Raw genomic sequence first — 57,671 nt, 5'->3', positions numbered from 1 at the left:
GTCTGGCGGTCTGTTGCTGATTGCCCTGCTCATTTTCCTGCTATTTCGCCTGGCACGCTGGCGGCGAAACCTGTGGCGGCGTGAAGCACTGGCGGCTTTGCAGCTGCCGCACAGTGTTGATAGCTGGCTTGAGCTAATAAAACGCATTCTTCTGATGCACCAGCCACGAACCCTCGTCAGCCACACGCTCTCCCCGGAACAGCTTTTACAGCAGGTGGAAATCGACCACGATTTACGCCAGCAACTTAGCGACAAATATTGCAGGCCCGATAACCAACTCGACGCAAGCCAGGCTGCACGCCTGCAAACTCAATTGAAAAACTGGCTGGAGAAACTGCCGTATGTCTGAGTTTCTAAGCCGCATCGATTTCGCCTGGCCGTGGGCCTGGTTATTGATTTTCGTGCCATTGATTGGCCGCTATTTTTTGCCTCAAGACCGCGCAGTAAAAGAGCATGTTCGTGTGCCGTTTCTGCCAGAACTAATTGATGAGCTAAAGCTTAACAGCCAGCCGGTGCGCAGCAGCAAACTCTCAAGCCTGCTTTTCTGGCTGGCCTGGATACTGTTAGTAGCCGCCCTATCACGTCCGGAATACCTGACGCCACCACAGCATATTCAAAAACCGATGCGTGATGTGGTGCTGATTCTTGATGTCTCGGGTTCGATGGCAAAAAACGACGTTCAGGGTGGTGTAACGCGATTGCAGGCGGTTCAGGATTCAGTACGCAAATTCGTCGCGGCCCGTAAGTCTGACCGTATTGGACTGGTTATTTTCGCAAGCTCCGCCTGGCCATTCGCACCTGTCAGTGAAGATAAACAGGCGCTACAAACCCGTATCAACCAATTGGCTCCCGGCATGATTGGCCAGCAAACCGCGATTGGTGACGCGTTAGGCGTGGGTGTGAAACTGCTCGACAGTACCGCCAATAAAGATGCCAGCAAGCTGGCAATTTTGCTCACCGATGGCAACGACACCGCTTCGCAATTAGCCCCACCGCTTGCCGCGCAACTGGCCGCAACACATCATGTTCAGGTGCATACCATTGCTTTTGGCGACCTCAACAGCACCGGTGATGACAAAGTCGACCTCCCGCTAATGCAGGATATTGCGCGCATTACCGGTGGCAAATCCTGGACTGCTGCCAGTTCGGGCGCGTCGCTCGATAGCGTCTGGAAGGAAATCGATGCCATCACGCCTGTTCAGGTCAAATCCATCGGTTGGTCGTGGCATATTCCGCTATTCCAGTGGCCGCTAATACTCGCGCTGGTATTGCTGATTTTGCTCGCCATCGGTCGTTTTGTTCGGGGGAAAACAGCATGAGTGATTTCCATTTTGTTTATCCCTGGCGGCTAGTCGGCTTGCTGATTTGCGCTTTGTTGTGGTTTATCAGTACCGGGCAGCGCAGCGCCTGGCACAAGATTATGGACAAGCCTTTCGCTAAGGCGCTTATTATCGGGCGGCAAAAACGAATCACTCAGGTTTTACCATGGCTGTGCGCATTAGGCGTTATCGGGCTGGCAGGCCCAACATGGCAACGCGAACTGCCTGCGGCATTAACGCAGCAAAGCAATATGATGGTGGTTCTGCAACAAGATCCGGCAATGTACGCGCAGGATCTCGCACCCAGCCGCCACCAGCGGATGCAAAGCAAAATCATGGATTTGATGTCGCGCTCAACCGGCACGCATTTTGGCCTGGTGGTCTACAACAGCCATGCATATTTAACGACCCCGCTCACTTCAGACCCCTCTTTTTACGCGCTGTTTTTGCATGCCCAAAGCCCAAATCTTTTGCCTGAGGGAGAGAGCTCAGGGCTAAAACAGGCCATCAGCCTTGCACTGAAAAACATGCCGGAAACATCGAATACTCCACGCAATATTTTGCTGGTCGCCGACACCGTTTCAGCGCAGGACGCGGCCTGGCTTGCACAACTTAAAGCGCCGATTCAAATCTGGGTTCCTGGCACCGCACGCGGTGGCGAACTGCCGGAAAGCTACGCCCAGAGCGGCATTGATACCCGACTTAACGTCGATCGCTTTAGCAAGATTCGCGACGGTGGTATTCCCGTAACGCTTGTGACCAGTGACGACAGCGATTTATCCGTCATCACCAGCCATATCCAGCAATCGGTCAGTGCGCAGAATAATGCACGCGGTGATTTGCACTGGAAAAATAGCGGCTATCTGCTGGTTATCCCGATGCTGATTTTGTTGTTGCTTGGGCGGCGACAGCTGATTTGCTGGCTCATTGTATTGGTACCGCTGCTCTATCTGCCACAAAGCCAGGCCGCATGGCAGGATGCGTGGGTTAGCCCGGATATGCAGGGGCAGATCGCTTTCAAAAATGGTGATTACAAAAAAGCGGCTGAACGTTTCCAGGACCCGCTCTGGCAAGGCATTGCTTACTACCGTGCGGAGGATTTTGTCGCTGCCACATCAGCATTTCGCCAGGCACCGCAAACCGCTGAAACCCTGTTATGGACGGGTAATAGCTATGCCCAGCAAAAGCAGTGGCAACAGGCAATCAACAGTTATGACCGCGCATTAAGCCTACGACCAGACTGGAAATCGGCGCAACAAAACCGAGCCGCAATCGCCAAAATCATTATGGAATTGCGGCAAAAAGAGCGCGATCGCCAGGCGGCACAAGGCAAAGAGCAAGACTACAAACCCGATGAGATAAAGCATGATTTGAAGAAAGATCAGGGCGTGAATCAAAAAGATATTCAACCGGTTGAAAGCAGCAGCCCGCAGGTTAACCAATGGTTTGAAAACCTCGAAGTTTCCCCATCCGGCCTGCTGGAAAATCTCTACCGCGCCAATACGGAGGAAACGCCATGAGAGCCATGTTTATTCTGCTTTTGCTGGCGGTACTTCCAGCCCGTGCCGCAATGGACATCACACGTGAACTCGAGGTGCCGGAACATGTGGTGCCGGGCCAGCCAGTACGCATCGCTATTACTTTCTGGACAGATAGCTGGTTTAACCCGCCGCCTGAGTGGCCTGACTTTAAAATTGAAAACGGCTCGTTAATGAGCACACCACTGCCAAACCAGCTGTTAAGCCGCCAGAAAAATGGCATTAGTTGGAGCGGAATTCGCCTGGAAAAACAGGTCACGGCATGGGATCAAGGCGTGCTGCTTCTGCCTGCAGTAGAAATTACGCTGACATCACCAAACCAGCCGCCGGTAACGGTGCAGTTGCCAGAGTTGAAAAAAGAGGTGGTCTGGCCGAAAGGCGTTGAGCAGCCAGACCGTTTCTTACCTGCCAACAACTTAACACTAAGCCAAAAAATCACCCAATATCACGCCAGTAAAGACACCACTCTGCATGCCGGAGATGTTGTGGAACGTATTGTCACAGTGAAAGCTAACGGGATTGTGGCGACACAAATCCCGCAATTGCTGTACGCCATTCCAGGCACAGAAACGCAGCGCCTGACGCCTGTAAACACGATGCTGAAATCTGGGCGCGGCGAAATCGAAGGCGCACAGCGTGAAGAGACATTGCGTTATCTACCCTCGCAGGCAGGAACCATCACGCTACCCCCTATTAAATTGCGTTGGTGGGATACCGCCAATCAGCAATGGCAAGTCGCGCAATTACCCGGTTCAACGATGCCAGTCGCACAAGCACCCGCTGCGGGTAGCGAGTCGGCACTACGCGGCACGACAGGCCAGGATAAATGGCAAACCGTGCTGGTTATCAGCGCCATTGCCATCCTGTTGCTACTCATCTGGTTTACGCGACGCCTGCTCAAGCGCTGCCTGAAATACCTGCACCATGCCTGGCGACGCTTCTGGAACCCGGTTCAACTACCCGAGCTGACTCCCACCAAAAGGGGTGAACGATGAAAAATAAATTATTACTCAGCGCTCTGATCTTTAGCGCTATTGGCACCGCACAGGCTGCCGACCCGCTCTCTGCCTGGAACGATACCGCCGCGAAACAAGCTATTGAGCAATGGGTGCAAAACGCAACCAACAAAGATCGCTCGACCTTTATTCCACCTGAGAAACGCTATGTTGTGTTTGATAACGACGGCACATTGTGGCCTGAAGCACCCCTGACCTTCCAGCTACAGTTTGCAATTGATGAAGTGAAACGCCTTGCTCCACAGCATCCTGAATGGAAGAGCGACCCGATTGTTAGTGCTGTGCTGAACAACGATTTGCAAAGCGTCGCCGCCGCAGGTGAAAAAGGGTTGATGCAACTGCTGGAGATAACGCACAGCAATATCACCACGGATGAATTCGACCAACGCGTCAGTAACTGGGTGGCCAGTCATCGTGATAACCGTTTTGGCTGCCATTACGACCAGATGGGCTACCAACCGATGCGTCAGCTGCTCGACTACCTGCGCGACAATGGTTTTAAAACGTGGATTATTTCCGGCGGCGGCATCGATTTTATGCGTGTCGTGGCGCAGAAGATGTACGGCATCCCGCCAGAACAAGTCGTGGGATCATTCTCACTGAGCGAATTTTCACTAACGGATGACGGCACGCAACTGCGTAAAACCATGAAAGGCGCGTTTAACGACGATGCTGCCGCCAAGCCGGTCGCCATCCATCTATTTATGGGCCAACGCCCGGTTGCAGCATTTGGTAACAGTGACGGCGATTTGGCGATGATGCAATACACCGCAGCAAACCCGGACTACAAAACTTTCGGCTTACTGGTTCACCATACGGATGCAAAACGTGAATATGCCTACGACAGTCATCCACCAGCCAGCGGAAAACTGGTTGAAGGGTTAACGGTGGCGAAGGAAAAAGGTTGGACGGTAGTGGATATGAAGCAGGACTGGAGAACTATCTTTGACCCGAAATTATGTATTCCAGAAACATCAAAACCATAAAACGAAAAAACCCGCCGAGGCGGGTTTTTAAATTCTTTAGAGCTTAGTTAACGCTAACCTTACAGGCTAGTTACGTTACCAGCTGCTGGGCCTTTAGCGCCGTTCTCGATGGTGAAGGAAACTTTCTGGCCTTCATCAAGAGATTTGTAACCGTCGTTCTGGATTGCAGAGAAGTGAACGAACAGGTCTTTAGAACCGTCGTCTGGAGTGATGAAGCCGAAACCTTTATCAGCGTTGAACCATTTTACCAGACCAGTCATTTTGTTAGACATGTGTATTACCTTTTGAATTGAGTGTGCCTTACGGCGATTTGGTATGCTTTACAGATTTTATGAAGCGGTAGAGGAGCACACGACAAAGGGTATCCAGGGATGACTCTTGAAGGACTGCTTTACTAGGTTGCTTTAAAGGTCTGTACGTCAAACCGATGGGGCGTATTAACTCATGCTTAGGCGATGAATGACAAGGATTATTTTAGCCGTCCACAGCTCTATAGCTAAATTACGTCTCATTTACCGTTTCGTTTAGGGGGTGCGAATGGCACCCTTTCGCACCCATCTACCACTACCTTAACCAGTTGTTAGTAATCAATTTTAGCTACGCGACGCAGTGCTTCTGGCGTCACTTCTGGCAGGCCAAAAAATTCCATATATGCAGGAATCATCTCAAACAACATATCTGTTCCAGGTTGTATCTGGCAGTCTCTTTTCATGGCTGCCTGCAAAAATGGCGTGATTTCGCTCTTCATTACCACCTCTCCCACGAAGGTTCCTGGCGTTATCGCGCTAACATCCACCGGTAATTCGTCACCAGCGTTCATACCCAGCGGCGTTGCGTTAACGACAATGGAAAACTCTTTCGGGTTGCGCAACCCGGTAAGCACCTTAAGAGACGGATAGTGGCTACGTAGCCGTTTTGCCAGCTCTTCGCAGCTTTCAGCCCGGCTATCAAACAGCGCCAGCGTATCAACGCCAGCAGCCGCCAAAGACGCCGCAATAGCGGAACCCACGCCACCGCTACCCACGACTAACGCACGAGCTCCACCCACCTGAATGCCTTTGCGCAACACACCACGAACAAAACCGTCGCCATCAAACATGTCGCCACGCAATGAGCCGTCTGGCTCAAGGCGAATGGCATTACACGCCCCGGCAATTTGCGCCGTTGGGCTAATAGTGTGAACTAACTCACAAGTCGAAACTTTATGCGGCATCGTCACCAACGCGCCAATAATATTGGTCATGCGAAATAGAGAAGGAATCAACTGCACATAATCTTCTGCTTTCACCCCCATCGGCACCACTTTGATATCGATGCCTTGCTCTTCAAACCAGGGGTTGTAAATCATCGGTGCTTTGAACGTGGTTGTCGGGTAGCCCAGGTGGGCGATTAAACGTGTATTGCCACTTATGTCCATAATTAGTCCGCCAGCTCAATACGTTTGATATCGCCAAGAATGAAGACATACGCGAACACACCCAACAGTGCAGCACCGCCGATATAGACCAGCGCGTAGAAGAAGTTGCCGGTCGCCGCAACAATAAAGCCGACAATCAGTGGCGTGATAATCGAGGCCAGGTTTGAGCAGAAGTTAAATAAACCGCCTGTCAGACCCGCTAAATTTTTCGGGGCCATATCAGATATCAGCGTCCAGCCGAGTCCCACCATGCCTTGCCCGAAGAACGCTACCGACATCACCGTAATCACCAGCGCATCGGTTGGCATCCAGTTAGCCGAAATGATAAGACTGGCCATCAACAGCCCAGAAATGATTGGCAATTTACGGGCGATATTCACCGAACCGGTGCGTTTGAGGATTTGGTCGGAGACCCAGCCACCAAACATCACGCCCACTGCGGCGGCGAGAAACGGCAGAATGGCGAAGAAGCCCACTTTCAGCCATGGCATATGGCGTTCGGTAGCAAGGTAGGTTGGGAACCAGGTCAGGAAGAACACCAGCGTGGTGTTCCCGGCAAACTGGCCAATGCCCGCACCGAGGATTTGGCGGCATTTAATAAGCCTTGCGACGTTCGCCCAGCTAAAGTTCATCTTCGGTTCAGGCTCGGCCTCTTTGAGGTCGTGACCGATGTACTCAAGCTCAAGACTGTTGGCAGTTTTGGACTCGTGCGGTTCGTGATAAAAACGCCACCACACCAGCACAAACAAAATGCCCACTACGCCGACTGTGATAAACAACGCACGCCAGCCGAAGGTTTCCATAATAAAGAACAGCAGCGGCGCAAACGCAGCAAGGCCAATGTATTCACCAACGGTGTAAACCGCCGTAGCGCGCGCACGTTCATGCTGCGGGAACCATTTCCCCACCACCCTACTGTTCACCGGGAAGCATGGCGCTTCACTAATCCCTAAGCCTAAGCGGCATAGCAGCAGCGTTTTAAGGCCAACGGTTAAACCGTGGAACAGGGTAAATGCCGACCAGAAAAACAGTGCCAGCGCATAGGTGACTTTATTACCGAAACGGTCAAGGAAGATGCCGCCTGGGATTTGCATTACCGCGTAAGTCCAGGCAAACGCCGAGAACACAATCCCCATCGTTGCCGCACCGATGCCAAGATCGGCACTCAGTTGCGGTGCAGCGATACCAAGCACAGTGCGGTCGAGATAGTTAATCATGGTTCCGATAGCCAGAAGGGTCAGGATAACCATTCGGGTACGGGTTCTTTTTACAACACCAGTTTTCTGGGCAGCGATGTCGCCCTGGCCATAACTCGCCATGGTTTATACCTCGGTTATTTGTAGGTTACAGGTGTCTTATTGAACCTTAAGGTTCATTTATTGTTGTAAATCGCATTAACGCATTTGCATTGCGGCCAACCGCACGGCGGCGTTTGTTGCACCGTATTGTTGATAATCCCCTCGCCGCTCAACTAATTCAAAGAAGAAACGGTCCGGGCGGAAAGGTGGCGTATAGGCATGCAAAAACTCATGCTGGCGCACATCACGTTCATAAAGAATATCCAGGCGCTCAAGCCCTTGTAGCAATGGGTTATTTGCCCCGTAACGCGCCAGCAAATCGTCATAATAGTTTGCCGGAATCGGCAACAATTTCAGCCCTTGTGATTGCAGGCCTTCTACCGTCGCGAGTAAATCATCACAAGCAAACGCCGCATGTTGCAGGCCCGTTCCCTGATAGCTGGCAACCGATCTGGCAATTTGCGTATCAAGGCTGTGCGACATATTCAGCGGCAAGCGTATCGAGTGACAAGGGCTGTGCATCACCTGGCTTCTGACCAGGCCATACGGGTCAGGCACGCTCAGTTCGTTATCCAGTTCAAAGCCGAACACCGCGCGGAAAAACATAATCCAATTATCACGGCTGCCTTCTACCAGCCCTAACGCCAGATGATCTATCCCAAGTAAGGTGCCCTGGTTGGCGGTTTCTGAAAGGTTAAAATCGGTTTGATAAATATCGTTTTCACCCAGCTCTGGTGCCTCTATCAGATAAATCAGGCTGCCGTCAGGCGCACACACGGCTGCCAGCGCACGCTCATCTGGCCCATGCTTTTCATGCCAGATTGGGTAACCGTAATCCTGCGCCCGTTGCAGCACGTTTGCCGCCCCTTTCACGCGCCACGCCATCGCGCACAGCGAAACACCGTGACGACGATGAAACTCATCGGCCCAGCTATGCGACTCATGGTTAATAATCACATTCACTCCACCGTTGCGCCACAGTGAAACATCCTTAGAACGGTGCTCACCGGCTTGTACAAAACCCAGTGGTTGCAGTGCTTCGCCCAATGCCTGTGCGTCTTTTGCATCGGTGGCAAATTCTAAGAACTCGATACCCTGATAACTGGCTTGCGGCGCACTATGGAACAGTTGCGCATCAATCTGCGGATTAGCTTTCCAGGTCTGCTCTTCCAGCCAAAGCAGCGAGCGATAACCGTCTTTTGCCGTTGGTGCATTTGGCGTGGCACGGAAACTGTCGTTGAAAATCTCCAGCGACCATGGGCCACGGTAGCCTTTTTCCGTCAGCAAGCGGGTAAACTCGACCACCGGCAATTCACCCTGCCCTGGGAAGCAACGGAAATGGCGACTCCACTCAAGCACATCCATTTTCATCAACGGTGCATCAGCCAGTTGCAGGAAGGTAATTTTATCGACCGGAATATCGTCGAGATTAATCAGTTGGTCACCCAACGAAAGCACATGGAAGCTGTCGAGAACCAACCCCAACGCCGGGCTGTTTACCTGTTTTACACGCTCCCATGCCTGGCGATAACGGTTCACATGGGTGCCCCACGCCAGCGCTTCATAGCCAACGGTTATTTCATTACGTTGTGCTAACTCAGCCAAATGCGCCAGGTCACTGACCTGCAAATCAAGATTCGACGAACAATCAGGTGCCACGTTGCTACACAGCAGCATGGTGTTGCACCCCAGCTCGTGCATCAAAGCAAACTTGCGCCGTGCGCGTTCCAGATTGCTGGCAAACTGCGGGCGCGACGCGCCTTCGAAATCGCGGAACGGCTGAAACAATGTAATAGTAAGCCCGAGATCGGCCGCCATTTTTCGCACATCGGCAGGCGTGCCTGGGTAATAAAGAAGATCATTTTCAAAGATTTCTACACCGTCAAAACCAGCAGCCGAAATTGCGGCCAGTTTTTCAGGCAACGTGCCAGAGATAGATACGGTTGCAATTGAACGCTGCATTATGGCTCCTGGTCTGTCGGGATAAGTCGGTTAATGTTGTATCATTTGGTTCATATTGCAAATTTATAGTTAATTTATTGTTACCCCAGATCACACCTCAGAAAGTTAAAAAAAATAGCGGGCGATTACCGAACAAAACAAAGTGGGGTTACACTTTTCAATCTCTCACTGGCAATTAAAAGGCAGACACAACATGTCAGATAATAACTATCAGCCGCCAAAAGTTTGGACTTGGCAAAAAGGCGAAGGCGGCACCTTTGCTAACATCAATCGTCCGATAGCGGGCCCAACTCACGAACGCACGCTGCCAATTGGCAGGCATCCCTTGCAGCTTTATTCACTTGGCACACCGAACGGGCAGAAGGTGACTATCCTGCTTGAGGAGTTGCTAGCTCTGGGTGTAAGCGAAGCTGAATACGATGCGCATCTGATTCGTATAGGTGAAGGAGATCAGTTCTCAAGCGGCTTTGTAGACGTGAACCCGAATTCAAAAATCCCGGCGCTCATGGACCATTCGGTAACACCACCGATTCGTGTGTTTGAATCCGGTGCAATCTTGCTGTATTTGGCGGAGAAATTCGGCCATTTCCTGCCTAAAGATCTTGCCGCACGCACTGAGACCTTGAACTGGCTGTTCTGGTTACAGGGCTCAGCGCCATATCTCGGTGGTGGCTTCGGTCATTTCTATAATTACGCACCAATGAAAATTGAGTACGCAATTAACCGCTTTGCCATGGAAACCAAGCGCCAGTTAGACGTGCTCGACAGGCAGCTGGCGACACATCGTTTTATTTCAGGTGATGAATATACGATTGCAGATATCGCTATTTGGCCGTGGTACGGCAGCCTGGCAAAAGGTGGGCTGTACAGCGCGGCTGAATTCCTCGACCTCGCTTCGTACAAAAACTTCATACGCTGGGCCGATGAAGTAGCAAGCCGCCCGGCGGTTAAACGTGGACGCATCGTAAACCGCACCTTCGGTGAGCCGTCTGAGCAGTTGCACGAACGCCACGATGCGTCGGACTTTGATTTACGTACCGAAGATAAGCTGGCGAAGTAAACACAGTTGTACTCAACTACGCCCCGCATACTGAAAGTTGCAGTACGCGGGGCGTAAAAATTTAAAATTAAACAAACTATGGGTGGTTTAAGCCTAACCGTTGCAGGTAACTTGCCGTCTGAATTATTCAGTGAGCAAACTGCAAGGAAATATCGTGTTAAAAAAATTCGTACTCGTATTCACTTTCGTTATTGCCGGGTGTGCCAATCCAGGTGATGAGGCGGTCGAAGCCCTAAATACCCTCGAATTCCATCCCGGCACGATGTCTCCAGCGATTAATAGCACCCCGGAAGAATTGCAAACATTGCATACTTCTAATAAGGAGGTGATTACCCGTCTCACTACAGAAATAAAAGCGGCACGGGTCGATAACCTCAGAAGTGTAGATGTTTTTGATAATCGCTATGGTATTGATAATGTTTTCCAGGCGCTGACTCGGCTAGAACAATTCGATGAGCTGAATAACACTTATTTAAAAGATCAAAACAAAGATGGATTAGTACAGATTGGCAAAGCCTTAAAGCCAATAAAAGAAAAAACATCCTGAGCCAACTAAAATTGGTGGATGTCGCTTACGCTAGTCCACCTACCAACGACTTACTGAAGCTCGGATAAGCGATGCTCCATCCGACTCTCGTTCACTCAATAATCAGTAAAGTTGCTTCTCAATCAGCATTTGCTGTAACTGCTTTTTTTGTTCCGTGGTTAACACCTGGCTGACATTAAACAGGTACTTTGCTCGCTGGTAGCGCACCTTACTCTGAATATCACCGATGGCATTAAGTTGTTTCTTCGCTGCGCTATCATCCCAGACGCCAGAATGGAACATATCAACAATCGCATCTTGTGTTAAAGCATCGGTATTAATTTTGGCAATCTCTTTTTGCGAATCTTCGCGCAGGGCTTTTACCTTCTGCGTTTGCTCTGGTGAGAAATTTAATTGCTTCGCCAATGAATCCTGCGGCAGCGTTTCTGTAGCAGAAGATGCAACAGCCATTCCTGAAAAAGCCAGTACCGTAATCAATGTGGCAATTTTAAATACTTTCTTCATTCTATACCCTTAAACATAGTGTGTATTAATAGCATCTGAACGCCCACATTATTAACGCAGTATCAACGTCATTAGAAATCATTAGTTATTTATTTTTAAACAAACCAATTAATTGTATTCGAAAGTTTATTATTATAATAAAGGTTATATGTCACATGGAGTATCTAATGCTTATCACACAGATTATAACTTTGTTCTTATTCATATTTTTGCAATGGATTATTGTCAAACGTACCGGACTGAAACCCTGGGTTTCAATTTTATTATTGCTTCCATTAGTCAATTTGTTCGTATACTTTTATATCGCAACTGCACGCTGGCCAAATGAAAAAAACCAAAAATGTCCAGATTGAATCAAGTGAAGAACCACATCGCAAAGATAAACAGAACCGTCAAGGTTGGCTGGCAGGGTTATTTTCATTGCTGTACACTATATTCACGGTGATATTTAATGAATACAGTAATTATTTTGAATTGAAATACCTACAAACTCCTGTTGAGTTTTTAGTTATTGCACTACTCACCTATCTTATCTTTATAAAAAGCAAAATTGGTGCAGTACTTATGGTTATTTACTTCGCCACACACAAGATAATATTATTAATTTCTGGAGTTTATTTCTCAGTAAGTAATATCATTATCGATGTTGTTTTGTTTTACTGCTATGTTACTGCGGCTCGCGAAATTAATTTTATATACAAAACATAGGATAAAGCCACACTATGTTGCCATAGTGTGGCTGCTGAGCACTAACTATTTGATTATTACTTACATAGCCTACATCCTTATTGGCTACAAACAGCATAGAACCATTTCCCTCAGTACTCAATTATCTTTTTATTTAAAAATAAATGCTGCATTATGGATAAAAAAATACCCGCCGGACAGGCGGGCACATTGTATTGTGCGCAATAAAGCGCACAAACAACATTAAAAAATATCTAATCACTCGGGATTGATAATATCAATGAGACTTGATGCATCAACAAAATAATTTTAATGTGCAATTTGTTATCGGGCAATTGTCTTCGCATATAAAAATAAATTGATCAGAAGTTGAAATTAACCGCAGCATAGCCCCCATCGGCTAAGATGTTATCGCTATGACCATCTTTTCCCTGCATACCCACATAGCGATATCCACCTTCAACTGACAGCGTTGGGTTAACTTTCCAGCGAATACCTGCGTTCGCTTCCCCATACTGCTCAACACCACTGGAGAGCGAATCAGGCGAATAATATGCGTCACCAAACAGACTAAAATGATCACCAAGTGGAAGTTGCGCGCCACCGCCAACGGCTACGGCATAACCTTCATCACCATCACTCCGATTGAGGTACAGTGTTTTCCCACCCAATGTCACCAAAACAGAGCCAAGCGGTATATTCCAGCCCATTCCCAGACTGGCAATATCACCATCATTATCGTTGTGCGCCCAGTTACCACTGAAGGTAAAACCCGGTTCGCTTGCACCAAAACTCATTCCAAGATTAGTCCAATCGGAACCAGCCTCACCGTGAAATGCCACCGCATTAGCATTCGTTACTGCAAAGGTGTTGAATACGATTAACGCAATAAGAGTCTTTTTCATCATAATCCTTGAAATCACTGCAGAGAGATAACTCTATGGTTTTGATATTTCAGGGATGGATGGTATTCAGACTCCCTGGGAGAGGGAATTTGATTTTTGTTTAATTTTAAATAAAATAAGATGGGGCGAAAATTATTTCGCCAGTGCTTTTAGTTATTAGCCAAAATGTAAACCTGCCTCAGAATTTTTCCGGCAAGTTGATCACTGCCAGTAAATATCCACCTCGTTTAATATCGATGTACCCACCATTTTTTAGTGCAAACATCACATTCAAAATACTGCTACGCGATAAAAGAGTTCTTTCCTGAATGTAATCAAGAATGGAAGTTCTCAACCGCGAATCTTCAGGCAGGCGGCTCATTTCAATAAGATGGCCTCGAATGATGGAATAGGTGCGTTGCTGCACCACCACAGAATCGCGATAGAAAAGATGAGTAGTATAATAAGCAAGTAACACCGCAATATCTTTCCACATTCCTTCCTGAGTAATGATTTCATGGGCAAGGCTGGCATCAAGACGCAGCATGCTGCATTCAGTTTCTACACGTAAAATATGGCTGCGTAACGGCTGGATGCTTTCTGCAATACCAAACAGATTCTGGCCAGAAACCGTGGCGATAACCAGGCCATCAGTGGCCCGCAAGACAGAGATCTCGCCTTGCTTGAAGATATAAAATTGCGGGATCTCTTTATATTCCCAGTTTATCCGTTTACGGGGAATCACCTCCATCGGTGTTCCGTGGGGTTCGAGGATGGCAATCAGACGCTGGATAGCTGATTCCGGGCGGGTTGGAGGAGAGATAGTCATTATTTTTCCTGAAATTACTCACGGTATGCACAGGTTCCTTGAAGTATATACCACGCCAAAGATCTCGCTGGGTGCGCTACAGTGCGATGTTTGGCTTATAGATACAACCGTGTTTATTAAAACTAAAACAATATTCAGCAACATTCTTACAACTATTTCCATGATGCAAAGAATTGTAATTTTCAAGCTTTCCTCTTGCACACTATTATGGCTTTGTGCAATTGAATATTTATCCTCCATTTATTTTTAAACAAAATAAAAGTGGAGCCATACACGCCTTATCTTTAGTGTCTCCAGACATTTTCTCACGGGGGCACCCATCTATGTTTCTCGATTACTTTGCCTTAGGCGCACTTATTTTCGTGGCACTGACGCTCTTTTATGGCGTTATTGTTGTCCACGACATCCCCTATGAAATAGCAGTGCATCGTAACCATCCGCATCAAGATGCTATTCATGCTGCAGGATGGGTAAGTCTATTTACTTTGCATGTTTTATGGCCGTTCCTGTGGATCTGGGCGATGTTATATCGTGAAGACAGAGGCTGGGGGTTTGCCGTCAAAAATAATGAAATGGAAATGCTACGTGAAAGGTTACTCCGGCTGGAATCCCAGCATGAGAAAAACCAAAGCAAGTCATCAGTAACCGACTAATTGAGCAGGATTCATTGTGGATTTATTACTTATTCTTACTTATACCGCCATTTGCTTCGGTATATTTAAATTCTTTAAAATTCCGTTAAATAAATGGAGTGTGCCTACTGCTGTATTGGGTGGCATTATTCTTATTGGCTCGTTGTTATTATTAATGAATTATAACCATCCATATACCGAACGAGCCCAGATGGTTACCGTTACGTTACCCATCATCCCAGAAGTGCAAGGCGTCGTGGTAGAAGTGACCGCCAAAGCCAATAAGAAACTGAAAAAAGGGGATTTCCTATTTCGAGTTGACCCCACTGCCTATGAAGCCAAAGTCGAAGCAATAAAAGGTGAGATAGAAAGCGCCCAGCAAAACGTAGAGATGCTCAAAGCACGCCTTGCTTCCGAAAATGCCGATATTGCACAGGCGAAAGCTGAGCGTGATTTAGCCTTGAAAGATGCAGACCGTTACCGCAACGGCAGCCGGGACAAACTGAAAAGCCCGTTTACAGATCAAGAAGTGGTTCGCGCGCAGCAGACGTATCTGGCCGCGCAGGCACAGTGGCGATCTTCCCTCTCAAAGAGAGATCAAACAGCGGCACAGCTTGATGCCATGATAAACGGTGAAAACGCCACGGTTTACCGGCTGAAAGCAAACCTCAAAGAAGCAGAGTACTTCCTTGCAAAAACCGTGGTTCGCGCGCCGAGCGATGGCTACGCGACACAGCTTTTCCTGAAACCCGGTATGTTCGTGCGCCCGTTGCCGCTGCGCCCAGTGATGGTGTTCGTTCCGGATCAAAAAACCAGTGTTTATGCCGTATTCCGCCAAAACTCCGCCCTACGCTTAGTCGCAGGTGACCAGGCCGAAGTGGTATTTAATGGCCTGCCCGGCAGTGTCGTGCAAGGGACTGTGAAGCAAATCCTCCCCGCGATCGCTAACAGCAGCTATCAGGCGCAAGGCCATCTACAAGGCTTGAGCCTTGACCCGAAACTCGACGGTATCTATGCAGAAATTGAGCTGAAAAACGTTGCCGATGTTCAAAGGCTACCCGCAGGAACCATGGGCCAGGTCGCAGTGTATTCCGGTTATTTCGAGCACGTTTCCATTATTCGTAAAATCCTGCTGCGTATGACCAGCTGGATGCACTATCTCTATATTGATCATTAATTTAAGGTAAAAAAGGGAGCCGCCCCATGCAGAAAACAAAAATGTTTATTCTTTTCGCCATCGTTATTCTGACGTGGGGAACAACCTGGCTTGCCATGAAGTTTGCGTTGGTCAGCATGCCGCCGATATTTGCCACCGGGCTGCGCTTCTTAAGCGCAGCACCCTTGCTGCTATGGCTGTTGCACGTTACGCGGTCATCATTGTTATTTCCGCCAGGGCACCGGTTCTTCCAGTTCTGCGTGTTCCTATTTTGTTTCTGCCTGCCCTTTACGCTGGTGATTTACGGCGAGCAATACGTTAACGCCAGCACTGCGGCGATAATCTTCGCCGGAATGCCCGTCGCCGTGCTTCTGATTTCTATTGTGGTACTCAATGCCCCCACCAGCCTGTTGCAGCTGATGGGCGCAATGTTGGCAATGCTCTCCCTGTTTTGTCTGTTGCAGGAAGAGTCCAGAAACAGTCTCAGTAATAACTGGAAAGGCGCATTTGCTGTCGTGGCGGCAGTCACCATGCATGCTTATATGTATGTGCAATGCAAAAAGCGCAGTTGCCAGATTTCGCTTTTCACATTTAACGCCTTGCCTTGTCTGGCTGCGGGTTTACTGCTCACATTGACTGGCGCGGTAGTGGAAAGGCCGGAAATTGAAAACATCACCTGGTTGTCTTTTTCTTCGATTATTTACCTCGGCGTCGTGGCTAGCGTGTTCGGGATCTTGTGTTATTTCTCGCTGCAAAAACGCATTTCGACTTTTAACACCTCTTTGGTATTTATCTGCTTTCCCGTTATCGCGGTCATCCTGGAGTGTGTAGTGATGGGCAGCGTGTTTTCTCAAACATCGTGGATTCTGCTCGCGGGAATGTTATGCGGCGTGTTGCTGTCCGTCATTCCTGTAGAGAAAGAAAAAATGGCCACAACGACAAAACGTTTGTGGAATTAGCACGATTTTTTCATTGCCATATTTACAAGTAATTAATAGCTGTTAAGAATGGATATTATTTGCTCATAACTGTGGTCAATGTCAGAAGAGATACTCAGGCAGCAGATTCAGAACCTTAAAAAACACAATGCCCGACTCAAAAGAATTGCACACGACTCTCGCAATAAGCTCAGTGCAGCGCTGGACGGGACAGGCTTATGTTTATGGCAGCTCGATGTGCCAAGCGGCAAGTTGGTTATTTTCAACCGTCGCTGGGGTTCCATGCTGGGCTTTCAGCCCAAAGAACTTAGCGCTCATTTTGATGTGTGGCGTGAGCATCTGCATCCTGAAGATAAAGAGATGGTGCTGTCCGCGTTTTATAACCACCTCGAAGGTAAAGCGCCATTTTATGAAGCACTGCATCGCATGCAGGCGAAAAATGGCACCATCACATGGGTGCTGGATCGGGGCCGAGTGACCGAATGGAGTGATGACGGGAAACCGCTGAAAGTTACCGGCACCCACATTGATATGACCAAAGAAAAGCAGTACGAGCAGCAACTAGCAAAACTTGCCAATCACGACCCCCTCACAGGCCTTGCCAACCGCCACGCGCTTCAGGCGCAGTTCGATCTGCTAAAAAAATTGGGCCCACTTTCGATAGCGTTTATCGATCTCGATGACTTCAAAAATGTTAACGATACGCTGGGCCATCGCAGCGGTGATGAAGTGCTGTTGCAACTGAGCCAGCGCCTGCACGAATCCTGCCCACCAGAGGTCACCATTGGCCGCATTGGGGGAGATGAATTTATCCTGTTATTGCCCTGGTCGCTGGAACATCCCGAGATAAACCACATCGCCAGATGCTGTCTGGATGCCGCCATCACCCCGTTCGAATTAGGTAATGGCGCCGCCAAAGTAGGAGCATCTATTGGGGTGAATGAATCCTGGGTGGACGACACTTTTAATAATGCGGTGATTCGAGCCGATGAGTCGATGTACTTGATTAAACGCACCGGCAAAAATGGTATCGCGTTGGGTGCCAGGATTATTATTCAGTCTTAAACCAGGTATTTGTGGAACCAATCAATGGTTCTCGTCCATGCAAGTTCTGCCGCGGCTTTGTCGTAACGCGGAGTCGAATCGTTGTGAAAGCCATGATTCACGCCCGGATAGATATAACCTTCGTAGACTTTATTATTGGCTTTCAGAGAAGCTTCATAAGCAGGCCATCCCTCATTAATGCGCGAATCGAGCTCGCCATAATGAAGTAATAAAGGTGCTTTGATACGCGGTACATCTTCAGTTTTTGGCTGGCGACCATAGAACGGTACGGCGGCTGCTAATTCCGGGTAAGCGATCGCAGCGGCATTGGCTACTCCTCCGCCGTAACAAAAACCGGTGATCCCCACTTTTCCCGTGACCGAATCGTGATGCATCAAAAATTCTATCGCGGCAAAGAAATCATTCATCAGTTTGGTCGGATCGACCTGAGATTGTAGCTCACGGCCTTTTTCATCATTGCCAGGATAGCCGCCAACCGAACTTAATCCATCAGGAGCTAATGCAATAAAACCCGCTTTGGCAACACGTCGCGCCACATCTTCGATGTAAGGATTAAGCCCACGGTTTTCATGCACCACGACCACGCCCGGTACTTTGCCCACGGCTTTTGCCGGGCGCACCATGTAGCCTCTCACCTGGCCATGCCCTTGTGGACTTGGGTACTCAATGTATTCAGCGACAATATCTGGATCGGTAAACTCCACTTGCGTCGCGAAGGCATAGTTTGGGGTCAGCAATGTACCGAGCGCCACGGCCGAAAGGCCACCAACAACAAATTTCCCCGCCAGATCGAGAAACTCGCGTTTGCTGATTTTACCGTGTACATAAAAATCGAAGTATTCGAGTAATTCAGGAGGGAAATCTTTTGCGGTAAGTCTGGTCATTTGCAGGCCCTTTATCGGTAAAAGATAGATAAATAATGGCCTGCATTTAATGATTTTGCCTGGTTCTAATTCACCCGACTGCCACGTACCACGTTAACCCGCCAAATCCCGAAGCACACCAGCACAAGCGCCAGCGCATAACGCCACTCAAGAATGCTCTCTTGCAGGAAGATTGCCGACAATACCGCACCGGATACCGGGATCAGGAAGTTAAATGGTGCAATCATGCCCACACGGTTGTGTTTGAGCAGCAGGCTCCACAGTGCAAACGCCACGGATGATAACAGCGCCAGGTAACCCAGAATGGCCACCGACTCCCACCCATGAAACGCAAGCGTACCGCCGCAGGCATAGCCGCCAGCCGTCAGCACAAGGCCACCAATAGCCAGTTGCCAGCCGGTCATAATCGTCGCATCCATAGTTTGCGAAATACGCTTACCGTACAACGACGCGGCAGAAAGAATAAACGCCGCCAGCACCACGAAACCGTCGCCCATCAGGCTGAAGCTAAAGTCCATCAACTGGCTGTTGAAGTTGACCACCATCACACCGGCAAAACCGAGCACGCAACCCACCACCTTGTTGATGCTGAGCTTGTCGTTTTGGTAGATAAAATGCGCCAGTAACACGCTAAAGAAAGTACCGGTGGCATTCATAATTGAGCCTTTGACACCGGTGGTGTACGCAAGGCCAATATAGAAGAAAATGTATTGAATTGCGGTTTGTGTGACGCCTAGTACGGCTAGCTGGGAATACTGCTGGCGCGACATACGAGCAATTGGCTTACCCTGTAAAAATGCAAATGCCAGCAACAACAAGCCAGCAATCACAAAGCGGTATCCGGCAAAGACAATTTTGCCAGGCAGGTCGTCCGTCGCTATCTGAAATATTTCATAGCCGTTTTTAATTGCCGGGTAAGCACTACCCCATAACAGGCAACAAAAAGCAGCCCCCATCCATGCGATTTTCTTATTAGTAAACCGTGAAACGTTAATACTCACGCCTCTTCCCTTAACCAAAATTAAACTGTCGTTTCAGAATCGACCATTATCCTTCAATAAAGAAAAATAGCGATAGGGCCATCCACACTTTGCGTGGTGGATGGCACGACGTTTAATTTAAGGTTTAGGAAGATGTGAAGGACGCGCTTTCGGATGCACGGCAAAGTGCCCTTCTGGCGCATTATCGACTTTTACATGAACCAGGTCCGGTGCATGACTTTTAATGGTTTTATCGCGGAACAGATAGACGTTAAACGGCAGAATAAACACCAGTACAAAACAGACAATCAGCAGACCGCCATACACATCGTGGGCGTGGGCACCGGGTAGAGAACTTGGCGGAATAAATGACACAATAAACGCCAGCACCGACACCACCAACCCTGAACAGGCGATAGCCAGTTTCACCGGTTTCCCACCTGGAACCTGGAAGGCACGTTTTCTATCACGCTGTTTACGCACCAGTTGGATATACCCGAGGAACAACATCAGATAACTGCACAGATAAATAACTACGGTGAGTGACAGAGCCACGAGGAATGACATATTGCTACCGCCGCCAGTATTGGTCAGGACAATCAGCGCAATGGAAGTGATGATCAACTGAGAGATCACCAGTGCTACAGGTACGCCGTTTTTATTCACTTTGGCAAAACGCGCAGGCAGCAGACCTTGTCGTGCTGTGACTAACATGCCGCGAGAAGGGCCGACAATCCACGAAGCAATTTCGGCTAACACACCCAACATCAGCAATGCCGCAATGACACGCACCGCCCATTCAAAACCGGGGCCGTAATAACCAATCAGAGTACTAAATGCCTGCATCACCCCAGCGGAGAGGTTGATTTCATCATGCGGAATAACCGCCGCGACTGACAGACCGCCAATCGAGCTAAGTACAATGGCGGCAATCACCAACAGAATCATCGCCAGTGGGTAATCACGGGCCGGGTTGGTCATCTCATTGACGTGAGTCGCTGAAGCTTCAACGCCCATATAACTGAGCACAAATGCCACAAACACCACTAATGTGCCAATTTGTGAAAAATCAGGGAAGAAAGTCGCGGCCGACATTTCAATTGCCAGCGGTTGGCCGTTATACAACCAGGCGACTGCCAGCCCCACCAACACGATTGCCGGGAATAAAATCCCAAAGAAGAAACCCGCTTTAGCAATACGCGCGGTATAACGTGTACCTTTGAATTGTGTAAGTGCTAGGCCCCATAAAATTATCAGGGCTGCGATGGTTTTCACCAGCGGATCGGTATTTAGCGCAGGCCAGTTAAGGATGTATGAGAGCGCGCCGAGCACAAAATAGAGCATCGGAATAAAACCGATGGCGATTTGCAAATAGCTAAATGAAATCGCCGCAAACCCCCAGCGTTCACCAAGCGTATTGGAAACCCAGGCAAATAAACCGCCCTCTTCCCAGCCTTCAACGGTTGCCATTTCAGCAGCGCACAAACCAACGGGAATAAACCAGAAAACCCCGCCCATCAGCAGGAAGAAAATCAGGCTAAAACCGGAAGTGGCAAACGTAGGATATTCATAAACCGCCATCACCATCGAAGCGGTAATAGCGAAAAAGCCAAGCAAAGTTAGTGACCTTGCAGGGGCATTTGTCGTTGTGGTGGACATAAGTCTCTCCGCATCCGCAAGCAGATGCCTGCGGATGTTTTTGGTTAATTGATAAGAAAGTGTCTTATGCGTGGTTGAAGCCACCCGCTTCTTCGGCGGTCAGCGAATGCGTAACCGGATTTTTCTCCAACGCCTCAAGCGTGCGTTTCAGATCGGCAATCAGCAATTCAGCCAGGTCGGTACTCATCCCGTGACGGACCAGGATGCGCTGCACCACTAAGTCTTCACGATGAGTTGGCATGGAGTAAGCAGGCACCTGCCAGCCACGGCTACGTAAGCGGTCAGCCAGGTCATACAGAGTGTATCCATCATTCTGATGGTCAGTTTTCAGTGCCCAGGTCAGCGCCGGGATACCGTTCAGGTGGCTGCCATCAAAAATAATCTCGAATGGACCAATCGCGGCAATTTCTCGAGCCAGATACTGCGCAGTCTCGTAACAGGCCATGTGAATTTTGCGATAGCCTTCGCGGCCCAGGCGCAAGAAGTTGTAATACTGCGCGACAATTTGCCCACCAGGACGCGAGAAGTTCAGCGCAAAGGTCGGCATATTGCCGCCGAGGTAGTTAACGTTAAAGATAAGCTCCTCTGGCAGGTCCTGTTTTTCACGCCATACCACCCAACCGGCACCAAGTGGCGCAAGACCAAATTTGTGGCCAGATGCGTTAATGGATTTCACACGCGGTAGACGGAAGTCCCAATCGATTTCCGGCGCGCAGAACGGAGCAAGGAAACCACCGCTTGCGGCATCCACATGCATTGGAATATCCAGCCCGGTTTTCTCGAACAGATCATCGAGCGCATCGTGAATTTCCTTCACTGGCTCGTACTGGCAGGTGAAGGTAATACCCAAAGTCGGCACCACACCGATGGTGTTCTCATCGACATATTTCAGTGCTTCTTCCGCCGTCATCATCAGGCGATTACCTTCCAGTGGCACTTCGCGCAGCTCAACATCAAAGTAGCGGGCGAATTTGTGCCAGCAGATTTGTACCGGGCCACACACCATGTTTGGTTTATCAGTAGATTTTCCGGCCAGTTCACGGCGTTTGCGCCAGCGCCATTTCAGCGCCAGGCCACCAAGCATCGCGGCTTCAGAAGAACCGATGGTTGAGCAACCGAGCGTATCGGTGGCTGCTGGAGAATGCCAAAGGTCGGCGAGCATATTCACGCAGCGCTGTTCCAGTTCAGCAGTTTGCGGGTACTCGTCCTTATCAATCATGTTCTTATCGATGGAGAGATCCATTAACTGGCGAATCTCATCATCCACCCAGGTCTGGCAGAAGGTCGCCAGATTCTGGCGTGAATTGCCATCAAGCATCAGTTCGTCATGAATGGCATGAAAAACATTACGTGGATTGCTTTCTTGAACCGGGAATTGGGTTTTTGGCAGTGAAGTGGATAATTCTACAGATGCATAAACATCGTCATTTTCATTTTCAGCGGGTTGAATGAGCATAGTCATAATTAATCCTTTTCGTATCAGATAAATTTATTATTCAGTTACTTTAGGGCTGGAGTTATTTCACCCAGTTTGGCATGTGGTGTCTTTTGACATTGCTTGAATATTTTCGGCACCGCTACGGTTTCGACTTCATGCCAGTGAACATAATCACCACCTTTAAAATCAGTATTTCTATTGACTACCCAAAAGGCGATTGGCGTCATGGATTTCGGATTCATATCCATAAATTCCTGACAAGTCATATTTTGTGGCGTCGTTTCCTGTTCGGCAAAAGCAGAATTAATAGAAGTAGAAAGAGCCGCAGCAGCAATAATTATCGAGATACTTACTTTAATATTCATAAATTATTCCAGTGGTTATTTTGAATCTTTTGACGCCAGTCGTTTAGGTTGTGCCAGCGCCAACTTCTTACGCAAAGAGATAAAACTCCCGGCACTGAAGATCATCTCCAGGCCAATAAAAGCAGTGGTGAATAGATAAGACTGCTCAGGGTTCATGCCAAGCCAGATGGCGGCAATCAGCAGGTCAAAAATACCGATAAAAATGTTCCAGATAGCCCCGGAACGGCCGCGCATAGTGAAGCCAGAAACGATGCGTGAAACGCCACCGATAATGAACAGACAACAAAATACTATCGATAAAGAGTTCATCCCAACCATTGGATTGGCGACGAAGCTGTAACCCAACAACAACCAGGCGAGAGCGAAAATCGCACTGACAAATTTTGATTTCCAGTGCTGTTGGCGAAAGACAACCAGGCAGTAAAGAGTATAAAAGCCGCAAACCATAAACATCATGCCAATGATATAACTGAGATACAGTCCGGACATAAATGGATAGATAAGACAGCAAGCACCACATATAAGCAGCAGCACCGCCATGACCAGAGCATGTTTTTTATAATAAAGACGAGAAGCTTCACTCAGTGCCTTCATTCTATATTGGTTAAAGATGAACATATTATCTCCGCCGTAATTTCAATGGCTGAAATAGTAGTACCCACCTGGCTGCGGAGTAAATAAGAGTGAAGAGTCATTGTTATACGCTGAGTCTGACATCTGTCTGCGTCTTCTGACATATGTAAGACTCAGCTTGCATTATTCATTCGGCGCTCTGATTTTCATTGTGATACTTATTTTTTATTCTGGTGGCGTTTGGTGATGAACACCTATTTTATTAAGGAGAAGATAATGAAAAAATTAATTCTGGCAGGCCTGTTGGCAACTATGATGAGTTCTGCACCTGTATTAGCTGCAGCGACTGCAACCCCAGCACAGACCGCTGCGGCAACCGCACAAATCCAAAAAGAAGCGGCTGATGTAATGCAAGTTGCGGTTCAGGGTGCCAATGCAATGCGTGATATTCAGTTTGCACGCCTGGCGCTATTCCACGGTGAACCAGCCAGCGCGAAGAAATTGACCGACGACGCAGCAACTTTGCTTAAAGATGACAGCGCTGACTGGAAGAAATTTGTCAAAACCGACGCCAAAGCGAAAATGATCGACGATCAATACGTGATCATTAACGCAACCGTAGCGCTGTCTGAAGACTATATTGCAACCCCAGCAAAAGAGACCGCCATCAAATCTGCTAATGAAAAACTGGCAAAAGGTGACCAGAAAGGTGCGATGGATACCTTACGTCTGGCTGGTATTGGCGTGATGGAAAATCAGTATCTGATGCCACTTAACCAGACCCGTAAAGCGGTTGCTCAGGCCAAAAAACTGCTGGCAGACGGTAAATACTACGAAGCGAATTTGGTACTGAAAGGTGCTGAAGACGGTATCGTAGTTGATAGCGAAATGTTTGCTGCCAGCAACTAATCTGCGTTTGTATTGAGAGTGCACGCGGGGAATGGTCGGGCGATAACTGCCCGACCATTCAATCTCAGTGGCTCATCAAGCTCTCTATCTCCACCTCGATTTCCCGCATAATTTTCGCAATTTCTTCTAACGCCTCCTGTCGCTCCTCAAGCGGTAGCGAATCATGGCGGCGTGACTCAAACGGTTCACAAAGTTTTTGCAAAGCAGTGATTTCCAGTATTTGAGCCGAGCCATGCAGACGATGTAGCGCATGCAAAAACATCTGCGGCTCATCTTCTTCTATTGAACGCACAGCAGCCTGCAAATCATTTGCCGAAGCTTCGCGGAAGGTTTCCAGAATTTCATTCATCAACGTCCGATCCCCCCCAGTATTCTCGGTCAAAATGCTGAGTTTCAAATGCCGGGTAACACAAGGCATTGAACGGCCAACATCGAGTTTGCTAAGCTCATGGGTCAGCGTTTGAATCGATACAGGCTTAAACAGACACTGATTCATCCCACTTTCCAGACACTGTTCGCGTGACTGAGGCAAGGCACTCGCAGTAAGCCCCCAGATTTGCAGCCGCTGATTTTGACGACGTAACGACGCCGCCAGTTCGAGGCCATCTTTTTTCGGCATATTCACGTCAGTTATCAACAAGTCGTACTGCTTGCTGAGAATTTTGGCTTCTGCTTCTTCGCCATCACAAGCCTCATCAACATTGAAACCAATAGTATTTAACTGCCGTTTGAGTAGCAGGCGATTAGTTGGGTTATCGTCCGCAATCAGAATCGATAAGCGCGGCAATGGCGACAGTGCAGCAGGCGTATCGCGCGTTGGTGTTAGCGATTGTTGAGCAGTTTCAACCGCAAGCGTTATCGTAAAAGTGGTACCCAGCGACTGGCGGCTGTTCATCTCAAGCGTACCTCCCATCAGCGTGACCAATTCTTTACAGATAACCAATCCCAGACCAGAACCCGTCTGTTCACGTCCCTGGCGTGCCTGAACGTAGCGGTGGAATAACGTTTCCTGCTCTTCCGGGCTAATCCCGCAACCGGTATCACTTACCGTAATCACTAACGTGCCGTGTTTATCCATTTCGGGGATCAGGCGAGCAGACACCTGAATATGCCCTTGTTCAGTAAATTTCAGCGCATTACCGACCAAATTGGTGAGGATTTGTCGCAAAGCCTGCGGATCGACCAGCACCCGATCATTAGCAGCCAAATGGCTAACGCAGCGCAACGTAATACCTTTTTGCCTTGCCAGCGCATCAAACGAGTGGCATTGCAGGTCAATAAGCTGAGTTAAATCAGTCCACTGTGGGGCAATTTGATATTTACCTGACTCAATTTTATCGACATCAAGGATCTTACCAATCAACCCCAGCAGCGATTGCGCCGTCGCCCCGGCAAGCGCTATCGCCTCTTTGCGTTGGCTGGAGCTGAGATCCGAACTCGACAGCAATTCTAAGAAACCCACAATAGAGCTGACGGGCGTGCGTAACTCATGGCTCATACTCGCAAGGAAACGACTTTTCGCTTTAGTCGCCTGAATCGCTTTATCTTTTTCAGCCTCCAGTTCGTGAGAAAGCGCCTCTTTGAGATGCAGCTGTTCTTCAAGTTGCCGCTGTGATTGTTTTCTTTTACGCACTTCACGCGAAAGAGATAGCCCCCATCCCAGGCTGATGGCGATAAGCATCAGCGCGAAGAGAACCAACTGATAAAACTGTTTGCTGTAAAGGCTCCAGGTATCAATCTGCACGCTGGAAATCTTCGACCACTTCTCCGTCATTTGCAGAATTTCACGCGGAGGAATGGCTTGCAGCGCTTTGCCTAAAATAGACTTCAGTTCTGGCTCATCGCGCGCCATCGCAAAACTAAGAGCCGCGCTGGGCATACCTGGCAGCCGGGTATAGTGCATATTTTGCGGATAATAATGGTCAATCATGTAACGAGCGGAAAGTTCGGTGGTTATCGCCGCATCAACCTCCCCCTCCTCGACCATTTTCATCGCCACTTTGACATTATCCGTTTCAACCCAGGTCGCCTGCGGGAAACGAAGCTTGAGGTCGTGCGTCAAAATGTGCCCCGCTGCCACGGCGATACGCCGAGGTTTTGCCAGCATTACGTTGGCATTTTCTCGGTGTGCGGTAACCAGTACGAAAGAGACATTCATCAACGGATCGCTAAACGAGATAAATTTCTGTGGCTGGTTACTGAGGGTGGCGGCTGGGATCATATCCCACTGACCCGGCACCATTTTTTCAGCCATTTCTTTATTGGAATTAACGATAACTGGCTGAAACTCAAGACCGGTTTGCAGTTGGACGATATTGAGCAAATCCGCCATGATGCCGCGCAGTTCGCCATCGTGATCGATAAGCGTAAACGGTGGGTAGTTTGGATTCACCAGCACGCGGATTTTAGGGTGCTTTTTAAGCCAACTCTTTTCCTCGCTGCTGAATGGTATCGGGGTATTCAGGTAAGAAAGGTTGCCGCGATTTAGCCAGTTCTGCATGACTCGCATATGGGTTTCATTACTAATTGCGCTAATAAAACTTTCAAGGATGTTTCGCAACAGCGGCTGATTCCGGCTCGTGACAAAATAGTTATATTGTTCCTGCTTGTTAAAGTAGTGCGTGATGACCAGCGATTGTGAGAAATATTTCGAGATGCAATTACCGGTGGTCACATTATTACCAATGAAATATTGGTTAAGACCTGACATAACAGACGACAGCGCCTGATAGTCGCTATCGTAAAAGGTGATTTTTGCGTTAGGAAAGGCCACCTTAATCACATCGAGAAATGAACAATCACGTACACAAGCAAGGGTGACTTTTTTATTTGTTGCCAGTGGCAGTAAGGTGTTTTTGAGGGATGTGACCAGTGTTGGCCACGTCTTGATCAACGCTGAAGTTCGCAGCAAGTCGCTCCCTACTTCTTCGCGCTGAGATAACTGCGTGAGCAGAGTATCCACTTCGTTTTGGGAGAGCGCTGCCAGGGCTTCTTTTTCGCTATCGTACTGTTTGATAGCGACTTTAACATTGAGGTTTTTTTGTAATAGCGCGAGAAAATCAGCATTAACACCCTGATAATGTTCTCCACCACTTTCATAATCTATCGGAGAAACTTCCGGCAGCCAGGTGCCGACTGTCAGAGTATTATTCCGTGCCAGCCAGCGCGACTCATCGGCAGTTAAACGAATATCCAGTGCCGATGGTTGATAATTACTTTTCAGCTCAATTAACTGAGAAGCACCGTAGGCTGAAAAAATGTTCAAGAAAAACATTGCTGCCAGATAAACATATAATAGAAACCGCATCTTATTACCCTATTTTATTTCTTTGCGCATAATCATAAAGTTCCATTAATGAGGAACAATCTAACTTTTCCATTAAGCGACTTTTATAGGTGCTGACGGTTTTATTACTGATATTCATTTTGCTGGCAATGGTCGTGTAATCAATACCATTGAGGATATAGCGTAATACTTTCATTTCCTGGGTAGATAACGTATCCAGCTTGTCCTGTTCCGTCGTCGCAGCACCGCTAAAGCGCTCGAGTGAAAATGGGAAATAGCTGTAGCCATTTTTTGCAGCCTCGATAGCCGCAAGGATGTTATTCATGCCCTCCTTTTTACTAACAAAGCCGTTAGCACCGCATTCAGCACTGCGTTTACCGTAGAACAATTCATTCTTTGCAGAGATGATAATAATGATGCCCAGATAGTGCCGTTTACGTAGCTGTTCCAGCACTTCAATACCGCTGATGCAGGGAATATCGACATCGATAATTAACAGTTCAGGCTTGAGTTTCTCGACGGTTTGTACCGCACGCTCACCGCTGTCGAGCTCAGTAGTGACCGTGATACCGTTGGTATCGAGCAAATTTCGAATGGCTATACGCGCCAATGGGTGATCGTCAACGATTATCGCGTTCATTGCGTTAAAAAATCCTGGTGTAGAAAAGAATAGCGAGGCCGGTAATATTATTACGTTTAGAGGTAAATCTGAGTTAGATTAAATTATAACTTGTCCGACCAAGTGTTCTAAAATATTTACACCATGAGTAAAAAACCAACAGAAAATCAATTTTATTGATTTAATCTACCTTTTTAATAAATAGGTTAATCCTGATGCATACCCTAAATAACTCGTGTTGCAGGAAGGCGGCAACGCAGTGAATCCTCAGGAACTTACTCAAGTAAGTGACTGGGGTGAGCGAGGAAAGCCAACGCACATGCAATTCGAAGTATGACGGGTATAGATGATGTCGATCATATTTTTGATTACATGCGTAGGAATAGGATTTCAATTATTCAGGCGGGGTCTTAAATAAAAGTGTTAATTATTTCAATATTATCCCCTCATCCTTTCCCTTAGGGAGAGGATGAGGGCGGTACTTAAAGATTAGTTACGGCTGCCCATTACACCATGAGCTCTTCAGCCCGCTTTCACAGAAAATGAGCAGGGTGTTTTAGGCATTCGCCAGCTGTTTCGCTTTCTCTTCTTCTTCGCGCTGTTGCTGCTCGGTTTCCAGCATCTTCTTCTCGTAAACCTTGAAGAATGGATAGTAGATAGCCAGTGAAATAAAGAAGCAGACGAACACCAGTCCACAGGCGACCAGATTCCAGTTTGAGGTGATCAACGCGCCTAACGGAGCAGGGATGGTGAATGGTGGTTTCACCATCATGCGTGGAATAATTCCGGTGATGGTAAACAGATACACCACTATGGTGTTTGCCATCGGCGCAAGAATAAAGGGAACAGCCAGAATCGGGTTCATCACTATTGGCGCACCGAAAATCATCGGTTCGTTGATGTTAAACAGCCCCGGAATAAAGGAGAGTTTCCCCAACGATTTCAGATAAGCAGCTTTAGAACGGATAAACAGCACAACTAGCGCAAGCGTCGAGCCAGTTCCGCCCATCTGCGCATACCACTGGAAGAACTGCTCGGTGAAAATATTTGGCAGCTCGTAAGCGCTGGTTCCCGCCTGGAACATCTCCATATTCTGCACAATCGCCTGGTCCCAAAGCGGACGAATCAGTGGCCCCATTACCGCATGGCCATGAATACCGAATACCCAGAACAGATCGATAAAGAACTGCGTAACAATGCCGCCAAACAGGTTCGTACCGGTCATAAACCCTTTGAGCGGCATGATGATGTAACTGATGATGGCGTTAATATCGATATTCAAAAAGTGACGCGGGATCCAGAAGATCAACACCACCGCGAGTGTTGGGAATAGCGCTGAAAAAGAACTCGCCACCACTGGCGGCACGCCCTCTGGCATTTTGATTTCAATATTTCTGACTTTAATAAAACGGTAAATCTCGATAGCGATCAGTGAGGAGATAATCGCGCCAAACAGCCCCTGAGAACTTAGCGAAGTAATGGGAATATAACGCCCGGATACCGCGTCTCCGGCAACGGTAATGCCTTCTTTGATATTGACGGGCACAATCATCAGCAAGGTCGCCAGCATAGCCAACAGCCCACTGGTAATATCGTTGAGCTTGTAACTTTTACCGAGGAACGAACCGATAGTAAAAGCGGCATACAGCGACATTAATCCCACGGTAAAACGGAACGGCACATCCAGCATATCGCGATATGGCGCGATAAAATCCATATAACCTTTAATCGGGATATTGAGCAAAATAACGAAGAATGACCCGACAATAGTCAGCGGTAAAATTGAAATAAGACCATTACGGATTGCCTGCATATGCCGCTGGTTGCCAATAGCATTTGCCACCGGCAGCATTTTTTCAGCCAGTCGTTCAAAGTAAGACATTATTCCGCCCCCTCGAATCCGTTGTTTTCAATCACAGCCTTGAACCACTGGCCCGATTTTTTAAGCGAACGTTGCTGAGTCTCTAAATCCAGACGATAAAAACCGTAGCGATTTTTATAAGCGTTTTGCCATGACCAACAGTCGATAAACGTCCACATGTGATAACCCAGACAATTGCTGCCATCAGCCATAGCCTGATGCAAATAACTCAGATGCTCTTTGAGAAACTCAATCCGGTAATCATCCTGTACCTGACCATTCACCATGAACTGTTCTTCGTCAGAAATACCTATCCCGTTTTCCGAGACAAACCATGGCAAATTGCCGTAACGGTCTTTCACCACCATCGCGATGTCATAAAGTGCCGCGGGATAAATCTCAATACCGCGCGAGGTATTCATCCTACGTCCCGGCATAATATATTCTTCAAAAAACCGCTCTGGCATAAAACCATGCGGTTCTTCGAGCAAGGTTTCACGCGCTTTAACACGGCGCGGGCGATAATAATTTATCCCCAGTAAATCGATACGTGTGCTGCCAATAAGCTCGCAATCACCAGGCTGAATGACGGGTAATTGATCGTATTCTTTTAAAATGGCAATCAGTTCATCCGGGTAGCGCCCAAGCAAAATAGGCTCGTTAATACTGCGGGTATAAAACAGATCGGCCATTTCTGCGGCATGTAAGTCCTCCGGCGCATCGCTACGCGGATAAACCGGAATAACATCCATAATGATGCCAATCTGCCCGGCAATATTGAGCTCGCGCCAGGCGGCAACCGCTTTGCAATGCGCCAAAACAATATGATGGAGTACTTGCGCAGCGCGGCGGAAACTGGTCACGTAAGGATAATGGCGAGGATGTAAATAGCCGGCTTCAGCAGGAATTAATGGTTCGTTAAAGGTAAACCAGTAGCGTACCCGGTTGCCAAAAAGCTCGTAACAAATCCGTGCGTAGCGGGCAAACGCATCCACAACTTCACGGTTTTCAAAGCCGCCTTTTTCCTGAAGTGCGATTGGCATATCAAAGTGATAAAGGTTAATAAACGGCTCGATGCCCTGAGCATTGAGCTCATCAATTACTGCGTTATAAAAATCGACTGCCTGAGGATTAATTTCCCCGTCACCATCAGGGATAAGGCGTGACCAGGAAATTGAGGTACGAAAGGAATTCAGACCAATATCTTTGGCGCGTTGAATGTCTTCCCGATAGTTCTGGTAAAACGTTGAGGTATCGTCAGCCGTTACGCCACCGAAGAAGCGTTCGTTAAAATGATGTGAGGCATAATCCCAAATATTTTCGCCTTTGCCATCTCCGGCCTGGTGCCCTTCGGATTGTGTTGCGCTGGTTGCTGTACCCCACCAGAAATTCTCAGGAAAACGATATTTCATGACCCATCCTTATTGTGCATTTTTTAATAAAGACAGGGCCTGATCCAGCACCTTATCGCCCTGCATTGAGCCGTACAGCATCATATCAATCGCCGCCACTGGCACGCCGTGTGGCGCGGCTGCGCTGGATATACTCTGTAGCTGGAACTTCACCTGTGGCCCAAGCAAAATGACATCAGCGTCCGTGATGATTTGGTCAAAATCAGACACCGGTACCGCCGTAATTTCTACTTCAATATTGCGGCTGGTAGCGGACTGTTTCATTCTTTCCACTAACATACTGGTGGACATTCCAGCAGCGCAGCATAAAAAGATCTTTTTCATCACATCTCCCTGGTGTAATAAGCACGATTACCCGCAGTATGCGGCAAAATATATTCTGAGGAGTGTGGGAAAAAGCAGCAAGTGAGGCGCAACACAGAATTGGTTTTATTGTCTGGTACTTTTGCAGTGTTTAATGACACAAGGCATAAATTAGTGATTACAAACAGAAGGATAGCACTGTTACTTTTGAGGAAATCATTGAAATTTAATATCTAAATTTGCGACATAATAAGAGAAACCTCTACGTTTAGATATATTTCAAAACCAGTGTAAACGCTGCTTTTAAAGCATATTGTTTCATCAGCAGCTTCACACCGGAATATTAAGATCTTTATTTGGCAAATCTACCATCAATAAAGACTTCATCGACCATTGCACTTCCCAGCCGCATTGCGGAACAAATACGTGGCATACCAAGTGAAACGCCCTGGTGTGTTTGGGTAGTTGCAAAACTCACGGGCTGATGCTCACTGTCACAATCGTCGCCAAGCCACGCCAGAGCTTCTTTGCTTTCCATCATTCCAGCCGTCGAAGGAAACATAAGCCACTCATAGTAGTAATGGCGCGTGCGGGCTGAAGCATTCACATCGCGGGCAAGTTGGCTGATTGCCAGCGCACGAGCTTGCTCAATTAACTCTGTGGCCTGCGATAAACGGCCAAAGCGCAGCGCGTCACCAAACGCGCCCCAGTACAGCTCCTGCAACGCGACATAGCAGCGACCAGCGGGAGAAAAGGTAAAATAATGCCCAGCCTGCCAGCGTGCAAAAACTTGCTCGCAATGTACGAAGCCCAGGTGAGTGAGGTCGGTGCCCTGTAATTGTGTTTCCAGATTACCGACACGCTGTGCCAGTTGCTGCTGAACCTGAACGAGCTGCCTACGGGCTTCTGAAGCGTCATTGGTTACTCTTGCCGAAGCTAACGCTATGGCGGAGATGCTTTCATACACTTTCTCAATTGCGTAGTGCTTCTTCGCCACCCGCTGGCAAAGATGCCCAAGCATCGCCAGCATCACTTCCGGCTTTTCGAGCAGCACCTCATCCACTGCCCATTTTTGCAACTGGCTCTGGCCGATAAACTCCCCGGTCAGCCTCTGGTAATACGCTTTGCTTTGCTGAGTCCGCCACGGTTCACGAGAGATGCCGCTGTTTCTGGCAAAATCGACGACAAACTTCTCTGCAACACACTCCAAAGCGCGAGTTTGAGTTCCTGGTAATACACTGCTCATTGCTGTTCTACCGTAAAAAGCGTCTGAATATCATCCCGCAACAGGCGGGTGTCCTCATGGATGTAACGTGTGATTCTTACGCACTGCTGAAGCTGTTGGCGCAAAGCGGTCACCGCTTCTTCATTTTGCTGGCGCACCACCAGGCTTTGTTGCAGGTTCAGACGTATCGCTTCCAGTGCGTGGGAAAAATCAACAAAGAACGCTGCCATTCCCTCCGTCACAGACATTTCAATTTGCGCGGCCATATTCTGATTAAGCTGCAACAGGAAATCGCTGACGTGCTGACACAGTTTGCGTTGTACGTCAGCTAAAGAAATGACGTAGCGACTTTGCATCACGGTATATCCTTCCCAGCCCCAATCCTCGCTATTAAGCCAGCGCGCAACCGTTCCGCGCATCCCGGCCTGGCGTCGCAGTTGGGAGACAGGAATATCCTGCTCTTCAATGAGTTCATTAAATGCCTGATTAGCATTGAAGTTTAATAAGCCAACATGAAATACTGGCAGACTTATATTGGTTCTAAAACCTGCTTGCGCTAACCCTTGTGCAACGCGAGTCTCTATCGGTTTTAGGGTGTTACGCAGCGTATCTGCCAGTTCAACTTCCAGATAACTAAAAAGATGGGTTAACTCTTCAGTCATCTTTTCCTGCGCGGCGGTCAAGATGATTTCGCATGAAGCGCGGATCCTGTGCAGCGCAATTTGTGCCGATTGTTCATCGTCAAAACTGAGCGTTTCATAGCGCGCATCAAAGTCATTACCGCGCTGAGTCCCAAACGACAAAGCCTGGCGCTGGAGCTTTTCAGGCACTTTTCCATGCTGAAAATAGTCCTGAATATTGTCATTAATCTGCTGTTCATAACGGCGAATAAAATCACTCATCGCTTCAACAGCCTGCTTAGTATTGCTCTGCGCAACGACGTTTGCGGCTTTCTGACTGGAAGCGGCAAGACTCATGTCATCTTCAAGGGCTGCGATATTCTGCTGCAGTTGCTGGCTGGCAATATGCAGACCCTGGCAGCGGAAATTCAGGTAATCCTCCGCACCCTGCGTGTAATTCAGTAATTTCTGGCAGGCAGAACGCAGTGCGTACATTGAAGCATTGGCATGTGCTGCATGAAGCACCGTGTGAATGGGCTCAGCAAACTGCGAGTCCTCCCACAACACCTCAGCCGCCTGGCGCAAAGCACCCGCATCGGCCAAATCCTCACTTTGCCAGCGGCGGCCCAGTGCAATATCAGCAAAATCCTGCACCCAACGTTGCTCATTCGGGTCCGGTAGCTTGCCGTGCAATGCCAATTCATGGCGGGCACGATTAGCCAGATATCCCCACATCGATGACACAGGGAAGACATGGTGAGGCTCAATCGTTCCTTTCATAAGCGTGCCAGAAATTAACGCTTTAACCTGTTCTGCATCGTCACCATTTCTGTCTTTTTGGTCGAATTTATTCACCAGCGCATAGAGCGGGACGGATGACCCGGTGCCCAATATCGCTTTACGTATCTCTTCGTCAGAAACGGATTTTAATTGGGTGTAATCCAATACCGCCAACACAGCAGAAGCCTGCGACAACTGCTCCTGAAGCATTTTTTGTAGATGCGGCTGCCCGGCTTCGTTTGGCCCCGGAGTATCCAGTAATGTCAGTTGCCCATAGGCTTCATCCATTCCTGCTAAATGGACAAACTCCACTTCAATAACAGGAACATGCTCAATTGCGGCATAGGCCTTAAATGGAAAAGCCACATCCAGTGCTTTCGATAAACGCACTAAATCATTAAGGCTTTTCAGGCAATGGAAAATAGGTTGGGCACCAAGATAATGCTTAGAGAAAGATTCCCCTTGGGAAATACGGGTTAATAATCCCGTCATATCCCGATCAATTTCCAGATGCTTTGACAGCGTTTCGCGATCGGTTTGTTGCAAACGAATTTGCAACGTATTCATAAGCTGTTCGATGGGTTGAACATAGGGAAAATGCAGCACGGGTTCACGCTGGCCCGGGGTATGGCGAATTAGTGTCGGTAATGCTGTCATAGGGCGATTACGGTTAGGTAATACCTCAGTCCCAATAATGGCATTAATGGTGGTTGATTTTCCCGCTTTTACTGTTCCGACAATCGCTAATACCATTTCATGCTGAGTTATTTTGCGTAACTCATTTTGCAGCATAGCCTGCTGCGACTGGATGCTGCGGGGGCTAAATTTTGCAGGGACGGCCCCTCCAGTTTGGGACTGCCCAGAATAATTAACGTCATGCTGTGTAGTAAAAGAAACTGTTTTTAGTGTATTCAGATTTTGTAGGGCGAGTTGTAATAACCGCTCTGCTTCCTGACTTAACTCAAATATTGCTTGTGTGTGCATAAAAAATCCTTACTTAAATCAAATTATCCGGATTTTTAAAAACCTTTATATTTTTTGTGCCTATTCAGTACCGGAAATTATAATTACGCGCGGAAATCATTTATTCGACAATATTATAATCAGGCTTATTTTTTCATAGCGTGAGTTTCTGGCTAAATAACCAGAAAGAAAGACCATAGCGTATTTTTATAAACTTATTCTGTATTTTCGTCGCGAATTTGGCAATTGATTAACGTTTTAAAATAGCATTTTCTTATTACGATATTCTGGCTGGCGCAAGGCATAGCGGCAATCGTCCCCACAAAAGTAGGGTTTTAATGTATAATCACGCCACTTTTGGCGGGAAACCGCAATTTTTAAAGCTTATTTTTGAGGATATGACGATGACACTCCCTCATTGCCCTAAATGCAATTCCGAGTACACCTACGAAGACAACGGTATGTTTATCTGCCCGGAATGTGCACATGAATGGAATGATGCCGAACCTGCAGCAGACAACGATCAACTGGTAGTTAAAGATGCCAACGGCAACCTGTTAGTTGACGGTGATAACGTCACTGTAATTAAAGATCTGAAGGTTAAAGGCAGCTCTTCTATGCTGAAGATTGGTACTAAAGTTAAAGGTATCCGTCTGGTTGAAGGCGACCATAACATCGATTGTAAAATTGATGGTTTTGGACAAATGAAGTTGAAGTCTGAGTTCGTTAAGAAGAACTAGGTTCGTTCCCCCTGCCCCTGAGGGGCGGTTCCTGCAAAGCCAGAGAAGGTTCCGTTCCCGACGGCTCGACCCGGCCTTACAGTCAAAACGAAGGCGATTTATGCCGGACTCAAAGGTCAACGTCAAAAGCTAAGTTCAAAAGCCGAACCGGTTTTGACCTTGAGTCCCGGTATAAATTGCCCCAGTGTTCCCCATAAGTCAGGGTTGAGCTGCCGGGAGCAGCGAAAGAGAGCGATCGCCGGGAGCGAGTCGCGAACGACCCTGAACGTTGGGGATAAGCTGGGGTTTACCGCGCAGCGGCAATTTAATGACCGGGCGCCGGGGTCGCCAGGGGCTGGCGTGAGCCACCTGGCACGTTCACCGTTAACGACAGTTGCAGAAGTCGCCAGACGTGCGGGTGAACGGAAAAACCCCCGATCCTACATAAGCATCAAAACCTCTCGGGTGAACCGAAAATCCCTCCCCCCCGCCTGGCTTGCCCAGACTCCCCCAACTAAACTTGTTCTGCACTCCGCATTATGAGGAACGAACAATGTCTATCGGACCCTACATCTTTTTTGACGGTACCTGCGAAGAAGCAATAGCGTTCTACAAACAAGCCGTCGGTGCTGAGTTACTGTTTAAAATGACTTTTGGTGAAATGCCAAAAGACGAGAATCAGTCGGCTGAAGGATGCAGCAGCGGTTTTAACTGGCCGGACGATAAAATCATGCATGCCAATGTGCGCATTGGCGGTGGCGAAGTGATGATGAGCGACGGCAATATGTGCGCCGATAAAGTGAAACACACGGGCTATGCGCTGAGCCTTACCACCACAGATGTCGCTGAAGGCAAACGCTGGTTTGATAGTCTCAGCGCAGGTGGTGATGTCACCATGCCATGGAGCGAAACATTCTGGGCAAAAGGCTTCGGTATGCTTACCGATAAATACGGTATTCCGTGGATGGTGAATGTCGAAAAACCAATGTAACCAAGCTCTGGGTCGCTACCGTCTGCTCGATAACAGACGGTAGTTTCCCAATAGTTAACTAACGTGCAATCGCCCAGTTAATGGGAATTGCACCCTCGCCGCGTAAATAATCCTGCAAAGGCTGCGGACTATATGACCCGTTCAGCCATTCACCATTGAGTGCCGACTGTTGAAGTAGCGTTGTGCCACAACTAAGACGCTCGATCACCGACTGGTGGACCATCGTTGATGAGGTAACCGGCGGCGGGAGTTGCCGGGGCATAATGCGCAGATAACGTGTGGGCGGATACCAGTCACAATGCAGCGGCCCAAGTGGGTCAGCCACCACTTCACTGGGTGCCAGATTAACGCCCAAATCGTCGAGTGCATCATGCATCCAAAGGTACGCGCCATTCGACAAGCTGCGGTCTTCGTCCGTACCAATATAGCCCCCACCAACATCATGATGAATACCGGGAAACATCACCTGCAAAATACGATCGCGGTTATCCCACAGCACTGGCGCTAAATCGAGACGCTGCTCATCAATGGCGATGGCCTGAAGCCCGTATTTGACCCGTGAATGCAGCTCTGTATTGTTAAAACGAAAAACGTTGTAGCGCTTATCATTGAAATACTTAGGAATCCCCATCTGCCCAACGGTTTCCCACACGGCAACCGCTTCTATAGACATCGGGCGCGAAATGCAGGTTGGGTCCACACTGTCACAGAAAAATCCCGGCAACTCACGCACCACACTTCCCAAAAGGCTGGGGCTCATATCCGGAGTATGAGCAAGATATTGTGCCCATACGGATGAAGCAAAACGCCACGCTTCATCTTTATTGCGAGCGTTTAAATTCAGCTTTTCACGATTTAATAAACCACGGTCGATGATCATCTGCGCCAGCACTCGCGCGGTATAAGCACCGTGGCTAAAACCCACCAGATAGATACGATCGCCCGCCTGCCAGTGCCGACTAATAAAGCTATATCCGCGAATGATCGGCACGATCAACTCGGCACCAAACGCGCCACCGAGGCGTTTCACCAGACCATTATGCGGATCGCCCATACCATAAATGTACTTGGCAACTTGTACGATCCCGCCACTGCTATTGGTAAGGATCTTTTCTTGCTCATTGGCTAACAACAAACTCTGCTTATCAACATTCCCTTTCAGATCAACAAACAATTGATAAACGTTACTCGCTGCGGCTTCGTCATCCGCTTGATTTTCTACACCGGGAGCGGTCCATGTGCCATCGGCACAAAAAATAATGTTTTTGCTCATCGCTGCTTTCCCAACACCAAAGGGTACCTGTAAGCAAAGACAAAAACGAAGCGTGAAACAATACGACAAATAGCTGATTAGCCTGATGACTTCCAGGCTGGAACTCACTCTTCATCATATCGAAACTTATCCTTAACAAAATCGTCACATTTCATCGGCACCATGAGGCAACTTTTTAAGGAGCCTGAATGATGCAAACAATTATTCGCGTCAACAAATTGAGCAAAACCTTCAACCAGCATCAGGCATTAAATGCTGTTGATTTGGAAGTTAATGAAGGTGAGATGGTCGCTCTGCTGGGGCCTTCTGGTTCAGGCAAATCCACCCTCTTACGCCACCTGAGCGGTCTGATTACTTCTGATAAATCACCTGATTGCCATGTTGAGTTGCTTGGCCGCACCGTCCAAAAAGCGGGCCGTCTGGCAGGCGACATCCGCAAGAGTCGTGCTCACACCGGCTATATCTTCCAACAGTTCAACCTGGTGAACCGCCTGACGGTACTGGAAAACGTACTGATTGGCGCACTGGGTTCCACGCCGTTCTGGCGTACCTGTTTTAACTGGTTTACCCGCGAACAACATCAACGTGCGTTGCAGGCGCTGACCCGCGTCGGCATGACGCAATTTGCGTATCAGCGCGTGTCCACCCTGTCCGGTGGGCAACAACAGCGCGTGGCGATTGCCCGTGCGCTGATGCAGCAAGCAAAAGTGATTCTCGCCGATGAGCCCATTGCCTCACTCGACCCGGAATCAGCCCGCATCGTGATGGAAACGCTGCATGACATTAACCGCCTGGATGGCATCACCGTAGTGGTGACGCTGCATCAGGTGGACTACGCCCTGCGCTATTGCGAACGCATTGTCGCTCTGCGTCAGGGTCATGTGTTTTACGACGGAAGCAGCTCTGAGTTCGACAACGAACGTCTGGGCAATCTTTACCGCAGCATGAATCGCGTTGATGCGGTTGCTGCTTAACAACTTTGTTATCTCTTTCAAGGAACAGTCAGCCATGAGCTACAAAAAAGTTGCCGCCCTCGCCTTTACCAGCCTGCTAAGCGTCAGCACTCTGTTCAGCACCGCCCATGCGGATGAACAAGAAAAGTCCCTGAACTTCGGCATCATCTCGACTGAATCACAACAAAACCTGAAACCGCAGTGGGACCCGTTCCTGAAGGATATGGAGAAGAAACTGGGCATGAAAGTGAATGCTTTCTTCGCACCGGATTACGCAGGGATTATCCAGGGGATGCGCTTTAACAAAGTGGATATCGCATGGTACGGCAACCTTTCGGCTATGGAAGCAGTAGACCGCGCTAACGGCCAGGTATTTGCTCAAACGGTAGCGGCAGATGGCAGCCCGGGTTACTGGAGCGTGCTGATTGTTAACAAAGACAGCCCAATCAACAACCTGCAAGACATGCTGGCAAAACGTAAAGAGCTGACTTTCGGCAACGGTGACCCGAACTCTACTTCTGGCTACCTCGTCCCGGGATACTACGTTTTCGCCAAGAACAACGCATCGTTGAGCGAGTTTAAACGCTCCGTGAATGCCAGCCATGAAACCAACGCCCTGGCAGTGGCTAACAAGCAAGTCGATGTAGCAACCAACAACACCGAAAACCTCGAAAAACTGAAAACTTCCGCACCGGAAAAACTTAAACAACTGAAAGTCATCTGGAAATCTCCACTGATCCCAGGCGACCCAATCGCATGGCGTAAAAACCTGTCTGAAACCACCAAAGACAAGATCTACGACTTCTTTATGACTTACGGAAAAACACCGGAAGAGAAAGACGTCCTGACCCGTCTCGGCTGGGCTCCATTCCGTCCGTCCAGCGACCTGCAACTGGTGCCGATTCGCCAGCTAGCTCTGTTTAAACAAATGCAGGGCGTGAAGGACAACAAAGGCATGGATGACAAAGATAAAACAATCAAAGTCAGCGAGTTGCAGAACCAACTTAGCGATCTGGATCGTTTGACTGCGGCACTGTCTGCCATGAGCAACGTGAATAAAGCGGTTCAGTAAAAAAAACCCTAACCCTCTCCCTGAGGGAGAGGGTTAAAGCCCCAAACACGGAGCACCCCATGCAACAAACCATTCAAGTCGCCGCACCAAAACGTAGCTGGTTCTCGCTACTAAGCTGGGCGATTTTGTTAGCGGTACTCGTTGCCTCCTGGCAAGGCGCGGAAATGGCCCCGCTCACCTTGATTAAAGATTCCGGCAACATGGCCACCTTTGCAGCCGACTTTTTCCCGCCGGATTTCAGCCAGTGGCGCGACTATCTGGGTGAAATGTCTATCACTTTGCAAATCGCCGTCTGGGGCACTGCCCTTGCCATCGTACTGTCCATTCCTTGTGGCCTGATGTGTGCCGACAACCTGGTGCCATGGTGGGTTTACCAACCAATGCGCCGCCTGATGGACGCCTGCCGCGCCATCAACGAAATGGTCTTTGCGATGTTGTTCGTGGTCGCCGTTGGTCTGGGCCCATTCGCCGGTGTGCTGGCGCTGTTCATCCACACCACTGGCGTACTTTCCAAACTGCTTTCTGAAGCGGTTGAAGCCATTGAACCCGGTCCGGTGGAAGGCATTCGTGCAACCGGCGCTAACAAGCTTGAAGAAATTCTCTACGGCGTGCTGCCACAAGTGATGCCACTGCTTATCTCCTACTCGCTTTACCGCTTTGAATCGAACGTCCGTTCAGCAACGGTGGTTGGCATGGTAGGTGCAGGCGGGATTGGCGTAACGCTTTGGGAAGCGATTCGTGGATTCCAGTTCCAGCAAACCTGCGCGCTGATGGTCATCATCATCGTCACAGTAAGTCTGCTGGACTTTATGTCGCAACGGTTACGTAAGCATTTCATTTAACGAGGCTTTGTTGAAAATTCACTTATCCAGACATCCGACCAGTTACCCGACGCGTTACCAGGAAATTGCCGCCCTGCTTGAAGTGGAGCTGCGTAACCACTACCGCGGTGGCGACTATCTGCCAGCCGAAAGCCAACTGGCCGCGCGCTACGAAGTGAATCGCCACACGCTACGCCGTGCCATTGATCAACTGGTAGAGAAAGGCTGGGTGCAGCGCCGCCAGGGAATTGGTGTGCTGGTGCTGATGCGCCCGTTCGACTACCCGTTAAATGCACAGGCACGCTTTAGTCAGAACCTGCTAGACCAGGGAAGCCACCCCACCAGCGAGCGCTTACTCGCGGTGCTGCGCCCGGCCTCAAATAGTGTGGCAGACGCGCTGGGCGTCACCGAAGGCGAGAACATTATTCACCTGCGCACACTGCGCCGCGTTAACGGTATCGCGGTGTGCCTTATCGACCATTACTTTGCGGAACTTGCCTGGTGGCCCACGCTGCAACAGTTCACCAGCGGTTCGCTGCACGACGTGATTCAAACCCAACTCGGTATCAACCTCACACGCACCCAAACACGCATCAGCGCACGCCGTGCTCAGGCCAAAGAAAGTCGCCTGCTGGAGATCCCGAATATGTCTCCGCTGCTGTGTGTGCGCACTCTCAACCACCATGAAGGTGACGCCTCGCCTGCGGAATACTCCGTCAGTTTGACCCGCGCCGACATGATTGAATTCACCATGGAGCACTAAATGGACGCAACGCATTTTGATACAGCACAGCGCCAGCAGTGGATGGCCGTGCTCGCCCACAGCCTGCCTCAAGAACTGGCAGCACTTTGGGCAGAACAAAAACTCAATCCCGAATATCAGGTAATACGCCAGCCAGAAACAGGCCTGGTACAAATTCAGGCGCGAATGGGCGCCACCGGGCAACGTTTTTTTGCCGGTGACGCCACGCTGACCCGTGCGGTCGTACAACTCGCCAACGGGACTTACGGCTACAGCTACATATCAGGGCGCGATAAAGCCCACGCCGAACGCTGTGCCGTGATCGATGCGCTGATGCAGGAACAAGTTCAGTTCCGGACATTGCAAGAAACCTTAATTGCTCCACTGGCCGCCAACCGTGAACAACGCCTGGCCGCCCGTCGCACCCAAATTAACAGCAGCCGAGTCGACTTCTTCACTCTGGTTCGCGGAGATAACGCATGACCCTGATGACCGCTTTTAACCTGCCCGTGCAGGATGCACAACAGAGCTTCCGTCGCCTGCTCAAAGCGATGAGCGAGCCGGGCGTTATCGTGGCTCTCCATTCACTGCAACATGGCTGGAAACCACTGAATATCGCCTCCACCAGCGTGCTGCTGACGCTGGCCGATAACGACACGCCGGTGTGGATTAGTGACGCGCTGACTAACGATGTGGCGCTGCAAAATGTCCGATTCCATACAAATTCTTCAATTTCCTTGACGCCTGAGCACGCGCAGTTTGCCGTTGCCGACAGCGCGATTACCGCCGACCAGCTCAACGCACTGGCGCAGGGAACAGACGTCGCCCCCGACACCAGCGCGACACTGATTTTACAGGTACCGAGCCTGAGTGGCGGTCGCATGCTGCGCTTAACCGGCGCGGGCATTCGTGAAGAACGCATGATTGCTCCACAACTGCCTGATTGTGTCATTCATGAACTCACCGAGCGCCCGCACCCGTTCCCGTTGGGCATCGACCTGATTCTGACCTGTGGCGAGCGCCTGTTGGCGATCCCTCGCACCACTCATGTGGAGGTGTGCTGATGTACGTCGCCGTCAAAGGGGGCGAGAAGGCGATAGCCGCCGCCCATCAACTTCAGGAACACAACCGCCGTGGTGACCAAAATCTCGCGGAACTGGATGTGGCACAAATCGAGCAGCAGCTAGGGCTGGCCGTTGATCGCGTGATGACTGAAGGCGGCATTGCCGACCGCGAACTGGCGGCACTCGCCATCAAGCAGGCCAGCGGAGACATGGTTGAAGCCATCTTCCTGCTGCGCGCTTACCGCACCACGCTGCCGCGCCTGGCGGTGAGTGAACCGATGAATACTGCCCAGATGCGTATCGAGCGCCGTATTTCGGCGGTTTATAAAGATGTGCCGGGCGGCCAGTTACTTGGCCCGACTTACGATTACACCCATCGCCTGCTGGATTTCACCCTACTTGCCAACGGCGAAACGCCAACGCTTAAAACGGCTGACGAGCACAGCGAACCCGCTCCGCACGTGTTCAGTCTGCTGGCAAATCAGGGGCTGGCAAAAGCGGAAGAAGATAACGGCGAAAAGCCTGACGACATTACCCGCCAGCCGCCGGTTTACCCATGTTCACGCTCCTCGCGCCTGCAACAACTGGTGCGCGGTGACGAAGGCTATTTACTGGCACTCGCCTACTCCACACAGCGTGGTTACGGGCGCAATCACCCGTTCGCGGCAGAAATTCGCAGTGGCTATATCGATCTGGAAATTGTGCCGGAAGAGCTGGGTTTTGCAGTCAATATCGGCGAACTACTGCTAACCGAGTGCGAAATGGTTAACGGCTTTGTGGCCCCTGCTGATGAAGACCCGCACTTCACGCGTGGCTACGGGCTGGTGTTCGGCATGAGCGAACGCAAAGCGATGGCGATGGCGCTGGTTGACCGTGCACTGCAAGCCCCGGACTACGACGAAACAGTAGCAGGCCCGGCACAGGACGAAGAGTTCGTACTGGCCCACGCTGATAACGTCGAAGCAGCCGGGTTTGTCTCACACCTGAAACTGCCGCACTACGTCGATTTCCAGGCCGAACTGGAACTGCTTAAACGTCTGCAAAAGGAACGTAATCGTGACTAAGGCACTCTCCGGCTACAACTTTGCTTATCTGGATGAACAAACCAAGCGCACCCTGCGTCGCGCCATTCTGAAAGCGGTCGCCATTCCGGGTTATCAGGTGCCGTTTGGCGGCCGTGAAATGCCGATGCCATATGGCTGGGGCACAGGCGGCATTCAGATCACCGCCAGCGTGATTGGCGAAAACGACGTGCTGAAGGTGATTGACCAGGGCGCAGACGACACCACCAACGCCGTGTCGATTCGCAACTTCTTCAAGCGTGTGACTAACGTGGCAACCACGGAATCCACCGCCGACGCAACGCTAATTCAGACGCGCCACCGCATTCCGGAAACGCCGCTCACCGAAGACCAGATTTTGATTTTCCAGGTACCGATTCCTGAGCCGCTGCGTTTTATCGAACCACGCGAAACCGAAACCCGCACCATGCACGCGCTTGAAGAATACGGCGTGATGCAGGTGAAACTGTACGAAGACATCGCCCGTTTTGGCCACATCGCCACCACTTACGCCTACCCGGTGAAAGTGAACGAGCGCTACGTGATGGACCCGTCGCCGATTCCGAAATTCGACAACCCGAAAATGGACATGATGCCCGCGCTGCAACTGTTCGGTGCCGGGCGTGAAAAACGCATTTACGCGGTGCCGCCGTATACCCGCGTCGAAAGTCTCGATTTTGATGACCATCCGTTTACCGTCCAGGAGTGGGAAGAACCGTGCGCGATTTGCGGCTCGCACCACAGCTACCTCGACGAAGTGGTGCTCGACGATGCGGGCAGCCGCATGTTCGTCTGCTCCGATACCGATTTCTGCCGCCAGAACAGCGAGGCTGCGACCAAATGACTCGACCGTTACTTTCCGTCAATAACCTGACCCACCTTTATGCACCCGGTAAAGGCTTTAGCGATGTGTCATTCGAGCTTTATCCTGGCGAAGTGCTGGGGATTGTTGGCGAATCTGGCTCTGGCAAAACCACGTTGCTGAAGTCGATTTCTGCCCGTCTCGCTCCGCAAAACGGCGAAGTGGTTTATCTCGACTCGTCGCTGTACGACATGAGCGAAGGCGAACGCCGCCGCCTGCTGCGCACCGAATGGGGCGTAGTTCATCAACATGCGATGGACGGCCTGCGCCGCCACGTTTCTGCGGGCGGCAACATTGGCGAGCGTTTAATGGCAACCGGCGCGCGCCATTACGGTGATATCCGTGCCACCGCCGAGCGCTGGTTAGAAGAGGTGGAAATCCCTGCCTCGCGTATCGACGACCTGCCAACCACATTTTCCGGCGGCATGCAGCAGCGCCTGCAAATTGCCCGCAACCTGGTGACGCACCCGAAACTGGTGTTTATGGATGAGCCAACCGGCGGGCTGGATGTTTCCGTGCAGGCGCGTTTGCTCGACCTGCTGCGTGGACTGGTGCGCGAACTGAATCTGGCCGTGGTGATCGTCACCCACGATTTGGGCGTCGCCCGTTTGCTGGCGGACCGCCTGCTGGTCATGAAGCAAGGACACGTGGTGGAAAGCGGCCTGACTGACCGCGTGCTGGACGACCCGCACCACCCGTATACCCAACTGCTTGTTTCTTCCGTCCTTCAGAATTAGGTGCGCACGATGACCAGATTACGGGTTGAAAACCTGAGCAAAACCTTTGTGTTACACCATCAGCACGGTATCCGTTTGCCGGTACTGGCCAATGCCTCACTGGAAGTGGAATCGGGCGAATGCGTGGTGCTACACGGCCATTCCGGTAGTGGGAAATCGACACTGTTACGTTCGTTGTACGCCAACTATTTGCCCGACGAAGGGCATATCTGGGTCAAACATAACGACGAGTGGCTCGATATTGTGCAGGCTCCGGCGCGTGACGTTTTAGCGGTGCGCCGCCAGACCATCGGCTGGGTAAGCCAGTTTTTGCGCGTTATCCCGCGTATTTCCGCATTAGAGGTGGTGATGCAGCCGCTGCTCGATTTGGGTGTGTCGCGTGATGTCTGCGAAGACAAGGCGTCAATGTTACTGACCCGTCTGAACGTGCCGGAACGCCTGTGGAACCTGGCACCTTCGACTTTTTCCGGTGGCGAGCAACAGCGCGTAAACATCGCCCGCGGCTTTATCGTCGATTATCCGATTTTGCTGCTTGATGAACCGACCGCCTCGCTGGATGCAAAAAACAGTGCGGCAGTGGTGGATTTGATTCTGGAAGCCAAAGCACGCGGTGCCGCTGTGGTTGGGATCTTCCACGATGAAGCGGTACGCAATCAGGTAGCAGACAGGCTGCATTCTATGGCGACAGTCGAGGCAAAAAATGATCATTAATAACGTCAAACTGGTGCTGGAAAATGAAGTGGTGAGTGGTTCACTGGAAGTGGCCGATGGGGTGATTCGTAATTTTGCCGATAGCCAAAGCCAGTTGCCACAAGCGCACGATGGCGCAGGTGGTTGGTTGCTGCCGGGGCTTATCGAGCTGCATACCGACAACCTCGACAAATTCTTTACCCCACGCCCGAAAGTGGACTGGCCCGCGCATTCCGCGATGAGCAGCCACGATGCATTAATGGTAGCAAGCGGCATAACCACCGTGCTGGACGCCGTAGCACTCGGCGATGTGCGTGACGGCGGTGACCGCCTGGAAAATCTCGAAAAAATGATTAACGCGGTGATGGACAGCCAGGCGCGTGGCGTAAACCGTGCCGAGCACCGCCTGCACCTGCGCTGCGAACTGCCACATCACACCACACTGCCACTATTCCAGCAGTTGATCGAACGCAGCGGCGTGTCGCTGGTGTCGTTGATGGACCACTCACCAGGCCAGCGCCAGTTCTCCAATCTGGTGAAGTATCGTGAATATTACCAGGGCAAATATTCGCTTAACGATGCGGATATGAACAGCTATGAAGCCGAGCAACTGGCCCTTGCTGAGCGCTGGTCACAGCCCAATCGCCTGGCGATTGCCGCTGAATGCCGCGCGCGCAATATCGCGCTCGCCAGCCATGATGACGCGACTGCGGCGCACGTGGTGGAATCACACGAGTTGGGTAGCGTAATCGCTGAATTCCCGACTACGCTTGAAGCCGCGCAAGCCTCACGCCAGCATGGTTTAAGCGTGCTGATGGGCGCGCCGAATATCGTGCGCGGTGGCTCGCATTCCGGCAATGTGGCGGCGCATGAACTCGCACAAGTTGGCCTGCTCGATATTCTCTCGTCCGACTACTACCCAGCGAGTTTGCTGGACGCTGCGTTCCGCGTCGCCCAGGACGAGTCGAACAGTTTCACCCTGCCACAAGCGGTGGCGCTGGTGACACGCAACCCAGCCAAAGCATTGAATCTCGATGACCGAGGCGTGCTCGCAGAAGGCAAGCGTGCCGATATGGTGCTGGCGCATCTTCACGGTGACCATGTCCACGTCGGCCATGTCTGGCGTCAGGGAATACGGGTGTTCTGATGAGCAAAATAGTCTGGTTGATGGGGCCGTCAGGCTCCGGGAAAGACAGCCTGCTGACGGCACTGCGCCAGCAGGAGAATAATCAACTACTGGTGGCGCACCGCTACATTACCCGCGCCGCCGACGCCGGGTGTGAAAACCATATCGCTTTGAGTGAAAAGGAGTTCGCTCAACGCCAGCAACAGGGGCTATTCGCCCTGTGCTGGCAGGCGCATCACCAAAGTTATGGCGTGGGCATCGAGCTGGATATCTGGCTTGATTCCGGGTTCGACGTGGTGGTGAACGGCTCGCGCCAGCATCTGGCGCAGGCTCGTGCGCGTTACGCCGAAGCGCTGGTGCCAATTTGTCTGCATGTTTCGAGCGATGTTTTGCGTAAGCGCCTTGAGGCGCGCGGGCGTGAAACCGCGCAGCAAATCGAACAACGCCTGCAACGTGCGGCATTCTATGCGCCAGATTTGGACGATTGCATGATACTCAATAACGACGGTAGTCTTGATGAGTCTGTCTCGTCGTTTATACGTCTTACGCTTAAGCGCTAATGTCGGATGTCGCTACGCTAATCCGACCTACGAAACGCCGTTGTAGGGTGGATTAGCGTAGCGACATCCACCAAAAATTCACAAGGAACCGCGTAATGTCTGGAACCGTTGCACTGCGCCCCGCCACACTTGCTGACAGCAATACCGTTTATGGTTTGATTTGCGAATTGAAACAGGCGGAATTTGACCGCCAGGCATTTAACGTTGGATATGCGGCAAACCTTCAGGACAACAACTTATGCTACCAATTGGCACTGATTAACGGCGAGGTAGTGGGCATGATTGGTTTGCATATGCAGTTTCATCTGCACCATGTGAACTGGGTAGGTGAAATTCAGGAACTGGTGGTGATGCCGCAAGCGCGTGGTTTTGGTGTGGGCAGCAAGTTGCTGAGCTGGGCCGAAGAATATGCCCGGCTCGCTGGCGCTGAGTTGACCGAGCTTTCCACCAGCACCAAACGATATGACGCCCACCGTTTTTATGAGCGTGAGGGTTATCAAAAGACTCATTTCCGGTTTACTAAGCCGATGGAGAGTTTGAGTGACTCTGACGTTAACCCTTAGCGGAACCGGCGGCGCACAGCTAGTGCCCGCCTTTGGCTGTTTCTGTGCCGCCTGCGATCGAGCTCGCAATAATCCGCAACACCGCCGTAAACCCTGTAGCGCCGTGGTGAAGTTCAACGATGCAGTGACGCTGCTGGATGCGGGTATTCCCGATTTAATGGACCTCTGGCAGCCCGGGGAATTTAAGCAGTTTTTGCTCACCCATTACCATATGGACCACGTGCAGGGTTTATTCCCACTGCGCTGGGGTGTGGGCGATAAAATCCCCGTTTACGGTCCGGCCGATGAGCAGGGCTGCGACGATCTGTTTAAACACCCCGGCATTCTCGATTTCAGTCACACGCTTGAACCCTTCGTCTGGTTTACCTTGCAGGCGCTGCGTGTAACTCCCTTACCGCTCAACCATTCAAAATTGACGCTGGGCTATTTTTTTGAAACCCCGCACAGTCGTGTGGCATGGCTCAGCGACACCGCCGGGTTGCCTGAGAAAACGCTGAAGTTTCTGGCAAATAATAAACCTGATGTCATCGTGATTGATTGCAGCCATGAACCGCGTCCCGAAACGCCAAAAAACCATTGCGATTTGAATACCGTTATCGAGCTTAATAAACAGATTGACTGCCCGCGCGTTGTTCTCACACATATCAGCCACCAGTTTGATTGTTGGCTGATGGAGAATGAACTCCCCAAAGGGTTTGAGGCCGGGTTTGACGGGATGGTTATTCGGGTGGAATAGCGTTTAGTTCCGCGTGTTTAATGTCGGATGTCGCTGCGCTAATCCGACCTACAAAACCACGCTCTTTCGTAGGGGGGATTAGCGCAGCGACATCCACCACTGTATCAATCGCGAAAAAACCTTCGTTCACCAACATTTAAATCTCCCACCACGCCTGCCCAATCCACCGGATAAAGTCCTTTTCTTACATCGCGGTGAAAAGAAGAATATGGCCATTCGCAAACCTTATTCACCCGCCCGTGTTTAACCGGGTTGATGTAAACGTAATCGACATGCGTTGTGTAATCGCGCTCGTCCCTGATGCAATGCTCCCAAAAACGTTTTTGCCAGACGGTGCCTCGCCGCACAGCCAGAGATGAAGTGAATGTCTTTTTAATCTCCTGCCAGCGCTGTGGGAAATCGCTTTCATTAGGAGGAAGTGTCCAGATGCAATGCATATGATCGGGTAAAACCACCCAGGCATTTATCTCGAATGGATGACGTTGTTTCACTTTTAGAATGGATTGTCTTAACTCAGCAATATACCTGGTGAGCAAGTCAGCCTGCCGGTTTTGCAGATTTACGGTGAAGAACCATGTTCCACCAGAAACACGCATACGACGGTAACTCGACATTGAAGCATCCTTGTTTCATATCGGATGTCGCTGCGCTAATCCGACATGTGGTGGGATTAGCATTGCGACATCCACCAATAATTATCACAACCTAACACAACAAAATCGAAATACTTCCGGTTAACAGTCATTCCAGAACCCGGCTCGCAGAATGCAAAACTTACCGAAAATCATCATCCAAACGGCGCTCGTCTTCTTCAAGTTGCCGGCGTTGTTGATCCAACTGGCGTTGCTGGTCGTCAAGCTGGCGTCGACGGTCTTCTAACTGACGGTGCCGGTCTTCATACTGGCGGCGATCGTCATCATCTCGACGCTGGCTTTCGTCCCAACGGCGGTCGTCGTTGTCGTCATTACGGCTGTCACTCGGTTTGTAGGCGTCGTTAATCGCCTGCGAAATAGACCCCACAATGGAGTTATCAAACAGGCCATCCAACGCATCGGCGTGGGCAAGAGTTGTCATGGTCAGGGTGCTGAGTAGCACTAAGGTGGAATATCGATTCATAAGCCCATCTCATGAAAATAGAGTTTATGGACGATAAAAAAAATGCCAGAACCCTGACAGAGGAGAATTCCCAATTTTTACGTTACTTATATTTATAAGTAATTTTTATATTTAACCGACTCCAAAATTTTCATGCCATATTTTGGTGCAGGAGAAATTAGAGAAATAGACATCACTCACCCTGAGTAACAACTCGATAATTCCGAAGATTTTATTTTCTCTTAACAAAATTTCAATGAGTTAGCGTAAAAAATAAACAATATAAAAATAATCACTCGGCAAAACCTCATTTTCATAACGACAAAAAATTCAAAAACATGATCGTTATCTGCTATTTAAAATAAATACTGAAACGATATTTCAAGTTATGTGATTCGCGTGTTTTAATCTTTCCAATTCAAACTAACTCATAGGGAACTACAATGTCTTACGATTACATTGTAATAGCGGGTTATTTCTTATTAATGGTAGCCATTAGCCTACTGTTCAAAAAAATGGCCAATAACAGTACCAGCGACTACTTCCGCGGAGGCGGCAAGATGTTGTGGTGGATGGTTGGGGCAACCGCGTTTATGACGCAGTTCTCTGCCTGGACCTTCACCGGGGCAGCTGGTAAAGCCTTTACCGATGGCTTCGCAGTTCTTGCGGTATTTATCGGCAACATGTTTGCTTATCTTCTGGCGTGGGCTTACTTCGCGCGTCGCTTCCGTCAAATGCGTGTTGATACGCCAACTGAAGCGGTACGTCGCCGTTTTGGTCCGGTCAACGAGCAGTTCTTTACCTGGGTGATTATCCCGCTCAGCGTGATTAACGCTGGTGTATGGCTAAATGGCCTTGGCGTGTTCGCCTCTGCTGTATTTAACGCTGACATCATCACTACTATCTGGATTACCGGCCTTGCGGTTCTGGCCATTTCAATGCTGAGCGGCGCATGGGGCGTGGTGGCATCTGACTTTATTCAGACGCTGGTTATTGCAGTTATCTCCGTAGCTTGTGCGGTGGTTGCCCTATGGGCAGTCGGCGGCCCGGCAAATATCGTGACTGAGTTCCCGTCTGGCTTCTTTACTGGCCCGGACATGAACTACCCGTTACTGATGGTTGGCACCTTCCTGTTCTTCGTTGTGAAGCAGTTGCAAAGTATCAACAACATGCAGGAATCCTACCGTTTCCTGAATGCTAAAGACTCCAAAAACGCCAGCAAAGCCGCTCTGATGGCGCTGCTGATGATGCTGGTTGGCGCGGTGATTTGGTTCATCCCACCATGGGCAACGGCGATTTTGTACCCGAATGCCGGTGCACAATATCCAGAGCTGGGCGCTAAAGCGCGTGATGCGGTTTACCTGGTGTTCGCTCGTGAAGCCATGCCATTGGGTACTGTAGGGCTGCTGATGGCAGGCCTGTTTGCTGCAACCATGTCTTCAATGGACTCCGCGCTGAACCGTAACTCCGGTATCTTCGTCCGTAGCTTCTACGCAACGATTGTGCGTAAAGGTAAAGCAACAGATAAAGAGCAACTGCGTGCGGGTCAAGTTGCCTGCCTGGTTAACGGCTTGCTGGTTATCTTTATGGCGCAGTTCTTTAACTCCCTCAAGCACCTCAGCCTGTTCGACCTGATGATGCAAGTGGCAACACTGCTGCAATCACCGATTCTGGTTCCATTGTTCTTCGGTATGCTGATTCGCAGAACCCCTTCCTGGGCTCCATGGGCAACCGTAATCTTCGGCCTGGGCGTATCCTGGATGGTGGTTGATGTGTTCACGCCACAGTATGTAATGTCCTGGTTCGGTGTTGAGAAACTGACTGGCCGTGAAGTTAGCGAACTGAAAACTATCATTCCAATCGTTGCACATCTGGTGCTGACCGGTGGCTTCTTCTGCCTCAGCGCGCTGTTCTATAAGCCGCAAGCAGATACAAACGTCGAAGCGACTAATGCGTTCTTTAAAGATGTGGAAACCGAGTGTGTTGAAGACGACGCGCAGGACATCGTTGACCGCATGCAGCGTAACAAGCTGGGCGACCTGACCATCTATATGGCAATTGGCTTGTCTGCAATGATGCTTATTCCGAACCCAATGTGGGGCCGCTTATTGTTCCTGGCCTGTGCCGCGGCGGTGTTTGCTGTCGGGTATGCATTAAAACGCAGTGCGAAGATCGACAAAGCAGCGGTGGTATTCAAGCCCGCAACACAAACTAATCAATAACACTATTCACTAAACTCAAAAGCCACCGAATCTTCGGTGGCTTTTGAGTTTCTCGCACAACTCGAATTGTTAACATAGTTTCGTAACCAACTATTTCTTTTATAATAGCTCACATAAGCAATGCGAAAGCATTGCTTATTATTTAACCTAAAACAATTTCATCAATTAAACCAGGCGGCTAAAAAAACCGAATACAGCCATTGATTAAGAAGCATCTTAGCCATGAAAATTAAAAGAAAATAATAACCGAATGGTTATTTATTACCTTCTACTGCAATAATTTAGCAATTTCTGCTGCTATTATCTTTTCACCACCTCAGCACACCCTTCTACACAAACCCTGTAAAACACACCAGGAATAATCTCAGATACATTCGTAAATATTATGTAATAAGGCGATCTAATACATTCATACTATGTAAATCAGATGTATCATTACCGTTAATGCTACCGAAGCCGCTAACAGAGTGATGCGCTATGTCCAGACAAAGAAACGACAATCCTACCCGTCCACGCCATCATCGTTTCGCCCTGGAGCCACGGCAGCTATTCGATGGCGCAGCCGTCACTGAGGCTGCTCATCATGCGGATAACCCGCTTGATACCCAGCACCACGATAATGCGCCAGACGCCTCCAAAGCGGTTTTTGTCCCACCGGCACCGGTGCCTGCGCCAGCATCAATAACGGCACCAGCACCCGCAGATGCGACTGCGCCACATGAAGTTTATGTCGTCGATAGTCACGTCCAGAATTGGCAATCGCTGGTCAGCCAGTTGCCAGAAGGCAGCCGCGTGCTGGTGCTGGACTCTCAGCACTCCGGGCTCGAGCAGATTAATGAAGCGCTAAAGAACGATAAAAATATCACTGCGATTCATATCATCAGCCATGGCGCCAGCGATGAGATAACGCTCGGTAGCGACAAACTTAATGACAAAACGATTGCTCAATATCAGCAGCAATTAGAAACCCTTGGCGAAAAGCTCACCACAGACGGCGATATCTTGCTGTATGGCTGCAACGTCACGTCAAAAGACACCATCCTGATTACCCGTATGGCGGATTACACCCATGCGGATGTTGCAGCTTCCAGTGACGAAACGGGCAGTGCGGCAAAAGGCGCTGACTGGGCGCTGGAATCACACACTGGCGTTATCGAAACTCGCTCGCTGGAGTTGGCTTACGATGGCGTACTGCAAGCGCCAGAGCTGACCATCACTAAACCTGACATCGTGGTTTCCGAACCCACAACGCTTCATCCGGGCGCGGAAACCGGGGCTTTTAACGGTCTGACGCTAACACCGAGTGATGATGCCAACATCGTCATCACCGTGAGATTAAGCAATACCGCGGCGGGGGATTTGGTCAACGGTAACGAGCGTGGGAAATTCCTCGAATACCTCGGGCCGATGGAAAATGCTCAGGCCTGGCTCGATTCTCTGAGATTTACCGCGAGCGATACAGAGCTTGGCAATCAGTCCGCCTCCACCGATGTGGTGTTTAATATGTTGACGTTATCGGGCGGTGCAACGCTGGTGACGCATGTCACCATTACGCCCGCCAACGACCCGGTAACTGTTCCCGACAGCACGCTCATCGTGCCGGAAAGAAACGGGTCAGGCACCGTGATTACGGAAGCGACGCTTGCCGCGCTCGACCCTGAATTACAGATTGGCGCGCAAAGCGCCTCGCAAATTGTCTACAGCCTGACGGCGATTCCGCAATACGGATATCTGACGCTCAACGGTACGCGCCTGGGCGTGGGGTCGGTGTTTAGTCAGCAAGATGTGCGTAACGGTGCGCTGAAATATGTCCACACCGCGATGGGTGATACGCAAAACACCGCCGACGGTTTTTCCGCCAGAGTGAACGACGGCGCAACGCCCATCGACCAATCCGACACGGTAAAAGTCACGCTAGAGATTGCCCCTGAAAACCAGCCGCCAACGATTAGCGGCAGCGGTATTGTGTTTGAAGGCCAGCCGCAAAATGCGGTCAATACCGGGAATGTCGGGCAGTACATTGTGGCGGAAGGCGGAGGCGACCCGCAGGATGGGAATCTCACCTTAACCATTACCGCGCTGCCCGCGCACGGCACGCTTTATTTCAATGGCGTGCCAGTGCAGGTCGGCCAGCAAATTGATTATGCCGAAAGAAACCTGCTGACCTATGCCAACAACGGCGAGGATGGGATCACACAAGATACCTTCGGGGTGAGCGTCACCGATCAGGGTGGCGGAACTCCCACAACGGCCAGTAGCGATGCCATTATCAAGCTCGATATTCAACAGGTGGACGACGACCCGTTCCTCGACACCGACTCCACCCTGCACGCCGATGTGGTACCCGGCCCGGCGGACGTGGTGCTTACGCCTGAAATGCTCACCAGCCTGGATACCGATTCCCCGGCCAATCGTGTCAGTTTTGTAGTGGATGCCGCCGGGCTGACGCACGGTTATTTGACCCTCGACGGCTTGCTGTTAAAGAGCGGCGACACCTTCACGATGGAAGACGTGATTCAAGGCAAAGTCGCGTATGTGCAATACCTGAATGCGCAGCCGGGCGGCATCGACGTGTTTAACTTCCGCGTGATTGACCACTCCACCGCGCTGCGCTGGAACCCGGACGGCACCACATTTACCCGTCAGGGCGGGATTTGGGACGGCGAAGCGGCAACCGATCGGTTAACCCATTTCCAGTTCACCATTGGCCTGGTTCGCCTCGCCAATAACCCAACGCCGGATAACGTCCCGCCGTGGAATATTCCCGATAGCACCAACAGTTCAGGGTACATCGGCACGGATGTCACCAATCCCACGCTGCCGCCGCACGGTTCGATAAACGAAGGCGGCTCGCTGGTACTGTCCGGCACCGGAAATATTTCTGATGCCACGCCGGGCATGAGTTATGTGGTGCAAGGGATCAGCCCGGATGAAATTGTTTATACCTATCTCGGGGCCGGTGCGGGCCAAAGCGGCCTGACCATCATGAAAAGTGATGGCAATGGCGGCATGGTCACGATCAACGCTTTTGGTTCTTTCACCCAGGCCGATCTGGATGCAGGCCTGATACGCATCGTTCATGACGGCGGCGAAAACTTCGAGTTTAATGCGCGCTTCTCGGTTTCCGCCGGGCAAGTCACGCTCGACGCCAATGGCAACCCGATGGCGGTCACCTGGGACCCCGAGCTTAAAATTTTCGTCACCCCGGTCAACGATGCGCCCGTGATTACAGGCTCCTCCAACACGGTTCTGGCGGAAGGCGAAACGGTGTATATCACCACTTCGCAGCTGAATTTAAGCGACCCGGATGACGCTAATAGCGGCTCGCCGTGGGAAAACATCGCCAACATTAACGGCAGTAATAACTACGCACTCAATAACGAACTTATTGGTGATAACGCCTTAAAAATTGTCTTCCAGTCGCTGCCTACCGGTGGCGTATTGCAGTATTTCAACGGCACGACTTGGGTGACAATCACCAGCGCCGATATCGGTACGCTAAAACTCGATGCCAGCCTGCTGAAAAGCGATAGCAGCAGCGGGCTGCGGTTCGTCAGTAACGGCTCTGAAGTGCGCAGCACCAGCTTTATTGTCTCGGCGGTGGATCGCTGGGGTGCATCTTCTGCGGTCAACGCGACGGTGGGGATTACCATCACCAACGTTAACGATGGCCCGATGATCCCGGCTACGCCTGACAGCCCGGATATCACCGTGCCGCCGGACTCGCCGAATAAAATTGGCGGCCTACCGGCCAATAACCCGGCTACGGTGGTGGAAGGCGGTTACGTTCAGCTCAACAATGCTCAACTTCAGGCATACGACCCGGACAGCTCGCCCGAGCAGGTGCAATATACAGTTTCCACCGTTCCGGCTCACGGACGCCTGGCGTACTCCACCGACGGCGTGAATTTTAGCTTCCTCGGCAATGGCTCCACCTTTACCCAGGCGGATATCAACAATGGCCGTATTTATTACCTGAACAATGGCGATGAGACATCCGGCAGCGGTCTGAATGCCGATGGTTTTAATTTCACGCTTTCGGATGGCGACAAAGAGCAATCGGGGAATCACTTCGCGATTAATGTCACTCCGACCAACGATAAGCCAACCGTGACAGCGCCTTCCGGCCCGATTGATATCGGCGGCAGTTCGCACGCCGTCAACGGTTTTACCGTGGCCGACCCGGATATCATCAGCGGTTCAAGCGCTACCAATATCCTCGAAACGACCGTGCGCTTACTGCACAGCAATGGCAGTGCCTTTAGCCAGGCCGAATACAACAACATTGTACTGACGGCGGCGGCAAACAGCGGTGCGACCGTGACTGGCGGTATCAATGGCTATTTGGTGATCACCGGAACCGTCGCCCAGGTTAACGCAGCGCTGGCGGGTTTGACCGTCACCTTCCCTGATGATCGCAACGCGCAATACCAGGTGCAAGTCATCACCGATGACCGCCTGCGTGACGTGAACGGTAATTTAAGCGGGGCGGCTAACGGCGGCCCGGTAAACCAGCCTGCCACTCCGGCATTCGGCACACCGCCCGGCACGGTTGATGGCACCCCTTACAACTGGTATCTGGACGGCGTTCCCGCCAATAACGGCAACATTACGGCTAATCAGGTGGTGATTAACGCCTCAGAAACCAATGACCCTGGCACCCTGGTGG

Annotated in this window: 54 protein-coding genes (2 of these 54 cut by a window edge); 31 read left to right on the top strand and 23 right to left on the bottom strand. The window is 50.1% G+C overall.

The window, feature by feature from the left end; translation table 11 throughout:
- The 5 genes in view from EDF88_RS17910 to EDF88_RS17890 are tightly spaced (each overlapping or abutting the next) and all read left to right on the top strand, a layout consistent with a single transcriptional unit that may run on beyond the window.
- On the top strand, window positions 1–349 hold the 3' portion of the coding sequence (locus EDF88_RS17910; RefSeq protein WP_134186201.1) for a DUF4381 family protein. Its footprint begins 92 nt before the window's first position; only the last 349 of its 441 coding nucleotides appear in the window; the start codon falls outside the window, past its left edge; the stop codon is at window positions 347–349.
- Entirely contained in the window at window positions 342–1,319 is a 978-nt protein-coding gene (locus EDF88_RS17905; protein ID WP_134186199.1) for a VWA domain-containing protein, read from the top strand. The genes EDF88_RS17910 and EDF88_RS17905 overlap by 8 nt, the downstream gene beginning before the upstream one ends.
- A complete protein-coding gene (locus EDF88_RS17900) occupies window positions 1,316–2,839 on the top strand; it encodes a tetratricopeptide repeat protein (protein WP_134186197.1) in 1,524 nt (507 codons plus the stop codon). Before EDF88_RS17905 ends, EDF88_RS17900 begins: the two co-directional genes overlap by 4 nt.
- The gene (locus EDF88_RS17895; RefSeq protein WP_134186195.1) at window positions 2,836–3,852 is read left to right on the top strand and encodes a BatD family protein; all 1,017 of its coding nucleotides are present in this window, start codon (window positions 2,836–2,838) and stop codon (window positions 3,850–3,852) included. The genes EDF88_RS17900 and EDF88_RS17895 overlap by 4 nt, the downstream gene beginning before the upstream one ends.
- On the top strand, window positions 3,849–4,859 hold the full coding sequence (locus tag EDF88_RS17890; protein ID WP_064515552.1) for an HAD family hydrolase: 1,011 nt from the start codon (window positions 3,849–3,851) through the stop codon (window positions 4,857–4,859). Before EDF88_RS17895 ends, EDF88_RS17890 begins: the two co-directional genes overlap by 4 nt.
- Window positions 4,860–4,918: 59 nt before the next feature.
- Here EDF88_RS17890 and cspA read toward each other — a convergent pair whose 3' ends face one another.
- From cspA to EDF88_RS17870, 4 genes are all read right to left on the bottom strand, one after another.
- On the bottom strand, window positions 4,919–5,131 hold the full coding sequence (gene cspA, locus EDF88_RS17885) for an RNA chaperone/antiterminator CspA (RefSeq protein ID WP_034461105.1): 213 nt from the start codon (window positions 5,129–5,131) through the stop codon (window positions 4,919–4,921).
- A gap of 308 nt (window positions 5,132–5,439) precedes the next feature.
- Window positions 5,440–6,276 carry a shikimate dehydrogenase gene (locus EDF88_RS17880; RefSeq protein ID WP_134186193.1) on the bottom strand — a complete coding sequence of 279 codons (837 nt, stop codon included), beginning with the start codon at window positions 6,274–6,276 and terminating at the stop codon, window positions 5,440–5,442.
- 2 nt (window positions 6,277–6,278) lie between these two features.
- Complete coding sequence (locus tag EDF88_RS17875) at window positions 6,279–7,595, bottom strand: MFS transporter (protein ID WP_064515548.1); 1,317 nt, start codon at window positions 7,593–7,595, stop codon at window positions 6,279–6,281.
- Between the two features lie 75 nt (window positions 7,596–7,670).
- Window positions 7,671–9,536: a sugar phosphate isomerase/epimerase and 4-hydroxyphenylpyruvate domain-containing protein gene (locus tag EDF88_RS17870; protein ID WP_134186191.1), complete on the bottom strand. Its 1,866-nt coding sequence runs from the start codon at window positions 9,534–9,536 to the stop codon at window positions 7,671–7,673.
- Between the two features lie 193 nt (window positions 9,537–9,729).
- On the opposite strand from EDF88_RS17870, the gene yghU reads away from it, so the two are divergent.
- Window positions 9,730–10,596 carry a glutathione-dependent disulfide-bond oxidoreductase gene (gene yghU, locus EDF88_RS17865; protein WP_134186189.1) on the top strand — a complete coding sequence of 289 codons (867 nt, stop codon included), beginning with the start codon at window positions 9,730–9,732 and terminating at the stop codon, window positions 10,594–10,596.
- 130 nt (window positions 10,597–10,726) lie between these two features.
- The gene (locus EDF88_RS17860; protein WP_157092071.1) at window positions 10,727–11,143 is read left to right on the top strand and encodes a hypothetical protein; all 417 of its coding nucleotides are present in this window, start codon (window positions 10,727–10,729) and stop codon (window positions 11,141–11,143) included.
- 102 nt (window positions 11,144–11,245) lie between these two features.
- On the opposite strand, the gene EDF88_RS17855 is transcribed toward EDF88_RS17860, so the two are convergent.
- On the bottom strand, window positions 11,246–11,647 hold the full coding sequence (locus EDF88_RS17855; protein WP_064515541.1) for a Spy/CpxP family protein refolding chaperone: 402 nt from the start codon (window positions 11,645–11,647) through the stop codon (window positions 11,246–11,248).
- 324 nt (window positions 11,648–11,971) lie between these two features.
- On the opposite strand from EDF88_RS17855, the gene EDF88_RS17850 reads away from it, so the two are divergent.
- The gene (locus tag EDF88_RS17850) at window positions 11,972–12,355 is read left to right on the top strand and encodes a hypothetical protein (protein ID WP_134186187.1); all 384 of its coding nucleotides are present in this window, start codon (window positions 11,972–11,974) and stop codon (window positions 12,353–12,355) included.
- A gap of 341 nt (window positions 12,356–12,696) precedes the next feature.
- Here EDF88_RS17850 and EDF88_RS17845 read toward each other — a convergent pair whose 3' ends face one another.
- Together EDF88_RS17845 and EDF88_RS17840 are read right to left on the bottom strand one after the other, a co-directional pair.
- Window positions 12,697–13,239: a YfaZ family outer membrane protein gene (locus EDF88_RS17845; protein ID WP_134186185.1), complete on the bottom strand. Its 543-nt coding sequence runs from the start codon at window positions 13,237–13,239 to the stop codon at window positions 12,697–12,699.
- A gap of 178 nt (window positions 13,240–13,417) precedes the next feature.
- Window positions 13,418–14,047, bottom strand: coding sequence for a helix-turn-helix domain-containing protein (locus tag EDF88_RS17840; protein ID WP_134186183.1), 630 nt, complete (start codon window positions 14,045–14,047; stop codon window positions 13,418–13,420).
- Window positions 14,048–14,370: 323 nt separating this feature from the next.
- On the opposite strand from EDF88_RS17840, the gene EDF88_RS17835 reads away from it, so the two are divergent.
- From EDF88_RS17835 to EDF88_RS17820, 4 genes are all read left to right on the top strand, one after another.
- Complete coding sequence (locus EDF88_RS17835; RefSeq protein ID WP_064515530.1) at window positions 14,371–14,700, top strand: DUF3302 domain-containing protein; 330 nt, start codon at window positions 14,371–14,373, stop codon at window positions 14,698–14,700.
- Between the two features lie 16 nt (window positions 14,701–14,716).
- Window positions 14,717–15,856, top strand: a complete 1,140-nt coding sequence (locus EDF88_RS17830) for an HlyD family secretion protein (RefSeq protein WP_064515528.1) — start codon at window positions 14,717–14,719, stop codon at window positions 15,854–15,856.
- A gap of 26 nt (window positions 15,857–15,882) precedes the next feature.
- Window positions 15,883–16,794, top strand: a complete 912-nt coding sequence (locus tag EDF88_RS17825; protein WP_064515526.1) for a DMT family transporter — start codon at window positions 15,883–15,885, stop codon at window positions 16,792–16,794.
- Between the two features lie 78 nt (window positions 16,795–16,872).
- Window positions 16,873–17,838: a sensor domain-containing diguanylate cyclase gene (locus EDF88_RS17820; RefSeq protein WP_134186181.1), complete on the top strand. Its 966-nt coding sequence runs from the start codon at window positions 16,873–16,875 to the stop codon at window positions 17,836–17,838.
- Here EDF88_RS17820 and yghX read toward each other — a convergent pair.
- The 6 genes from yghX to EDF88_RS17790 form a co-directional block, all read right to left on the bottom strand.
- Window positions 17,835–18,722, bottom strand: coding sequence for a YghX family hydrolase (yghX, locus tag EDF88_RS17815; protein ID WP_134186179.1), 888 nt, complete (start codon window positions 18,720–18,722; stop codon window positions 17,835–17,837). The two genes, EDF88_RS17820 and yghX, sit on opposite strands and share 4 nt — an antisense overlap.
- Before the next feature lie 65 nt (window positions 18,723–18,787).
- Window positions 18,788–19,678 (bottom strand): DMT family transporter, encoded by an 891-nt coding sequence (locus EDF88_RS17810; protein ID WP_134186428.1) that lies wholly within the window; start codon window positions 19,676–19,678, stop codon window positions 18,788–18,790.
- Between the two features lie 162 nt (window positions 19,679–19,840).
- The gene (gene gadC, locus EDF88_RS17805) at window positions 19,841–21,361 is read right to left on the bottom strand and encodes a glutamate:gamma-aminobutyrate antiporter (protein ID WP_134186177.1); all 1,521 of its coding nucleotides are present in this window, start codon (window positions 21,359–21,361) and stop codon (window positions 19,841–19,843) included.
- A 64-nt stretch (window positions 21,362–21,425) separates the two neighbouring features.
- Window positions 21,426–22,823, bottom strand: a complete 1,398-nt coding sequence (locus EDF88_RS17800) for a glutamate decarboxylase (RefSeq protein ID WP_208326155.1) — start codon at window positions 22,821–22,823, stop codon at window positions 21,426–21,428.
- A gap of 38 nt (window positions 22,824–22,861) precedes the next feature.
- Window positions 22,862–23,164, bottom strand: a complete 303-nt coding sequence (gene hdeB, locus EDF88_RS17795; protein ID WP_064515517.1) for an acid-activated periplasmic chaperone HdeB — start codon at window positions 23,162–23,164, stop codon at window positions 22,862–22,864.
- A gap of 15 nt (window positions 23,165–23,179) precedes the next feature.
- Window positions 23,180–23,782 (bottom strand): HdeD family acid-resistance protein, encoded by a 603-nt coding sequence (locus EDF88_RS17790; RefSeq protein ID WP_064515515.1) that lies wholly within the window; start codon window positions 23,780–23,782, stop codon window positions 23,180–23,182.
- Window positions 23,783–23,983: 201 nt separating this feature from the next.
- Between EDF88_RS17790 and EDF88_RS17785 the strand changes: the two genes are divergently transcribed.
- Window positions 23,984–24,646, top strand: coding sequence for a YfdX family protein (locus tag EDF88_RS17785; protein WP_166671989.1), 663 nt, complete (start codon window positions 23,984–23,986; stop codon window positions 24,644–24,646).
- 64 nt (window positions 24,647–24,710) lie between these two features.
- On the opposite strand, the gene EDF88_RS17780 is transcribed toward EDF88_RS17785, so the two are convergent.
- The 7 genes from EDF88_RS17780 to EDF88_RS17750 all read right to left on the bottom strand — a co-directional run bounded on the left by EDF88_RS17780 (window position 24,711) and on the right by EDF88_RS17750 (window position 35,736).
- Window positions 24,711–27,953, bottom strand: a complete 3,243-nt coding sequence (locus EDF88_RS17780; RefSeq protein WP_134186173.1) for a transporter substrate-binding domain-containing protein — start codon at window positions 27,951–27,953, stop codon at window positions 24,711–24,713.
- Window positions 27,954–27,957: 4 nt separating this feature from the next.
- A complete protein-coding gene (gene evgA, locus EDF88_RS17775) occupies window positions 27,958–28,572 on the bottom strand; it encodes an acid-sensing system DNA-binding response regulator EvgA (RefSeq protein WP_064515509.1) in 615 nt (204 codons plus the stop codon).
- Window positions 28,573–29,107: 535 nt separating this feature from the next.
- Complete coding sequence (locus tag EDF88_RS17770) at window positions 29,108–30,433, bottom strand: PTS transporter subunit EIIC (protein ID WP_064515507.1); 1,326 nt, start codon at window positions 30,431–30,433, stop codon at window positions 29,108–29,110.
- Window positions 30,433–31,824, bottom strand: a complete 1,392-nt coding sequence (locus EDF88_RS17765) for a glycoside hydrolase family 1 protein (protein WP_134186171.1) — start codon at window positions 31,822–31,824, stop codon at window positions 30,433–30,435. The genes EDF88_RS17770 and EDF88_RS17765 overlap by 1 nt, the downstream gene beginning before the upstream one ends.
- Window positions 31,825–31,833: 9 nt before the next feature.
- Window positions 31,834–32,148 carry a PTS sugar transporter subunit IIB gene (locus EDF88_RS17760; protein ID WP_064515503.1) on the bottom strand — a complete coding sequence of 105 codons (315 nt, stop codon included), beginning with the start codon at window positions 32,146–32,148 and terminating at the stop codon, window positions 31,834–31,836.
- 331 nt (window positions 32,149–32,479) lie between these two features.
- Window positions 32,480–33,373, bottom strand: coding sequence for a diguanylate cyclase regulator RdcB family protein (locus EDF88_RS17755; RefSeq protein WP_134186169.1), 894 nt, complete (start codon window positions 33,371–33,373; stop codon window positions 32,480–32,482).
- Complete coding sequence (locus EDF88_RS17750) at window positions 33,370–35,736, bottom strand: dynamin family protein (protein ID WP_134186167.1); 2,367 nt, start codon at window positions 35,734–35,736, stop codon at window positions 33,370–33,372. Before EDF88_RS17750 ends, EDF88_RS17755 begins: the two co-directional genes overlap by 4 nt.
- Window positions 35,737–36,119: 383 nt before the next feature.
- Between EDF88_RS17750 and EDF88_RS17745 the strand changes: the two genes are divergently transcribed.
- A complete protein-coding gene (locus tag EDF88_RS17745) occupies window positions 36,120–36,455 on the top strand; it encodes a zinc ribbon domain-containing protein YjdM (RefSeq protein ID WP_034457014.1) in 336 nt (111 codons plus the stop codon).
- A 532-nt stretch (window positions 36,456–36,987) separates the two neighbouring features.
- Window positions 36,988–37,425 carry a VOC family metalloprotein YjdN gene (yjdN, locus tag EDF88_RS17740; RefSeq protein WP_064515487.1) on the top strand — a complete coding sequence of 146 codons (438 nt, stop codon included), beginning with the start codon at window positions 36,988–36,990 and terminating at the stop codon, window positions 37,423–37,425.
- Window positions 37,426–37,483: 58 nt separating this feature from the next.
- Here the strand turns inward: yjdN and EDF88_RS17735 are convergent, their stop codons facing one another.
- Window positions 37,484–38,698 (bottom strand): DUF2235 domain-containing protein, encoded by a 1,215-nt coding sequence (locus EDF88_RS17735; RefSeq protein WP_134186165.1) that lies wholly within the window; start codon window positions 38,696–38,698, stop codon window positions 37,484–37,486.
- A gap of 191 nt (window positions 38,699–38,889) precedes the next feature.
- Here EDF88_RS17735 and phnC point away from each other — a divergent pair, with 191 nt between their 5' ends.
- The 14 genes from phnC (at window position 38,890) to phnP (ending at window position 49,685) form a co-directional block, all read left to right on the top strand.
- Entirely contained in the window at window positions 38,890–39,672 is a 783-nt protein-coding gene (phnC, locus tag EDF88_RS17730) for a phosphonate ABC transporter ATP-binding protein (RefSeq protein ID WP_064515495.1), read from the top strand.
- Window positions 39,673–39,706: 34 nt separating this feature from the next.
- Window positions 39,707–40,723 carry a phosphonate ABC transporter substrate-binding protein gene (gene phnD, locus EDF88_RS17725; protein WP_134186163.1) on the top strand — a complete coding sequence of 339 codons (1,017 nt, stop codon included), beginning with the start codon at window positions 39,707–39,709 and terminating at the stop codon, window positions 40,721–40,723.
- A gap of 59 nt (window positions 40,724–40,782) precedes the next feature.
- Window positions 40,783–41,565 (top strand): phosphonate ABC transporter, permease protein PhnE, encoded by a 783-nt coding sequence (gene phnE, locus EDF88_RS17720; protein WP_083962938.1) that lies wholly within the window; start codon window positions 40,783–40,785, stop codon window positions 41,563–41,565.
- A gap of 16 nt (window positions 41,566–41,581) precedes the next feature.
- The gene (gene phnF / locus EDF88_RS17715) at window positions 41,582–42,307 is read left to right on the top strand and encodes a phosphonate metabolism transcriptional regulator PhnF (RefSeq protein WP_064515479.1); all 726 of its coding nucleotides are present in this window, start codon (window positions 41,582–41,584) and stop codon (window positions 42,305–42,307) included.
- Window positions 42,308–42,769, top strand: a complete 462-nt coding sequence (gene phnG, locus EDF88_RS17710) for a phosphonate C-P lyase system protein PhnG (RefSeq protein WP_064515476.1) — start codon at window positions 42,308–42,310, stop codon at window positions 42,767–42,769.
- A complete protein-coding gene (gene phnH / locus EDF88_RS17705; RefSeq protein ID WP_064515474.1) occupies window positions 42,766–43,350 on the top strand; it encodes a phosphonate C-P lyase system protein PhnH in 585 nt (194 codons plus the stop codon). Before phnG ends, phnH begins: the two co-directional genes overlap by 4 nt.
- Window positions 43,350–44,414: a carbon-phosphorus lyase complex subunit PhnI gene (locus EDF88_RS17700; RefSeq protein ID WP_064515471.1), complete on the top strand. Its 1,065-nt coding sequence runs from the start codon at window positions 43,350–43,352 to the stop codon at window positions 44,412–44,414. Before phnH ends, EDF88_RS17700 begins: the two co-directional genes overlap by 1 nt.
- Window positions 44,407–45,255 (top strand): alpha-D-ribose 1-methylphosphonate 5-phosphate C-P-lyase PhnJ, encoded by an 849-nt coding sequence (locus EDF88_RS17695; RefSeq protein ID WP_134186161.1) that lies wholly within the window; start codon window positions 44,407–44,409, stop codon window positions 45,253–45,255. Before EDF88_RS17700 ends, EDF88_RS17695 begins: the two co-directional genes overlap by 8 nt.
- Window positions 45,252–46,010 carry a phosphonate C-P lyase system protein PhnK gene (gene phnK, locus EDF88_RS17690; protein ID WP_064561758.1) on the top strand — a complete coding sequence of 253 codons (759 nt, stop codon included), beginning with the start codon at window positions 45,252–45,254 and terminating at the stop codon, window positions 46,008–46,010. The genes EDF88_RS17695 and phnK overlap by 4 nt, the downstream gene beginning before the upstream one ends.
- A 9-nt stretch (window positions 46,011–46,019) precedes the next feature.
- Window positions 46,020–46,721, top strand: coding sequence for a phosphonate C-P lyase system protein PhnL (gene phnL, locus EDF88_RS17685; RefSeq protein WP_064515465.1), 702 nt, complete (start codon window positions 46,020–46,022; stop codon window positions 46,719–46,721).
- Entirely contained in the window at window positions 46,711–47,847 is a 1,137-nt protein-coding gene (gene phnM / locus EDF88_RS17680; RefSeq protein ID WP_134186159.1) for an alpha-D-ribose 1-methylphosphonate 5-triphosphate diphosphatase, read from the top strand. The genes phnL and phnM overlap by 11 nt, the downstream gene beginning before the upstream one ends.
- Window positions 47,844–48,386, top strand: coding sequence for a ribose 1,5-bisphosphokinase (gene phnN / locus EDF88_RS17675; RefSeq protein WP_243839637.1), 543 nt, complete (start codon window positions 47,844–47,846; stop codon window positions 48,384–48,386). The genes phnM and phnN overlap by 4 nt, the downstream gene beginning before the upstream one ends.
- A gap of 95 nt (window positions 48,387–48,481) precedes the next feature.
- On the top strand, window positions 48,482–48,949 hold the full coding sequence (gene phnO / locus EDF88_RS17670) for an aminoalkylphosphonate N-acetyltransferase (protein WP_134186155.1): 468 nt from the start codon (window positions 48,482–48,484) through the stop codon (window positions 48,947–48,949).
- Window positions 48,927–49,685: a phosphonate metabolism protein PhnP gene (gene phnP / locus EDF88_RS17665; RefSeq protein WP_134186153.1), complete on the top strand. Its 759-nt coding sequence runs from the start codon at window positions 48,927–48,929 to the stop codon at window positions 49,683–49,685. Before phnO ends, phnP begins: the two co-directional genes overlap by 23 nt.
- A gap of 104 nt (window positions 49,686–49,789) precedes the next feature.
- On the opposite strand, the gene EDF88_RS17660 is transcribed toward phnP, so the two are convergent.
- On the bottom strand, window positions 49,790–50,299 hold the full coding sequence (locus EDF88_RS17660) for a transposase (protein WP_064515455.1): 510 nt from the start codon (window positions 50,297–50,299) through the stop codon (window positions 49,790–49,792).
- 160 nt (window positions 50,300–50,459) lie between these two features.
- Entirely contained in the window at window positions 50,460–50,801 is a 342-nt protein-coding gene (yjdP, locus tag EDF88_RS17655) for a DDRRRQL repeat protein YjdP (protein ID WP_064515453.1), read from the bottom strand.
- Between the two features lie 422 nt (window positions 50,802–51,223).
- Between yjdP and EDF88_RS17650 the strand changes: the two genes are divergently transcribed.
- Together EDF88_RS17650 and EDF88_RS17645 are read left to right on the top strand one after the other, a co-directional pair.
- Window positions 51,224–53,002: a sodium:solute symporter family protein gene (locus tag EDF88_RS17650; RefSeq protein ID WP_134186151.1), complete on the top strand. Its 1,779-nt coding sequence runs from the start codon at window positions 51,224–51,226 to the stop codon at window positions 53,000–53,002.
- Between the two features lie 477 nt (window positions 53,003–53,479).
- Window positions 53,480–57,671, top strand: the beginning of a protein-coding gene (locus tag EDF88_RS17645; RefSeq protein ID WP_134186149.1) for an Ig-like domain-containing protein. The gene runs 8,528 nt beyond the window's last position; only the first 4,192 of its 12,720 coding nucleotides appear in the window; it begins with the start codon at window positions 53,480–53,482; its stop codon lies off the right edge, out of view.

The sequence above is a fragment of the Buttiauxella sp. BIGb0552 genome (assembly GCF_004366275.1).
Classification (GTDB): domain Bacteria; phylum Pseudomonadota; class Gammaproteobacteria; order Enterobacterales; family Enterobacteriaceae; genus Buttiauxella; species Buttiauxella gaviniae.
The sequence above is the reverse complement of the archived record's forward strand: the minus strand, read 5'-3'. Positions and strand labels throughout refer to the sequence as shown.

Bases quoted from the DNA above. Each gene is read 5' to 3' on its own strand.
- EDF88_RS17905 (WP_134186199.1), top strand. From the start codon at position 342: ATGTCTGAGTTTCTAAGCCGCATCGATTTCGCCTGGCCGTGGGCCTGG.
- EDF88_RS17900 (WP_134186197.1), top strand. From the start codon at position 1,316: ATGAGTGATTTCCATTTTGTTTATCCCTGGCGGCTAGTCGGCTTGCTG.
- EDF88_RS17895 (WP_134186195.1), top strand. From the start codon at position 2,836: ATGAGAGCCATGTTTATTCTGCTTTTGCTGGCGGTACTTCCAGCCCGT.
- EDF88_RS17890 (WP_064515552.1), top strand. From the start codon at position 3,849: ATGAAAAATAAATTATTACTCAGCGCTCTGATCTTTAGCGCTATTGGC.
- cspA (WP_034461105.1), bottom strand. From the start codon at position 5,131: ATGTCTAACAAAATGACTGGTCTGGTAAAATGGTTCAACGCTGATAAA.
- EDF88_RS17880 (WP_134186193.1), bottom strand. From the start codon at position 6,276: ATGGACATAAGTGGCAATACACGTTTAATCGCCCACCTGGGCTACCCG.
- EDF88_RS17875 (WP_064515548.1), bottom strand. From the start codon at position 7,595: ATGGCGAGTTATGGCCAGGGCGACATCGCTGCCCAGAAAACTGGTGTT.
- EDF88_RS17870 (WP_134186191.1), bottom strand. From the start codon at position 9,536: ATGCAGCGTTCAATTGCAACCGTATCTATCTCTGGCACGTTGCCTGAA.
- yghU (WP_134186189.1), top strand. From the start codon at position 9,730: ATGTCAGATAATAACTATCAGCCGCCAAAAGTTTGGACTTGGCAAAAA.
- EDF88_RS17855 (WP_064515541.1), bottom strand. From the start codon at position 11,647: ATGAAGAAAGTATTTAAAATTGCCACATTGATTACGGTACTGGCTTTT.
- EDF88_RS17850 (WP_134186187.1), top strand. From the start codon at position 11,972: ATGAAAAAAACCAAAAATGTCCAGATTGAATCAAGTGAAGAACCACAT.
- EDF88_RS17845 (WP_134186185.1), bottom strand. From the start codon at position 13,239: ATGAAAAAGACTCTTATTGCGTTAATCGTATTCAACACCTTTGCAGTA.
- EDF88_RS17840 (WP_134186183.1), bottom strand. From the start codon at position 14,047: ATGACTATCTCTCCTCCAACCCGCCCGGAATCAGCTATCCAGCGTCTG.
- EDF88_RS17835 (WP_064515530.1), top strand. From the start codon at position 14,371: ATGTTTCTCGATTACTTTGCCTTAGGCGCACTTATTTTCGTGGCACTG.
- EDF88_RS17825 (WP_064515526.1), top strand. From the start codon at position 15,883: ATGCAGAAAACAAAAATGTTTATTCTTTTCGCCATCGTTATTCTGACG.
- EDF88_RS17820 (WP_134186181.1), top strand. From the start codon at position 16,873: ATGTCAGAAGAGATACTCAGGCAGCAGATTCAGAACCTTAAAAAACAC.
- yghX (WP_134186179.1), bottom strand. From the start codon at position 18,722: ATGACCAGACTTACCGCAAAAGATTTCCCTCCTGAATTACTCGAATAC.
- EDF88_RS17810 (WP_134186428.1), bottom strand. From the start codon at position 19,678: ATGGGGGCTGCTTTTTGTTGCCTGTTATGGGGTAGTGCTTACCCGGCA.
- gadC (WP_134186177.1), bottom strand. From the start codon at position 21,361: ATGTCCACCACAACGACAAATGCCCCTGCAAGGTCACTAACTTTGCTT.
- EDF88_RS17800 (WP_208326155.1), bottom strand. From the start codon at position 22,823: ATGACTATGCTCATTCAACCCGCTGAAAATGAAAATGACGATGTTTAT.
- hdeB (WP_064515517.1), bottom strand. From the start codon at position 23,164: ATGAATATTAAAGTAAGTATCTCGATAATTATTGCTGCTGCGGCTCTT.
- EDF88_RS17790 (WP_064515515.1), bottom strand. From the start codon at position 23,782: ATGTTCATCTTTAACCAATATAGAATGAAGGCACTGAGTGAAGCTTCT.
- EDF88_RS17785 (WP_166671989.1), top strand. From the start codon at position 23,984: ATGAACACCTATTTTATTAAGGAGAAGATAATGAAAAAATTAATTCTG.
- EDF88_RS17780 (WP_134186173.1), bottom strand. From the start codon at position 27,953: ATGCGGTTTCTATTATATGTTTATCTGGCAGCAATGTTTTTCTTGAAC.
- evgA (WP_064515509.1), bottom strand. From the start codon at position 28,572: ATGAACGCGATAATCGTTGACGATCACCCATTGGCGCGTATAGCCATT.
- EDF88_RS17770 (WP_064515507.1), bottom strand. From the start codon at position 30,433: ATGTCTTACTTTGAACGACTGGCTGAAAAAATGCTGCCGGTGGCAAAT.
- EDF88_RS17765 (WP_134186171.1), bottom strand. From the start codon at position 31,824: ATGAAATATCGTTTTCCTGAGAATTTCTGGTGGGGTACAGCAACCAGC.
- EDF88_RS17760 (WP_064515503.1), bottom strand. From the start codon at position 32,148: ATGAAAAAGATCTTTTTATGCTGCGCTGCTGGAATGTCCACCAGTATG.
- EDF88_RS17755 (WP_134186169.1), bottom strand. From the start codon at position 33,373: ATGAGCAGTGTATTACCAGGAACTCAAACTCGCGCTTTGGAGTGTGTT.
- EDF88_RS17750 (WP_134186167.1), bottom strand. From the start codon at position 35,736: ATGCACACACAAGCAATATTTGAGTTAAGTCAGGAAGCAGAGCGGTTA.
- EDF88_RS17745 (WP_034457014.1), top strand. From the start codon at position 36,120: ATGACACTCCCTCATTGCCCTAAATGCAATTCCGAGTACACCTACGAA.
- yjdN (WP_064515487.1), top strand. From the start codon at position 36,988: ATGTCTATCGGACCCTACATCTTTTTTGACGGTACCTGCGAAGAAGCA.
- EDF88_RS17735 (WP_134186165.1), bottom strand. From the start codon at position 38,698: ATGAGCAAAAACATTATTTTTTGTGCCGATGGCACATGGACCGCTCCC.
- phnC (WP_064515495.1), top strand. From the start codon at position 38,890: ATGCAAACAATTATTCGCGTCAACAAATTGAGCAAAACCTTCAACCAG.
- phnD (WP_134186163.1), top strand. From the start codon at position 39,707: ATGAGCTACAAAAAAGTTGCCGCCCTCGCCTTTACCAGCCTGCTAAGC.
- phnE (WP_083962938.1), top strand. From the start codon at position 40,783: ATGCAACAAACCATTCAAGTCGCCGCACCAAAACGTAGCTGGTTCTCG.
- phnG (WP_064515476.1), top strand. From the start codon at position 42,308: ATGGACGCAACGCATTTTGATACAGCACAGCGCCAGCAGTGGATGGCC.
- phnH (WP_064515474.1), top strand. From the start codon at position 42,766: ATGACCCTGATGACCGCTTTTAACCTGCCCGTGCAGGATGCACAACAG.
- EDF88_RS17700 (WP_064515471.1), top strand. From the start codon at position 43,350: ATGTACGTCGCCGTCAAAGGGGGCGAGAAGGCGATAGCCGCCGCCCAT.
- phnK (WP_064561758.1), top strand. From the start codon at position 45,252: ATGACTCGACCGTTACTTTCCGTCAATAACCTGACCCACCTTTATGCA.
- phnL (WP_064515465.1), top strand. From the start codon at position 46,020: ATGACCAGATTACGGGTTGAAAACCTGAGCAAAACCTTTGTGTTACAC.
- phnM (WP_134186159.1), top strand. From the start codon at position 46,711: ATGATCATTAATAACGTCAAACTGGTGCTGGAAAATGAAGTGGTGAGT.
- phnO (WP_134186155.1), top strand. From the start codon at position 48,482: ATGTCTGGAACCGTTGCACTGCGCCCCGCCACACTTGCTGACAGCAAT.
- EDF88_RS17660 (WP_064515455.1), bottom strand. From the start codon at position 50,299: ATGTCGAGTTACCGTCGTATGCGTGTTTCTGGTGGAACATGGTTCTTC.
- yjdP (WP_064515453.1), bottom strand. From the start codon at position 50,801: ATGAATCGATATTCCACCTTAGTGCTACTCAGCACCCTGACCATGACA.
- EDF88_RS17650 (WP_134186151.1), top strand. From the start codon at position 51,224: ATGTCTTACGATTACATTGTAATAGCGGGTTATTTCTTATTAATGGTA.